Genomic DNA, 48,334 nt, shown 5'->3' on the forward strand with positions numbered 1-48,334 from the left:
CCGGAGAGGACCCCGCCACGAGGCTGGCCGGGAAGGGCGCTTGCGTCCGTCATGCGGGGGCTCCACCGGTCGGGATGTGCTTGGTGAACTCGTCGTGTCCCGGCCAGGCGAGCACGATCTCGTCGCCCTCCAGACGGGCCTGCGCCAGGACGGGCGTCAGGTCGCGGTCCGGGGCCGAGGCGAGCGCCTCGGCGGCCGTGCCGTACGCCGTCAGCTGCCGCAGGGTCGCGATCGTGGGCGGCATCATCAGCAGCTCGCCCTTGTCGTACGACGCGGCCGCCTGCGCGGGCCGGATCCACACCGTGCGGTCCGCCTCCGTGGAGGCGTTGCGGGTGCGCTGGCCCTCGGGGAGGGCGGCGACGAAGAACCAGGTGTCGTAGCGGCGGGCCTCGAACTCCGGGGTGATCCAGCGGGTCCACGCGCCGAGCAGGTCGGAGCGCAGGACCAGGCCCCGGCGGTCCAGGAACTCCGCGAAGGAGAGGTCACGGGCGACGAGGGCGGCGCGGTCCGCCTCCCAGTCCGGGCCCGTGGTGTCGCCGACGACCGAGTCGGGGGTCGGTCCGGCCAGGAGGACGCCGGCCTCCTCGTACGTCTCCCGTACGGCCGCGCAGACGATCGCCTGGGCGGCCGTCTCGTCGACGCCCAGCCGTGTCGCCCACCACGCGCGCGTGGGGCCCGCCCAGCCGACGTGGTGCTCGTCGTCGCGCGGGTCGACACCGCCGCCCGGGTACGCGTACGCGCCCGCGGCGAAGGCCATGGACGCGCGTCGGCGCAGCATGTGGACAGCGGGGCCGGTGCCGGTGTCCTTCAGGAGCATGACCGTGGCCGCGCGCTTCGGGGTCACCGGCGTGAGCGTGCCCGCCGCAAGCGCGCGGATACGGTCCGGCCACTCCGCGGGGTACCACTGACCGTTCGCCATGGGCGCGAGGCTATCCCGTGGTGAGCGGATGTTCGAGAGGCAGTGATCGCCCCGGCTGCCAGGGCGTGCCAGGCCCCGCGATTCCGGCATGATCCGCCGGACACGCCCTAAGGCTGGGTGAGCTCCACCTGGATCTCGACCTCCACGGGCGCGTCCAGCGGCAGCACCGCCACGCCGACCGCGCTGCGTGCATGCACGCCCTTGTCGCCGAGGACCTCGCCGAGCAGCTCGCTCGCGCCGTTGAGGACGGCCGGCTGCCCCGTGAAGTCCGACGCCGAGGCCACGAAGCCGACGACCTTCACGACGCGCGCGATACGGTCCAGGTCGCCCGCGACGGACTTGACGGCCGCGAGCGCGTTCAGGGCGCAGGTACGGGCGAGTTCCCTGGCCTCCTCGGGGGTGACCTCCGCGCCGACCTTGCCGGTGACCGGAAGCTTGCCGTCCACCATCGGCAGCTGGCCGGCGGTGTAGACGTACGGCCCGGTCTGCACGGCCGGCTGGTAGGCGGCCAGCGGCGGGACGACCGCCGGCAGCGCAAGGCCCAGCTCGGCGAGCTTCGCCTCGACCGCGCTCACGCCTGCTTCTCCCGCTTGAGGTAGGCCACGAGCTGCTCGGGGTTGTTCGGCCCGGGCACCACCTGGACGAGCTCCCAGCCGTCCTCGCCCCAGGTGTCCAGAATCTGCTTCGTTGCGTGGACGAGCAGCGGCACGGTTGCATATTCCCACTTGGTCATGGGCCGACTGTATCCGCTGTGGTCGGCGGGGTACGCGGACGCCGGGGGCCGCCGTTGTCCACAGGCCCCGGATTGGTTCCGGCGCGGACTGGTTACGCTCGAAGACGTGAGCAGGCTCCAGGTCGTCAGCGGCAAGGGCGGGACCGGCAAGACAACGGTCGCCGCAGCCCTCGCGCTGGCTCTGGCCACGGAAGGGAAGCGGACGCTTCTCGTCGAGGTCGAGGGTCGGCAGGGCATCGCACAGCTCTTCGAAACGGAGGCGCTGCCCTATGAGGAGCGGAAGATCGCCGTAGCTCCGGGCGGCGGGGAGGTGCACGCCCTCGCCATCGATCCCGAACTGGCCCTTCTGGACTACCTCCAGATGTTCTACAAGATGGGCAGTGCCGGACGGGCTCTGAAGAAGCTCGGCGCCATCGACTTCGCCACCACCATCGCGCCTGGTCTGCGTGACGTACTCCTGACCGGCAAGGCGTGCGAGGCGGTCCGGCGCAAGGACAGGTCGGGGCGGTTCGTGTACGACTACGTCGTCATGGACGCACCGCCCACCGGTCGCATCACCCGCTTCCTCAACGTCAACGACGAGGTCGCCGGGCTCGCCAAGGTCGGGCCGATACACAATCAGGCGCAGGCCGTGATGCGGGTGCTGAAGTCGCCGGAGACGGCGGTTCATCTGGTGTCGCTCCTGGAGGAGATGCCCGTCCAGGAGACGGCGGACGGGATCGCCGAGTTGCGGGCCGCTCGGCTGCCGGTGGGGCGGGTCATCGTGAACATGGTGCGGCCCGGGGTGCTCGACGCGGCCGACCTCGAGTTCGTACGGACCGTTCCGCGGACCGACATCGCGCGGTCGCTGTCGGCCGCCGGACTCGGCGGGGCGCGCCGGGGGCAGAACGCCGAGAAGCTCGTGAACCCGCTGCTGGCGCAGGCCGAGGAGTATGCCGAGCGGTACCTGCTGGAGCACGAACAGCGCTCCGCCCTGGGTGAGCTGGGCCTGCCGCTGCACGAACTGCCGCTGCTCGCCGAGGGCATGGACCTGGCGGGCCTGTACGAACTGGCCAACGAACTGCGGAAGCAGGGGATCGCATGAGTCCGGACCCGGCCCACGCCCCGGAAGGCGCCCGCCATCTCTCCCCCGCGCGCGTGCTCGACCTCGATCCGCTCCTCGACGACCCGCAGACCCGCATCATCGTGTGCTGCGGCTCGGGCGGGGTCGGCAAGACCACCACGGCGGCGGCGCTGGGCCTCAGGGCCGCCGAGCGCGGCCGGAAGGTCGTCGTCCTCACCATCGACCCGGCGCGCCGGCTGGCGCAGTCCATGGGCATCGACTCCCTCGACAACACCCCGCGCCGGGTGAAGGGCATCGACGGCGAAGGTGAACTGCACGCCATGATGCTCGACATGAAGCGCACCTTCGACGAGATCGTCGAGGCGCATGCGGACCCCGGCCGGGCGGCCGCAATTCTGTCGAACCCCTTCTACCAGTCGCTCTCGGCGGGCTTCGCGGGCACGCAGGAGTACATGGCGATGGAGAAGCTGGGCCAGCTGCGGGCCCGGCACGAGTGGGACCTGATCGTCGTCGACACGCCGCCGTCCCGTTCGGCGCTGGACTTCCTGGACGCGCCCAAGCGGCTGGGTTCCTTCCTGGACGGCAAGCTGATCCGCGTGCTGCTGGCCCCGGCGAAGGTCGGCGGCCGGGCGGGAATGAAGTTCCTGAACGTCGGTATGTCGATGATGACCGGCGCGCTGGGGAAGCTGCTGGGCGGTCAGCTTCTGAAGGACGTACAGACGTTCGTGGCGGCGATGGACTCCATGTTCGGCGGCTTCCGTACGCGCGCGGACGCGACGTACAAGCTGCTCCAGGCACCCGGCACCGCGTTTCTCGTGGTGGCGGCCCCGGAGCGGGACGCGCTGCGGGAGGCCGCGTACTTCGTGGAGCGGCTGGCCGCCGAGGACATGCCGCTGGCCGGTCTGGTACTCAACCGGGTCCACGGCAGCGGCGCCTTCCGGCTGTCCGCCGAACGGGCACTCGCCGCCGCGGAAAATCTTGAGGAGCCCCGCATTGTGGATCAGGGGGGAGGGAAAGCTGGTCTTCGTAACTCTCCCGACACGTACGACAGTTCAGAATCTCCCGCTTCCGACCCACCGGCTGCTCCGGACGAAGGTTCCCCCACCGTCACGGACGACGGCTCCCCCGCCGACCCGGACTCGGAGCGATCCGTCGACCAGCTCACCGCGGGTCTGCTGAGGCTGCACGCGGAACGTATGCAGCTGCTCGCCCGCGAGCAGCGCACGCGTGACCGCTTCACGGCGCTCCACCCCGAGGTGGCGGTGGCCGAAGTGGCCGCGCTGCCCGGCGATGTGCATGACCTCGCGGGACTGCGGGACATCGGTGACCGGCTCGCGGCCAACCGGCCGGAGCTGCCTGACGGCGAGGTCCGCGTGTCTGACGGCGGCGCATGAGTGCCTGACGGCGACACATGAGGGGTACAGCCCCGACCTATAAGGGCCCATAAGGACCCATAAGGGGGTACAGCCCCCAACCGCCGGAGGGAAACTCCCCTGAGGGGACGCCGAGGGGACGCCCCTCAGCTCACTGCCGCGTAGTTCTCGTACACCTCGTCGTCGTCGAGGGGTACGAGGCCGGCCCCGCGCTCGTACTCAGTACGCGCGGTCTCGAGGAGCCGACGCCATGAAGTGACAGTGGGCCGCCTGCGCAGCAGTGCGCGGCGCTCCCGTTCCGTCATGCCTCCCCACACGCCGAACTCGACGCGGTTGTCGAGCGCATCGGCCAGACATTCAGTGCGTACCGGACATCCGGTGCACACCGCCTTGGCCCTGTTCTGCGCTGCTCCCTGAACGAACAGTTCATCCGGATCGGTAGTGCGGCAGGCCGCCTGCGCACTCCAGTCGGTTACCCAGCCCATACCGGCGCCGTCCTCTCCCGAATCGAGGCTCCCCCACGGCGGCAGCGGCATATTCACCGCCGCCAGTTGAGGACGTTACGGAAGGTGGGCACAGCGCAACACCCCCAGCGGGCCCAATCTTGAATGGCCCGAACGGACTATGGGTAAGCGGCAGATCACCCGGGGGAGTGAGCCCGCGACATGCGCGACAATCCCGGCATTCCGGGACGGTTCAGCTGAGTCACAACGGACGCCAGGTGACACACAAGGCGGATTCGGACACGCACCCAACACACCTCGGCAAAAAAGACCGAGAGGAACCGGAACGATTCGGGGTCGCCGGACGTATTGATACGTGGCCCTACTGCTGTGACAGTTGAGAGCAGCTTAGGCCAAGGCATATACGCGTGTCCGGCGAATGAGAACGTAGGCTGCCCTCATGCCAAAGAAGCGCTCGGGCGGTGGTCTGTCGCCAACACAGCAGGCCGCCAAGTTCCTCGGTGTCAGTGTGCTCGCGGGAGCCGTCATGGCCGGCATCGCGCTGCCCGCCGTCGGCGCGCTGGGCCTTGCGGCAAAGGGCTCGGTGGAGAGCTTCGACGAGCTCCCGGCGAACATGAAGACCCCGCCGCTCAGCCAGCGCACCACGATCCTCGACGCCAAGGGCGACCACATCGCCACGGTGTACTCACGCGACCGCACGGTGGTCGACCTCAAGGACATCTCGCCGTACATGCAGAAGGCGATCGTCGCCATCGAGGACGCCCGCTTCTACCAGCACGGCGCGGTCGACCTGAAGGGCGTCCTGCGCGCCCTCAACCGCAACGCGCAGAGCGGCGGCGTGGCCGAGGGCGCATCCACGCTCACCCAGCAGTATGTGAAGAACGTCTTCGTGGAGGAGGCCGGCGACGACCCGACGAAGGTCGCGCAGGCCACCCAGCAGACCCTCGGCCGCAAGATCCGCGAACTGAAGTACGCGATCCAGGTCGAGGAGGAGCTGGGCAAGAAGAAGATCCTCGAGAACTACCTGAACATCACCTTCTTCGGCCAGCAGGCCTACGGCGTCGAGGCCGCCGCCCAGCGCTACTTCTCCAAGTCGGCCAAGGACCTCAGCCTCCAGGAGTCGGCGCTCCTCGCCGGCATCGTCCAGTCGCCCAGCCGGTACGACCCGGTGAACGACGAGGCGGAGGCCACCAAGCGGCGCAACGTCGTGCTGCAGCGGATGGCCGATATCGGCAACATCTCCCAGGCGGAGGCCGACGAGGCCAAGGGGCAGCCGCTGGAGTTGAAGATCAGCCGACCGCAGAACGGCTGCATCACCGCGGTGAAGGGCGCCAGTTTCTTCTGCAAGTACGTCGAGAAGGTCTTCAAGAGCGATCCGGTCTTCGGCAAGTCCAAGGAGGAGCGGGCGAAGATCTGGAACCAGGGCGGCCTGACGATCCGCACGACTCTCGATCCGCAGGCGCAGGAGTCGGTCCAGGCCTCCCTCAAGGACCACGTGAACAAGGACGACCAGGTCGCCGCGGCCACCACCCTGGTCGAACCCGGCACCGGCAGGATCCTCGGCATGGGCCAGTCGAAGCCGTTCGGCTACGGCAAGAACGAGACCGAGTACAACTACTCGGTCGACGCCTCCATGGGCGGCTCGAACTACGGCTTCCCGACCGGTTCGACGTTCAAGCCGTTCGTCGCGGCGGCCGCGCTGGAGGAGGGGCGGCCGGTGACGCAGGAGTACCCGGCGCCGTACGAGATGCCCTATCCCGAGCCTGTGCAGACGTGCAGTGGCAAGCCCTGGATGAACCAGAGCGGCGAGACCGTCCCCAACGAGAACAAGTCAGAGGTCGGCCCGTACCGGCTGGAGGAGGCGATGGCCCTGTCGGTCAACACCTACTTCGTGCAGATGGTCGCCGACATCGGCCTGTGCCCGTTGATGAAGATGACCGACAACCTGCACGTCGTCCAGGGCAACGGCGAGAGGCTCCCCGAGGTCCCGGCCATCTCCCTCGGCTCCAAGGGCATCTCCCCGCTGACGATGGCAACCGCGTACGCCGCCTTCGCCTCGCGCGGTATGTACTGCACGCCGATCGCCATCGAGTCGATCACCCAGAAGATCGGCCAGGAGCAGAAGTCGCTGGAGGTGCCGAAGTCGACCTGCTCGCGGGCCATGTCCGAGAAGACGGCCGACACCGTCAACACCCTGCTGCAGGGTGTGGTCGACTCCGGTACCGGCCAGGAGGCCGGCCTCACCGACCGGGACAATGCCGGCAAGACGGGTACGACGGACGAGCGCAAGAACGCCTGGTTCGTCGGCTACACCCCGAACCTGTCCGGGGCGGTCTGGGTCGGCAGCGCCACCCAGCAGGTCCAGATGGAGGGCATCACCATCGGCGGCGTCTGGCACGACAAGGTCTACGGCGGCCAGGTGCCGGGCCCCATCTGGCGGGACGCCATGTCCGGCGCCCTTGTCGGCAAGGAAGCCGGGTCCTTCAACCTCGTCGACATCCCCGAGGACGACGACGAGGACGAGGACCGCGGCGACCGGGGCGACGAGGACAACGACAACGGCAACGGTGACAACGGGAACGGCGGCCTCATCGGTGGCCTGATCGGCGGCGGCAACGGCAACGGTGGCAACGGCGGAGGCGGGGGCTCCGAGCCGGAGCCGACGTTCTCCATCCCGGAGGGCTTCATCCAGGGGCCGGAGAACGGGCCCGGCGGGCGGGATTGAGCGCGGCCCGCTGAACGGGATCCATTCATTTCTCACCCACCAATCGGTCGGCCTGGCGCGATTGCGCCAACTGCTCGAAATGGGCACCCCACCGGCGAAGGCCGTGAAATATTCACTCACGGCACGGCCAGGGGGTGCCCGTTTCCGTTTCCACTCACATGGAGGGCCATGAAAATCCGAACCCGTTTTGGTGTGATATTCGGCACGCTGTTGAGCGCCCTCGCACTCGCCGTCCCGAATTCGGCGACGGCTGCCGCTCTGGCCTGTGACAACTTCGGGTGCGACGGCCACGACCCCAACATCCAGAGCTGGGAGTCCGGCCCCGTCAGCCCGTACGGCCCCTACGATCTCGGCGGTTCCTTCCTGTACGAGCTGCGGTGGGGGAAGACGGACGGCGACCAGTACAGCTGGGCCCGGCTGCACTACATCAGCGGCTCGAACGAGCAGGACTGGAGCGTGTACGTCCAGCGTTGCACCAAGGACCAGTCCACCTGCCACTGGCGGCTCGGCCTGAAGCAGGGCGGCGCCTCGGGCTGGACCGCCAAGATCCCGAGTGGGACGAACTACTACTGGACGCGCACACCGATGTACTACAACCCCTCGACGCACATGATGCGGGCCTGCGTCGAGAGCCCGTCGGGCAAGCAGAGCTGCACGCCCTGGTACTGAGTCAGCCCAGGGCCCTCACGTCGAGGGCCCGACCAGCCTCGGGCGGGATGACGCGATGACGTCATCCCGCCCACCCTTTCGCCAGCCTTTGACTCCATTTATTCGACTCCCCCGGGGCAACAAATCCCATCTAAAATGCCGGATGAAGAGAGGCCGCATACCGCATAGGGGGAAATTTTGACCGCCGACCCGGAATCCTTTGTCGACATTTCCCATATCGACGCCAGTGACCGAAAGATCTTGAACCTCTTGTATGCGGGCCTCAACGACGCTTCGATCGCTCGGCAACTCGCCATAGGGCACCGCACTGTGCAACGCAGAGTTCAACGACTCATGGAGCTGCTGCAGGCCAACGGGCGAGTGGCCCTGGGGGCACGGGCCCAGGAACTGGGTCTGCTGCGCGCACCGCACACGGTCCTCCCCGCCGCACAGTGCGCACACCTACCACCTGTCGTGCCTCGCCCCTACAGCACCTGAGTGCCTGAGTGCCCGCCGAACCGGACCGCCATACGCCCGCAACCGACTCCAACTCGTTGGACTCGTCGGCGACTTCAGTCGTCCCCTCCCTGCAGAAGAGCAGAAATCACCAGCTCGGGACACTTTCAGCACCGGTCGCTCCGGATGGCACGGGGCCGCTGCTCCTCACCGCCATGATCCTCACCGCCATGATCCTCAACGAACGGAGCGTCTCGTTCGGGAACTTCGCGGCCACCGTCGCCGATGCCAGCCAGCCCTTCCGGGGCTGCGGCAGACTTGCGGTCACCGACACTGGGGATTTTCGGACCTGGGCGCCCCTCCTCGTGTCCACCGGCGACCCGGACCTGAAGGGAACGGCCGTGACGGCGTCGCTGAGATCACTCCATCGCGGGTCCGGCGAGGATCGCCCTTCAAGATCCGCGCCTGAGGCGAGACGCCCGGCCTGAGGAACAGGCGTCTCGTCGGCACGGCACAGCCGCCCCGGCCCAGTCGGCCACCGCTGAAAGCCCCGAGGCCCGATCCACCGTCGCTCGCCGTCCGAGAGTGCTCTCGGACAGCGAGCGTACTCAGCCGGCCAGCAGCTTCTTGACCGCGGCGGCGACCCGGCCGCCCTCGGCCTGCCCGGCCACCTTGGGGTTCACGATCTTCATCACGGCACCCATGGCCCGCGGCCCCTCCGCGCCAGCCGCCTTCGCCTCCTCGACCGCCTGGGCGACGATCCGGTTCAGCTCCTCGTCGGACAGCTGCTTGGGCAGATACGCGGCGAGCACTTCACCCTCCGCCTTCTCCCGCTCCGCCTGCTCGGGGCGACCGCCCTGCGCAAAGGCGTCGGCGGCCTCGCGCCGCTTCTTCGCCTCGCGGGTGATCACCTTCGTGACCTCATCGTCGGAGAGCTCGCGCTTCTCCTTGCCCGCGACCTCCTCCTTGGTGATCGCGGCGAGCGTCAGCCGGAGCGTCGAGGAGCGGAGCTCGTCGCGCTCCTTGATCGCGGCGTTGAGGTCTTCGTGCAGCTTCGACTTGAGCGTGGTCATGGGCTCGATTGTCGCAGGTGTGGGCGGCCGGACGCCTGTTGATTTAAGGGACGGCCGGGCACGTTGCCCGGGCCCGGTCTGACACGATGGGGGCATGCGCGCGCGATACGGAGTACCCCTCGGCATCACGGCGGTCGCGGCCGCCGGTCTCCTCTACTCGGCCGGGTTCGAGGCCCGTTCCTTCCGCCTGCGACGGATCACCGTCCCGGTACTGCCCGAGGGCATGCGCCCGCTGCGTGTGCTGCACGTCTCCGACATCCACATGGTCAGCGGGCAGCGCAAGAAGCAGCGCTGGCTGCGCTCGCTGGCCGGGCTGCGCCCCGACTTCGTGATCAACACGGGCGACAACCTCTCGGACCCGGAGGGCGTGCCGGAGGTACTGGACGCGCTCGGGCCGCTGCTGGACTTCCCGGGCGCGTACGTCTTCGGTTCCAACGACTACTACGGCCCGACGCTGCGCAACCCCGCCCGCTATCTGATCGAAAAAGCACAGGGCCGCCACGGCCTGAACGGCAACGCGCCCGCCGTCGGCGTGGTCCACAACCCGTGGGAGGACCTGCGGGACGGTTTCGACGCGGCGGGCTGGCTGAACCTGACGAACACCCGGGGCACGCTGAAGGTCGACGGCGTCTCGGTGGAACTGACGGGCGTGGACGACCCGCACATCAAGCGGGACCGCTACGCGCAGGTCGCCGGCGGCCCCTCGGGGACCGCCGACTTCTCCATGGGCGTGGTCCATGCCCCGTACCTGCGCAGCCTGGACGCCTTCACAGCCGACGCCTACCCCCTGATCCTGGCCGGCCACACCCACGGCGGCCAGCTCTGCCTCCCCTTCTACGGCGCCTTCGTCACCAACTGCGACCTGGACACCGACCGCGTGAAGGGCCTGTCGACGCACACGGTGGAGGACCGCACCGCCTTCCTGCACGTCTCAGCAGGCTGCGGCACCAGCCGCTACACGCCGGTCCGCTTCGCCTGCCCACCGGAGGCGACGTTGCTGACGCTGGTGGGGCGGGAGTAGGTCGAGGCGTAGCAGGGCGGGCGGGTGCCCCACGTAGGCGCCGGGCGGGTGCCCCACGTATGGGCCGGGCGGGTGCCCCACGTATGGGCCAGGCGGCGGAGTAACCCACACCTCACACGGCACCGGGCGGCGGAGTAACCCACACAGGCCACCCACAATGCCCCATTTGCCCGATCTGCTTAGCGTGAGGCATGACCGCCCCGATACCCAGGGACATCCCGGACCTCCCCGCGATCCCAGGCATGCCCGCGCTGCCGCCCTCCCCCGTCCCCGCCACGGCGGTGGTGGCGCCCGCACCCCGCCCCCTGACGGCCGTCTTCCGCCTGTTGACCGCGCTGGCGGCAACCACCGGCGTGACGATCCACCTGCTCCTCGGCAGCCCACCCCGGGTCCTGAGTCACTTCACGATCCAGAGCAGCATCCTGCTGGCGCTGGTCTTCACCCTCTCCACCCGCCGGTCCTGGACCGCCCGCCGCCCGTTACCGGCCACCCTGACCGGCGCGACCCTCCTCTACGTCACGAGCGCGGCGCTGGTGCACCACCTGCTCCTGGCGAACGAGACGAGCCCCTTCGCGATGCCGGCCTCGATCACCGGTGACACCACCCCGACGCTCCTGCAGAACATCGCCGACCACACCCTCCACACGGCGGTCCCGATCGCCGCCCTGCTGGACTGGCTGCTCCTGACCACCCCCGGCCGCCTGCGCCTCCGCCAGGCGAGCGGGTGGCTCCTCTACCCCCTGGCCTACCTGGCCTTCTCCTTCGCCCGAGGCGAGTTCCTGCTCCCCGGCGCCCCCGGCCGCTACCTCTACTCCTTCCTCGACGTCGACCGGCACGGCTACAAGGGCGTCCTCGGCAACGCCCTCCTCCTCGGCCTCTCCGTCTACGCCGCGGCCGTCCTCCTCATCGCCCTCGACCACGCCCGCCCGAACCCCATCCGTCACCGCGCGAAAACCGGATTTCGTCTCCAGCCACCGGTGGGCTAAAGTAAACGTCGTCGCCGCGACAAGCGGCGGCGATCGGGGTGTAGCGCAGCTTGGCAGCGCGCTTCGTTCGGGACGAAGAGGTCGTGGGTTCAAATCCCGCCACCCCGACAGTGAAGTACCAGGTCAGGGGCCAGATCCAGCAAGTGGATCTGGCCCCTGACGGGTTTCTGGAGATCGTTTGGGAGAAATCTGGGAGAAGATCTTGGTCGGGGTCTCCCAGCGGGCAGCGGCCGCACTCACCTGATCGCTGCGTCACCACATCCCTCACCTGTGCGCCTTCGTGAACTAGGCAGTGCGCTCCGGAGTCGTGCCGCTGATTCGTCTCGGCAATCCGGCTGAACACCAGACGCCCCCTGGACAGCGCCCGCCGCCTCGCGACGGCCTTGACCTGGCGCATCCAACGTCTCAGCTCCAGTCCGACATGGGCGCATATTGCGCGCATACGCGCCTCCATGCGCCCTCGCATGCACCCTCCTTGCGCCCCGTGCTCCCCTCCTACGGTCATGGAACAGCGAGGGCCGGAATGAAGTCCGACCCCGACGGGAGCAAGGTGCGGCAGATAGCCGCACCGACCAGACGTCGGCCGGATCTGCCCGCCTTGGGGGATGGGGCGGTATGAGTGCCCGACGCAGGATCCATGACAGCTTCGAGCAAGCAATCCAAGCCGCCGTGTCCACGTTTGGAGCGGAGGTCACGCCGAAGCTGAGAGGCAGCGGGTGGCAGGAGGACCAGCTCCGGGGGCCGCTGGAGAACATGATCCGGTCCGTGTGCCGTGGCCTCGGTCTGGACGTCACGCTCATTGGCGAGGTTCCGCTCGTCGACATGGGAGCCCGTCCTGACTATGCGGTTGAGGTCGGCGGCGCTCTCGTCGGTTACATCGAGCTCAAGAAGCCGGGCACTCAGGCCGACCCGTCCGTCTACACAGGCCGCAACGCCGAGCAGTGGGCGAAACTGCGGCTGCTCAACAACGTACTGCTCTGTGACGGTAACGAGTTCTCTGTCCACCAGCAGGGCGAGCAGGTTGGCGAAGTGGCCTACCTGCGCGGCTCGGTCCTCACCTCCGGAGCCCGGCTTGCTCCCGCCGACGGGGCGCTTGCCCGAGTGCTGTACGACTTCCTTACCTGGGAGCCGCAGACACCCCGCACCACGAGCCAGCTCATCCGAGCAGTCGCTGGACTCTGCCAACTTCTGTCGGAAGAGGTCGGTGAGGCGATCGCGCAGGAAAAGAGCCGACGGCGTCCGCCAGCGTTTACGAAACTGGCCAAGGACTGGCGGCACTTGCTGTTCCCGGAGGCGACCGACGCCGAGTTCGTCGAACAGTACGGTCAAGCCGTCGTGTTCGCCCTTCTGCTCGCTCGGGTAGAGGAGATCACCTTCGAGGGCGAGACCATGCACAGTATCGCCACGAAGCTGGGCAAGAAGCACTCGCTGATGGGCCAGGCGCTGGACGCCCTTGCCGGAGACTCGGTCGCTGGACTGTCCACCACGCTCAACACGCTGCTCCGTGTCATCGGCGCGGTCAGATGGGACGTGCTGGATGACGGAACGGGCGACGCCTACTTCCTGCTCTACGAGCACTTCCTTCACATCTACGACCCTGAGCTGCGGATACGCACCGGCTCGTACTACACACCGCGTGGTGTCGTCTCGGCCATGGCCAGGCTGGTCGAGGACGTCCTGAGACGGGAGGGATTCCGCATCCCGTCCGGCTTCGCTTCTCCCGATGTGGTTCTTGTCGATCCGGCCATGGGCACCGGCACCTTCCTGTTGTCGGCGCTGGAGCTCGCTGCCGAGACCATCGCCGACGAAGAGGGCCCGGGCGCGGTGGGCCCACGCCTGCGAGAGATGGTGGGGCGTCGGCTGGTCGGCTTCGAGATGCAGGTCGGTCCGTTCGCAGTCGCAGAACTACGTATGCACGCCATGCTCAAGCAGTACGGGTCCGCGGCCCCCTCCCAGGGACTCAGGCTGCTGGTGGCTGATGCCCTGGACAGCCCGACAGCCGAGTTCAACTGGATCCCCCATACCTACCGGGCGCTCGCCGAATCCCGCCGCCAGGCCAACCAGGTCAAGCGGGATGAGCGCGTCATGGTCGTCATGGGCAACCCGCCTCACGACGCTGTGAGTCGTGGCGCCGGCAAGTGGGTGGAACGAGGGGAGCCCGAGGCGGACATCCCCGCCCCGCTGGGGGCCTTCCGGCAACCCGGTAACGGCAGGTACGAGTCGAAGATCGCCAACTTGTACGTCTATTTCTGGCGCTGGGCTACCTGGAAGGTCTTCGACGCACACGACGACGCGCCATTCGGTGTGGTCGCGCTGATCACACCGAAGGCATGGCTTAAGGGGCGGGCGTTCGCCGGAATGCGGCGCTACCTGCGGGAAACCGCCGACGAGGGCTGGATCATCGACCTGTCGCCGGAGGGCCACCGCGCGGATGTCGCGACCCGCGTCTTCCCTGAGGTCGCCCAGGAGCTGTGCATCGCGATCTTCGTACGATGGCGGGACAGCCCCAGACCGCGGACAGATCGGCAGACCGCAGAGGTAAGACACCTCAAGGTCAGCGGACGCCGCGACGAGAAGATCGAACGCCTGACGACCCTCAGGCTCGACGACCCCGAATGGCGCGTGTGCGCCACGGGCGAGACAGATGCCTTCCTGCCACCTGGCAGCGACCTGTGGGAGTCCTGCCCGCAATTGAGAGACCTGATGCCGTGGTCGTCCCGTGGCGTCACCCCGGGGCGCATGTGGGTCTATGCACCGGACAAGGACACGCTCCACAAACGCTGGCGACGCTTTGTCGCCGCGGACACCGAGCGGCGTGCCGAGATGCTCGGAGACTCGGGAGAGCGAACGACTGATGACAAGGTCCCGCCCCTGCCGGGGGTCGAATCTCATGGACGGACAACACTCGCCACCGAGCACAGGACAAACGCTCAAACGGTACGCATCGGATTCCGGTCGTTCGACCGGCAATATGTCCTGCCGGACAGCCGACTGATGGAACGCGGCAGAGCGGACCTCTGGCGAGTCCGCAGCGACCGCCAGATCTACACCATCGAGCAGAACGCCCACCCGGTGATCAACGGGCCAGCACTGGTCTTCAGCGCCCTCATTCCCGATATGCACTACTTCAACAACCGCAGTGGTTGCGCCCGTCCTCTCTACCGGAACGCCGCCGGTACGCTGCCCAACGTCACGCCCGGTCTGCTCCCCCTGCTCTCCGGGCGGCTCGGCGTACCAGTCGTCGCAGAAGATCTGCTTGCCTACATCGCCGCGATCGCGTCCCACCCGGAGTACACAGCGCGATTCCAGGAAGACCTCGAAGTCCCGGGCGCCCGGATACCCCTCACCGCTGACCAATACGTGTGGGAGCGGGCCGTTGCCATCGGCCAGCGAGTCCTGTGGCTGCACACCTACGGCGAGCGGTACGCCGACGAGACGGCCGGGAGGCCGTACGGCAGGGTGTTGCTGCCACACGACCGCCCCCGATGCGTCGCGGAGATTCCGGACGATGCGGAAGCTATGCCGGAGAAGCTGGCGTACGACCCCGTGACACAGGACCTGTGGGTCGGCAGTGGACGGATCAGTCCGGTGCCTCGCGCGGTCCGGGAGTACGAAGTGTCCGGGATGAACGTTCTCGACAAGTGGTTTGGCTACCGCCGAAGGAATCCTGCCGGCAAGCGACGCCTCGAACTGGACCATGAGGTCGCTCGACGCTGGCTTCCCTCATGGACCACGGAACTGCTGGAGCTGCTGAACGTCCTCGGCCTGCTCGTGCGGGAGGAGCCGGCACAGGCCGACCTCTTCAACGAAGTGTGCGCGGGCCCACTGATCACGGTGACGGACCTGACCACAGCGGGCATCCTTCCCGTGCCCACAGAGGCAACCAAGGCGCTGAAGGCGACATCGGACGCGGGCGACGCACTATTCGACCTGTGAGCGAAGCAAGGGCTCGTCTCCACTGCCGTGCTGGCGGCTCCGTCAGAACCAGGCTGAGTGAGGATCCTCAGGCAGCAGGACAACTCACTGCGCTGCCCCCTCGGGTTCGTCCGCCGCGGACGGGTGGACGTACCTGCCCTCGTTGAACGGAGTGAACCACGCCTTGAACGCCATGGGCGCGACTCCAAGAGCCGCCCCGACGGTGCTCTCGTCAATCCCGTCCATGGAGTCGTCGTAGAGCCACTCGTGGTCCATGTCCTCGTAGACGTTGTCAGCGAACGCGTCGAGAGCGGCCGAGACGCCGTCGTCGAGCAGCCCGTAGGTCTCCAGGGTCACGTTCGTCTCATTCAGCAGCAGCTTCAGCGCGAGTTCCTCGGCGACGCAGCTCAGCTGCTGGAAGCTGCCGTCCGTGAAGCGGGTGGTCATGGCGATCACCGTGACCAGGAAGCGGCGGGCGAAACGGGCGTCGTACTGGAGGGCGTAGCGCTCGGGAAGGTCCTCGAAGTGCCACAGGGGCCCGTCGCATTCCGCAGCGGTGGTCTCCTCTTCCGTCAGGGTCTGCACGTCTTGGAACAGCTCGTCCACCAAGATGTCCGTCGCGTACACCAGGGCGCCGGCAGCGAGTTCGGCGTCCTCCGGCGAGACGGCGAATTCGTTGTCACCGTCTTCTTCCTCGTCGTCTTCGTCGTCTAGGACGCCGAACATCACGGGCGGGAAGGAGCGCAGCTCGTCTGCCAGTGCGAGCATCTGACCGCGTACTGCCTCGGCTTTCGCCTCGGCGTCGTAGCCCTCTTTGTCGTCTTCGGCCGCGGGACGCTCGGTATGCCGGGCCTTACGGTCAGCCGGATCAGCGGGCGGGGCATCGGGACCGTCGGCGGCGGCGAGACTCTCCTGAGCGAGCTCCGGGTGCAGTTCTACCTCGCATCGCTCGATCTGCCAGTCAGCCAACAGCTCTGACCGTTCCAGCAGTTCGCCCACGACCGACCGCACCGCCTCCTCGGCGAATTCCAGGGCCGGCGCATCAACGAACACTTTCAGAATCGCTCCGCCCGGGTAGACGGCCACGATGCTGTCGAGGAGATCGACTTCCATGCCGTCGGGGCCCTCGATGACCTCGACCGAGTCGAAGCCGTCCTCGATGAGCGCCACGGCGCCGGCACGCTGAAGTGGGTCCATCTCCGGAGTGCCCTCCGGAATGTGGGCGTCCACGGTCACTACGTATGTCACGCATCCGATCCTGGCAGGGATATCCCAGGCGACGGGGAGGAATCCGTTCAATCACGAGCACTATGCATCGAGCCTGAGCGTCGGCCCGGCTGATGCCGGCAGCGCAGCCGTCGTACAGGCCGTGCTCAGCGACCTGGCCAGTGCTTCGGCGGCTCAACAGCAGGGTCCGTGACCTGCAATCGGCTCCGTCGGGAGGGATCGACGGCCGTAAGGGAAACGAGTCGCTGCCCGTCTGCCTCCTCCAGCTCGGCCAGAGCGTGCGGAAGCGCCGCACATACAGTGGCTATAGCGGTGCCGAGGCCGACCAGGCCGCCGTGCTTGTTGTTCTGGCGGTACTGGATGCGGTGGAGGCCCGACCGCGCGATCGCCTCGACTTCCATGGGCCGGCTCAGTTGCTTGACGTCGTTGGTGATGATCGCTTGGAAGCCCTCTGCCTTGGCCTTTGCATACAGCTCGATGTCCTTCGTGCCGGCCCAACCCGCCAGTTCGTGCACGTGCACCACGTCGTGTGCGGTCAGCAGGATGCGCACGATGCCGACCATCGGTCTGGGGACGTTCTCGTCGAGCAGCAGCTTCAAGCGGCGACCTGCCGAGAGCCATCAACGTAGCTGTCCACGTAGTCGCTGAAATCGACCGCGTCGCGTGCAGCTGCAGCGCTGACCCCTGGATAGAAGTCGCTGACCCGGTCCGGGGGGACGCCGTCCCTGACCAGGGCTGCTACCTCTGCCGCTGGAATCCGTGTGCCTTCGATGACCGGCTCACCGCCGCGCACCGCGGAGTCGACGGCGACGTGGTCGCGTGGTTTCAGCAGGTCGGGGATGTGACGGCCGTCCTTGTAGAAGGGCGCGAGCACATCAACCAACTGGTGGATGACCACGTTCCCGCCCCTGATGAGATCGACTGCCTGCTCGGGCTCCGCCAGATAGATCGTGTCCGGCCCCGCGACGAGAGCGTAGGCGGACAGGTGCTCCCGCTCCCCCAGGTCCTCCCTGAGGGTGTCCACGGCCCTGCGGATCTTCTGCAGCGACGTCTCCTTGCGGAGCTTCACGCAGGCGCGCAGGGCCACCACGTCACGGAAGGAGTACAGGATCGGGCGCGAGTCAGAGATCTCCGGCACGAGGAGCGCGCCCTGCTTGCCGGAAGATCGGCGCCAGTGGGAGAGCTGCCGCAGCGTGGCGCCGGAAAGGGCCGCGGCGAGCTTGGGCTCATACGACACCGCGTTCCTCCTCTCCGCCCCCATCGGATCTTTGGTGACCGTACTCCATTCTCGTGCCTTCCGCCGAGATCGGAAAAGACGGGCTCCGTTCGAGGTAATCGGAGCCCGTCTCCCGACCATCAGGCCATCGCCGTGGCACGAGCGCGCAGCAGCCGATCGAGTACGGCGACCGGCGAGCGCGGGTGCAGGTTCCGACGGACCTCGAGCGCTGCTTCCCACTGCTCGGTCAGGCCGGCCTTGAGACGCTCACGCATGCCAGGGGTCACGTGGGCGTAGCGAGCCGAGACCGAGCCGTCGATGTGGCCCATGCGCTCGTCCATCAGCACCTTCTCGGTGCCGAGGTCCTCCATGTGCGTGCGGTGGGAATGGCGCAGGCCATGCGGGGTGAGCCCCCTGGCGATGGGCAGCCAGCAAGCGTCGGCCCGGCCTTGGGCGTTGCGGCCACGGACCGGGACACCGGGCCAGGGATCGCCGAGCAGCGGGACCGGGCGGGCCTCCTGGGGTGCCTTCTTCGGGTACCAGCCGGAGGTGGCGGGCGCGAACAGCCAGGTGGCGAAGCCGTTACGGCGCCAGTGAGCGGCGTTCTCCGTCGGGGTGCCGCCACGGACGAAGTTCAGCTCGGCGATGGCGAGTTCGACGCGGGCGCGAGTGTCCTCCCGTACGCGTTCGGGGTGGTTGAGGACGTTGGACACGGTGCCGGTGGAGACGCCTGCGCGGCGGGCGACGTCCACCAGCTTGGCACCGGTGCGGCCGCCGGTGCGGGCGGTGCCCTGGCCGCGGAAGACGTAGCGCTTGCCGTGGCAGGGCATGGCGTCGGTTTCGTACGGGCGATGTGGTCGGCGACCAGGGCTGACAGCCAGTCCGTCGCGTCGATGGTGCGGTAGCTGTCGTCCTTGGGCGGGCAGCGGATCAGCTGGCCCGAGTCCAGTTCGTACAGCTGGTGTTCCACGCGTATGGCGCCGGGCCGGGCGAACTCGGTCTCCAAGCCGACGATTTCGCCCCACCGCATCCCCGTGTAGCCCTTGAGGATCACGGCGACGAACTCGTCGTCGCGGCCGGACAGCAGGGCTGCGCGTTCGGCGATGAGGAGCAGGCCGAGCGGGTCGGTGATGACCTTCTCGGGGCCTCGGTCGCGGGAGCGGCCGGCGCGTTTGCCGCGCCCGCGCCGCTTGGCTGCAGGGTTGGACGCGATGAGGCCCTCGTCCACGGCGTCTTCCAGGATGAGGTGGAGCGTCGAGCGCCACGTCTTGACGCTGGATGCCGCGTAGGCAGCCTTCTCGCGCTTGTCCCAGGTGTCCACGTCCGTGCGGAGGATGCCGGCGAGGGCCTTGTCCTCGAACTCGGGGAGCAGGTGCTCCTCGATGTGGCGGCGGTAGTTCTGCATGGTGGACGCAGCCAGGTCCTGGGCGTCGTACCAGCGGCTGGCGTACTCGCCGAAGGTCTCCTGTCCGGCCGCCGGATCGCGCCAGGTGCCGCGCCGGACCTTGGCCTCTTCCTCGTCCGCGGCCCGCTTGGCCTCCCGCTTGGTGGCGAACTTGACCACCGCGCCCGTCGGGTCGACGACGGTGCCGTACTTGCCCTCGCTGACCTTGTATCTACCGCGCCAGTAACTGCCGCGCTTCTCGGCGAAGCCCACGCCTCGCATCCCCTCCTTTCTCGGATGTGCCGGGTACGGCTACGCGGCAGTGCCGTACTGGGACCTGCGGGGCGGTCGGGCTCTGAGACGTGGGGCGGAGGACGTTGAGGGCCGCGTCTGCCGAGTCGGACGCGACGGCGTCATAGCCGACTCGGACGGACTGGCCGGTGACGGCGTCCTCTGGGCCCGCTGTGGCGCCGGCTCCTCGTGGATGCGGATGATCTCGGCGAGGTGGTCCGCGGTGAATCGGTAGGCGCGGCCGACTCGCGTATGCGGTATCAGACGCCGGCGCGCGCGGTCCTTGACCCACCAGGCCGAGCAGCCGAGAGTCTCGGCGATCTCCTCGGGGCGGTAGAGACGGGGCAGGGCGGCTTCGCCATCCGTTCGGTGTGGAAGGCGTGCGAGGGCAGGGGCATCGAGGGGTGGGGTCCTTACTCGGTGGAGGATGCTCGATCAGCGGCGGTGGGTGGCCCGTCTCAGGTGGTGCTCGGTCCCTCCAGCAGCACGAGGGGTGAGACGAGTAGTGCTTCGGCGATCGCGACGAGGTCGTCGACGTCGCAACGCCGCTGGGCACGTTCGATTCGGGACAGCATCGTGTTGGACATCGGACGGCCGAGGGCCGTGACGCGGTCGGCCAACTGACGCCGGGCGAGACCGCGTTCGGTGCGGAGGATTTCGATGGTGTGGGCGGTCCGTATTCCTGCCGGACCCATTTCCAGAGAACGTGCTGCCATAGCTCCAGTTGTAGCGTGCATTCCCCGGTTTGGTTAACCGGGGATCGTCGGCTATGTTGCGCCCGCTTGGTCAGCGAGCAAGGGGAAATTCCAGTCCCCCACTCTGATGTCGCGTGACCTCGCACAGACACCTCGAAGTGCTTCTGACGTGGGGTGTTGTGTTGCAGCTTCGCCGTCGCCAGCACGTCAACGGCTTCCCGATGTGATGCTTCTGGCTCGGCCGGCAGGGCAACTATTTGGTCAACCGGCGATCGTGCCCTACGGTTTTGGCCCCGCCCGCTACCAGCCTGATTCCCTGCGGCCTTTCTGCCGTGAGAGATTGCGCCGGATCGGGCTGGACTTGCGCGGCCCGGGTGTGGCTATGTTGACAACACCCCCGGAAAACGCAGTCGGTTCGCGGCGCACCCCGCGCCAACATCCCGACCCCTCCATTCGAATCCCGCCCCGACCGACGGTGAGCCGTGGTGTCCGCCCACAGGCCGCCGAGTGAGGACCGCCCCGCTCTTGGCACGAATCCGCACCATCAAGCCCGAAGCCTTCGTCTCCGAGTCCCTGGCCACCGTCTCCTTGACCGCGGAACGCACCTTCCTCGGCCTGCTCACCCAAGCCGACGACCAGGGCCGCCTCTGGGCAGGCCATAGGCAGACACTGCCCACGAAGTGCGTGCCCGAGAGGCTAGGAGAGAGCACGTGATGTGATCCCGTATCAATACGGGTTGTCGGCAACGACTTTGGCGAATTCAAGCAGTTTCGGAACGTCACAGATGGTTATGTTTCGGTAACTGCGTTCGACTAGTCCCCTGGCTGCCAGAGCGGCCAGATTCTTTTCGGCCGTGTTGAGAGCCAGGCCGGCCAGCGACGCGAGTTCCTTCTGAGTGAGCGTCACACCGAGGTCGCACCGCTTGCCGTCGCCGTCCGGCACGGGCTGGGCGTAGGCCTGACTCAACTCGGCCAGGACCCGGGCCAGCCGGGTCAGCGAGTCGTATGCCTGGAAATCGATCCGGCGCCGGTTGGCCCAGCGCAGCCGGGCGCAAAGCATGTGGAGGATGGCCCGCATGGCGTCCGGGTGACGGGTGAGGAAGGTTTCCAGCGCCCGCACCTGGATTATCCGGGCGGTCACGTCACTGCACGCGACCACCGTGCCGGACCTTGGGCGCTCCTCGAAGGCCGCCATCTCGCCGACCAGGTCACCCGCTATGCGGACGGCGAGCAGCATGTCGTAGCCGCTCTCTGCGCTGGCGACGACCTTCACGACACCACTCGTAATCAATAGGACGTGCCGGCTCTCGTCGCCCTGCTGCAGCAGGGCTGCGATGCGGCGAATAGGTGATCGCGGTGCCCTGCCCAAGCAGTTCTTCACGTGTCGTATTCCGCAACCGGCCGAGAAAAGTGGACGGCGGCCACGCGTGATTCACCAGAACCCCCGACGGTCTCACTCCGCGGCGCAGCGCGCCGTTCAAGTGCCTCACCATGCTGCCGTCGAGCCGTGTTCCGACAAACAGACAGAACGGCATCTGGCCTAAATTCTCGCTTCACGGCCGGAATTAACCGAATGGGCGTTCTTTGCAAGAACAACCGGTCTGGCTTTCGCCTGGGCCGACTGCCACGCCCTGCTCATCACCGCGCATCAGCGTTCGGCGATCCAACCGTGCTCGATGAGAGCCTGGAAGGTGCGCCATCGAGACGGCGAAGGTCGGGACGCCTGCGGTGGCTGTGGATCTCGGGGAGCTGACCGGCTACTTGAGGTCGATCATTCGGACCGGCTGCCCGGTGGTGCGGGCGATCGTTTCGAAGTCGCGGTCGTAGTGCAGCAGCGTGAGTCCTGCTTCTTCCGCGGCTGCGGCCACGAGGAGGTCGACGGCTCCGGCACTGCGATGCTCACCCTTGGCGGTGAGCTCGCGCTGGACGACGCGGGCGCGCCGGTAGATGCCGTCGGGCATGGGGCACCAGGTGAATTGGTTCAGCCGTTCCTGGATCGCCTCGCGGTCTTTCGCGGAACGTGCGGAATAGAGGATTTCCAGTTCGGTGAGGTCGCACAGAGCGATCAGCCCGGCGCCCATCCGCTGTTCCCACTCTTCGGTTACCTGACGCAGCAGAACACGAGCCAGGGCTGACGTATCGATGAGGTGGTCGGCAACGCTCACCGGGCGGAACCACTCCGATAGTTGCGCTTGTCCAGGAGGAGTTCGACATCGAGGGCGCCGTCATCCGCGAGATCCTGCAGTTCATGCAGGGCGCGCAGGCGTCGGTTGCGGGCGACGATCTCACGTAGGGCGGTGTTGATGGTGTCCCGCTTCGTGGAAGTGCCCAGCTCCTTCGCTGCGGCTTCCAGGGCGTCGTCGTCGAGATCGATGACGGTTCTGCTCATGAACCCCACCTCCATATACACCGAATAGTGTATCACTATACATGATCAAATGTATCATTGGGTGACGGCGTCGCAGCCTCGGCCGTAGACTGCGAACGGCCGTCGCGTCGAAGGGCGTTACGACGGGCCGCGGAGTGCGGTCCGTGTCAGCGGGATTCCGAGATCCTCACCGTACGACTCTGGGAGCCATTTGGGAGCCGATCCGCTCCCCAAACCCTCCCGACCCCCTGCGAGACCCATCGACACCAAGGCCTTGACCAGCGGAAACGCTGGACTGGCAGGTGCCGATCCCACCCGAGCCTGATTCGGGACGAAGAGGTCGTGGGTTCAAATCCCGCCACCCCGACGCTGGTCAGTAGGGCCATTCGCATGATCGCGAATGGCCCTACCGGCCTTGAATGCGTGGTGTCGTCATGGTGGCTCGCGCTGGAGGTCCGTGCCGGTGAGGCAACCGTCGAGGACGTCGGGCGGTACTGGAGCCGGCGCAGTCCCGGACCAGCACGATGGGGCCGCCGAGCCGGTCGTGGGCGATCTGGATCAGGTCGCGGTAATCCTTCCAGGAGAAGCTCTTGCGCCCGTCGGGACATGCGTCGGGGTACGCCGCAGGTGGTGCGGTCCGCGCCTCTGGTCCAAAAGCAGATGACGTGACTGTGCCTGTCAGTCCAACCCCCCTCCGTCAGGCAGCGACAAGGGTGCTTATTCCTGCAAATCCCCTTATCGGTGTCACGGAGACGGAGGCTGCACGGTCTGGTTGGTACAGGTCGACTCCGAGCCGTCACGCGGATGATCGTCGACCTCCTGGCTCCCGGAGGGAGCCGGCCGACCCACTGAGCCCTTTCAGCGTTGACGCTCCAGGGTGAGGACGGCCTTGGCGATTGACGTCATTCGATTCGGGCTGCATCGCGCCTTGCGGAAGATCTTCCAGGTCTTCAGGCGGGCCGGTCCGCGTTCGACGGCTGCCCGGGTCCGCGACAGCGCTCGGTTGACGGTCTGCTGGGTCGGGGTCAGCTCGCCTCCGGGAGGGCGCCGTCGTGGGGTGGTGACCCAGGAACCGGCCCCGATGTAGGCGCAGTCGGCCAGGATCGGAACGCCCTGACGTTCGCAGATCCGGATGATCCTGGGTGCGGCGCGTCAGGTCGTGGTGCGTCGGGCAGGGCCGGGAGATCCACAGCAGTCGTCCGTCCGGGTCGCTCACCAGCTGCAGGTTCACTCCGTGCCGGCGGTGCTTGGCGGAGTAGTCGCTGCGGCTGTCGCCGACCCGGTCGCACTCGGCGAGCGTGCCGTCGACCAGCACGTAGTCCGGGTCCGCCTCCCGTAGGGCTTTCAGCAGGCCCGGTGCCCGCTCGGCGAGCAGGCTGACGGCGGCCGAGGTGTAGGCGTGGGCCGTGCCGACCGAGATCTGGAAGGCCTCGGCGATCTGTGCCAGGGGCTCGTGCTTGCGCAGGTAGACCAGAGCGACCAGCGCACGCTGGGACGGACGGAGTTTGCAGCGGCGGTCACCCTCACGGGTGACGATGAGCATCGTGAGCCACTCGACGAGAGCGTGCGGCAGGTCGAGTACGGCAGGATGGGGAACCAACAGGGCTCCAGCGCTGATGAATTGAGACTTCGAACACCTCCCTCAACAGCACCGGGGCCCTGTCGGTTTCGCACCCGCAGCCCGTCACCCGATCGGTGGCCACCCTGAAAGGGCTCACTGCCAGGAAGAGAACATTTATGACCACCCCCGCTGTCGCGATCGCCTACCACTCCGGCTACGGCCACACGACCGTCCTCGCCGAGGCCGTGCGCGGCGGCGCCGTGGAGGCCGGAGCCGTCGTCCACCTGATCAAGGTCGACGAGATCACCGACGAGCAGTGGGAGCTGCTCGACGCCTCCGACGCGATCGTCTTCGGTTCGCCGACCTACATGGGCACGGCTTCCGGTGCCTTCCACCAGTTTGCCGAGACCACCTCCAAGCGCTGGTCCGTCCACTCGTGGAAGGACAAGCTCGCCGCCGGATTCAGCAACTCCGGTGCGAAGAGCGGCGACAAGCTCCACACGCTCCAGTACTTCTCCATCCTGGCGGCCCAGCACGGCATGACCTGGGTCAACCTCGGACTGCACCCGGGCTGGAACAGCTCCACCGCCTCCGAGGACGACCTCAACCGCCTCGGCTTCTACCTCGGCGCGGGCGCCCAGACCCACACCGACCACGGCCCCGGCGAGGTCCACAAGGCCGATATAGCCACCGCCGAGCACCTCGGCCGCCGCATCGCCGAGCAGGCCCGCATCTACGCCGCCGGACGCGCGGCCGTCGGCGCCTGAGCCAACGGCCGCCCCGCCTGCCCCGAGGGCGCGCTGCGTCTGTCGGCAGCACGGTGCCCAGGCCGGGAATTCATGCAGCCGGTACACCCTCGGGTGTGCCGGCTGCTCCACATCCGCACACCTCGAAGCCGACGCTGGAGCCGGCGCGTGCGCTGGACGCAGTCCTCGGTGCGGACAACTTGCTGGTGGAACCATGGCCGTACGTGTACGTGGGTGGTGCTCGACGAAGCGGTCATCAGGCGTCCGATCGGCGGGCGCGATGTAATGCGGTCCGGCGCTGTGCTTCGAAGCCGCCTCCTGGGCTGTCTTCATAGGCGAGTTGAAGGGCGGGCAGCACCGTCCCTGAGGTGGCCGGCCCCGGCCGCCCTCCGCCTTCCGGGCTCACCGGGCCCTTGTCCGCGAGAGTCGGCGGGCAGCTGACCTCCTCAAAGAACTGGCCTCGGCAGGAAACCCACGTCACGGCACGGTGACCACGGCCTTGCCGCGGGCGTGGCCCTGTTCCACATGGCGTACGCCCTCGGCCGCGTCGGCCAGCGCGTAGGTCCGGTCGACCACCGGGGTGAGCCGGCCGGCCTCGATGAGTGCGGTGACGGCGAGCAGGTCCTCGTGGGTCGGCCCGGCCGGCGCCGTCGGGAGGATCACGCGGAGCTGCTGCCGGGCGAACGTGTTGACCGCCATCAGTCTCAGCATGGAGCCCATCGCCCCGAACAGGTGGCCGGGCGAGCCGCCGCCGTTCGCCACCAGGGTCCCTGTCGGGGTGAGCGCCTGGCGCAGCCCGCTCAGCGGGCGATTGCCCACGTTGTCCAGGATGACGTCGTAGAGTCCGCGTCCGTCGGTGAAGTCCTCGCGGGTGTAGTCGATGACGTGCGCGGCGCCCAGGGAGCGCACCAGCTCGACGTTACGGGCGCTGCACACCCCGGTGACCTCCGCGCCGAGGGCCGCGGCGATCTGCACGGCGAACGTGCCCACGCCGCCGCCGGCCCCGTTGACCAGCACCCGCTGCCCGGCCTGCACCTGACCCACGGTCCGGATGCCGCGCAGGGCGGTCACCGCCCCCATCGGCACGGCCGCGGCCTGCTCGAAGGTCAGGCTCGCGGGCTTGGGCACCAGCAGGTCCGCGGTGGTGCGCGCGTACTCGGCGAAGGAGCCCGGGCAGAAGCCCAGCACCTCGTCGCCGGGCTGGAGGCCGCGCACGTCGGCGCCGACCGCCTCCACCTGGCCGGCCGCGTCGATCCCGGCCACCCGGGACTTCGGCCGGGTCAGCCCCACACCTCCCGTCAGCCGCGCCATGAACGGGTCGCCGCGCATCATGTGCCAGTCGTAGGGGTTGACTGCGGCGGCGTGCACCCGCACCAGCACCTCGTTGGCTCCGACCTCGGGACGGTCGGTGTCCGCCAGTTGCAGGATGTCCGGCGGGCCGAACCGGTCCTGAACGATCGCCTTCATCGGGTTCCCCCATCACCTCGTGATCGGCTGCTGCTCGCTGCCTTCGCTGGGTACGGCACCGGCCGGCCGCGAGCATCGGGTGTACGGCGTACACCTGTGATGGTAGGTGTACGCCGTACACCCGACAAGGAGTGCAGAGGACCGAGTTCGAGGCGTGCCACGCGGGCGGGAATCACCGCAGGTGAGAACGCAGGCCGACCTCGCGACGACTGAAGGCCTCAGGCAGGTACTGGCGGTCCTTCACCGGTGAATCAGGTCGTGCCCCGGAGCCGCTCCAGGCCGTCCAGCGTCAGATCCAGAGCGAACTCGAACTCGAACTGGTCGTCGCAGCCCGAGCCGACGACGGACTCCTCGTCGTGGGCGACCGCCATGGCCAGTTCGGTGATGTGGGGGTAGCGCGCGGCCATCTCCTCGGGCGGCAGCGCGTCCGGATCCGGCTCGCGGTCAGGGGTGTCCTCGAACAGCTCCTGGGAGAAGCCCAGCAGGCGGCTGCCCATGACGTGCATCGCGTGATGGACCAGGTCGATCGAGAACCCGCCGGCCCGGAAGATCCCGATCATCGAGTCCAGGTACTCCATCAGCGCAGGGGTCGGGGCGGCCCGCGCCTTCATCCGTGCCTCGATGACCCCGGACGCCCAAGGGTGACGCAGCAGCATGCGGCGGGCCGACAGCACCCGCAGGCGGATGACGGTCTTCCAGTCGGTGTCGGTGGCCGGTGGGTCGATCTCGCCGACGAGGAGGTCGATCATGCCGTCCAGCAGCTCGTTCTTGTTGGCCACGTGCTTGTACAGCGCCATGGGCACGACGCCGAGCACCTGCGCGATCTTCCGCATGCTGAGCGCGTCGACCCCGCCTTCGTCGGCCAGAGCGACGGCGGTGTCCAGAACCCGCTCCTTGCTCAAGGGGGCGCGAGGCTGCCGGACGGCGTTGGCCTGCCTGGTGATCTCCACCATCCCCTCTCGTACGGACCAGATCCGGAGCCGGCCACCCTCCCGGGACAGGTGTACAGCGTCCACCTACGGTACCCCCGCCAGGGAGGGCAACCGGCCGGCGCTTCTCCACGCGGCCCGCCAGGCCGCTGCGCAGGGGCTCGGTGTCAGGCCGTGCTTGCCCTGGACCGGACTCCAACTCGTAAGGTCGCAGCATTCCCAACAGGCTGTCGTCCAAGGAGAGTTGCATGCGCCACCGCGTTCTGGGCGGGACCGGCATCGAGGTCAGCTCCTACTGCCTCGGCACGATGATGTTCGGTTTCGTCGGCAATGCCGACCACGACGACTGCGTCCGGATCATCCATGCCGCGCTCGACGAGGGGATCAACTTCGTCGACACCGCCGACATGTACTCGGCCGGGGAGTCGGAGACCGTCGTCGGCAAGGCGCTGAAGGGCCGCCGCGACGACGTGGTCCTGGCGACCAAGGTCCACTTCCCCATGGGGGACGGCCCCAACCGGGGCGGCAACTCGCGGCGTTGGATCGTCCGGGAGGTGGAGGACAGCCTGCGGCGGCTGGGAACGGACTGGATCGACCTGTACCAGGTGCACCGGCCGGACCACACCACCGACATCGAGGAGACGCTCTCCGCCCTGACCGACCTTGTGCGGCAGGGCAAGATCAGAGCCTTCGGCTGTTCCACGTTCCCCGCCGAAGAGATCGTCGAGGCGTACCACGTGGCCGACCGCCGTGGGCTCCACCGCTTCCGTACCGAGCAGCCGCCCTACTCGCTGCTGGCCCGCGGTGTCGAGAGGCATGTGCTGCCGGTGGCGCAGCGCCTGGGCATGGGGGTGCTGACCTGGAGCCCGCTGGCCTCGGGGTTCCTGACCGGCCGCTACCGCAAGGGCCGGGCGCTCGATCTGAGCAGCGGACGCCCCACCCTGCACCCGGACCGCTTCGATCCGTCGGCGCCGCTCACCGCCGCGAAGCTGGAGGCCGTCGAGCAGCTCGTCGCCGTCGCCGAGGAAGTGGGCTGCTCGCTGCCGGAGTTGGCCGTCGCCTTCCCGCTCACGCATCCGGCCGTCACGTCCGTGATCATCGGCCCGCGCACGATGGAGCAACTGCGGAGCACGCTCAAGGGCGCGTCCGTGGTGCTGGACGACGCCGTCCTCGACCGGATCGACGAGATCGTGCCGCCCGGAACCGACGTCTATCCGCCAGACGGCGTCTGGACCCCGCCGTCGCTCACCACACCGGCGCTGCGACGACGCACGGTCGAGTCCAGGACCGCCGCCTGAAACAGGCAGCCCCCTGAAGCAGGCAACCCCGGCGGCGCCTGGCGATGCGTCCCCACCTCCTCAGGCGTTCGGCGAGGACGCCGGCTCACAGGTGCGTCGGCGCGCCGCTGGCTAGTCTGCATGCGTGACGACCGAGTTGGCCCTGCTGTCCCAAGTCGCCCACCGTGGACGGGAGATCACCGCGCCCCGGCTGCGTGGGCTGTTGGCGTTGCTTGCGGAGGATCTGCGTACCGGGTGCAGTACGGGTCGGCTGGTGGAGGGGCTGTGGCCGGACGGCATGCCGGAGCGGCCGGGCAAGGCGGTGCAGGTGCTGGTGTCGCGGCTCAGGGCGCAACTGGGTGCCGATCTGGTCGTGAGCACACCGACGGGGTATCGGCTGGCGCTGGACGAGACGCAGGTCGACTGTTCCGCGCTGCTGTTGTACGAGGCGGCGAGCGCCGAGCGGGCGAGGGCGAGGGATCACGCGGGCGCCTTGGCGCAGGCCGAGGCCGGCTTGGCGTTGTGGGACGGGAGCGTGGGCGCCGGGGCGGGAGAGGACCTGCACGATCCGGTGGTGGCGCTGCGTGCCGACCGGGTGCGGGTGTTCCGTTCGCTGGTCCGGTCGCGGGCGCTCGCGCTGGCCCGGGTGGGGCGGCGGGAGGAGGCGACGGCACCGCTGGCCGGGCTGGCATCGGCGCTGCCCCGGGACGAGGAGGTACTCGCGGAACTGCTGCGCTGTGAGGCGGCCACCGCGGGCCGGGCCGCGGCGCTGACCCGGTACGACGCCTATCGCCGCGGGCTGCGCGATGAGTTGGGTACCGATCCGGGGCCCGGGCTCAGGTCCGTGTACCAGGAGTTGCTGAGCGCGGATGTGGCGCCGGTCCGCCACGGGGTGCCACACGAGCCGAACCCTCTGCTGGGGCGGGACGCCGACGTCGCTGCCGTGGCCGGGCTGCTGCGCGAGGTCCGAGTGGTCACCGTCGTCGGGCGGGCGGCTGGGCAAGACCCGCCTCGCTCATGCGGTGAGCCGTGCGGCCGAGCAACCGGTGGTCCACTTCGTCACCCTGGCCGGTGTCATCGCCGACGACGACGTGGCCGGTGAAGTGGCCTCGGCCGTCGGTGCAGGGGAGGGGCGGCAGTTCGCGGGCGGCACGGACGCGGTGTCCGGCATCGTGGCCGCGCTGGGCTCGGGGCCCGTACTGCTCGTGCTGGACAACTGCGAGCAGGTGATCCGGGGCGCGGCCGACCTCGTGCAGGCCCTGGTGTCGCGGTCGAAGGGGCTGCGGATCCTGGCCACCAGCCGGGCCCCGCTGGGGCTGACCTCGGAGTCGGTGTACGCGCTGCCGGAGCTGTCCCTGGCGACCTCCGTCGAGCTCTTCGAGCAGCGGGCGCGGGCGGCGAGGCCCGGTGTGGACCTACCCGCCGACCGGGTGGCCCAGATCTGCCGGCATCTGGACGGGCTGCCGCTGGCCGTGGAACTCGCCGCGGCCCGGGTGCGGGTGCTGTCCGTGGCCGACATCTCGCGCCGGCTCCAGGACCGCTTCACCCTGCTGCGCGGCGGCGCCCGCGACACCCCCGAGCGGCATCGCACGCTGCGGGCGGTGGTCGAGTGGAGCTGGAATCTGCTGGAGCCCGACGGCCGGGCGGCGATGCGGGCGCTGTCGGTGTTCCCGGGCGGCTTCACCGAGGACGCGGCTCAGTATGTGCTCGGCGAGGCGGGGGACGCGCTGTTCCTGCTGGAGCAACTGGCCGACCAGTCCCTGATCAAGGTGGACGACAGTCCTTCCGGGGTGCGCTTCCACATGCTGGAGACGCTGCGGGAGTTCAGCGCCGACCGGCGGGCGGAGGCGGGCGAGGAGGAGACGGTGACCGACCGGTTCCTGTCCTGGGCCCGCGATTTCGGCCGCGCCCACCACGATGTGCTGTTCAGCGGCGACCCGTTGCCCGCCTGGCGCCGGATGCGGGCCGAGCAGGACAACCTCGTCCTGGCACTGCGGCACGCGCTGCACCGTGACGACGGGCCGGCCATCGCGGCCGTCACCGCCGTGCTGTCCTCGTTGTGGGCCACCGACTCCAACTTCGCCCGGCTCGCCGCCCTCGCCGCCGAGACCGCCGGGCCCCTGTCCCATTTCCGCCCCGGACCCGGGAACCCCGAGGACGTGGAGCCGGCCCGCAGCGCGGCGGCCGTGTGTGCCGCCAGTCTCTTCATGGGCTTCGGCCCGCACGCCGTACGCCAGCTCGTCACGCTGCGCCGCCTGCCGCCCGCCCGGCCGGACACCCTGCCCCGGGCGATGGGGGTCGTGCTGTGCGCCGTCCCGGACATACGCCCGCCCGAATACGCGCTGCTGCAGGAGCTCTGCGAAGCCGACGAGCCCATGCTGGCGGGCGTCGCGGCCGGCGTCGCCAGCTACGTATGGGAATCCGAGCACCAGACGGAGCGCGCGCTGGAGTGCGCCCGGCGGATGCTCGACGCGCTGGAACCCCTGGGTAATCCGGCCATGCGGCTGCTCGGGCATGGACGGATCAGTGAGTTGTGCCTGCAGTCCGGGCGGGGCGCGGAGGCGTACGACCATCTGCGGGCCGCGCGGGACGAGCTCAGCGAGTTCGGCGCCTGGTTCGACCTGGCCGGCATCGGCTGGGGGCTGGTGCTGGCCTGTCTGCACCGCGGGGAGATCGACGAGGCGGAGTACTGGCTGGGGCTCACGGCCCTGGACCAGCAGCCGGAGGCCGCCCAGATCTACACGCCCGATCATCCGGCCCGGGCGGAGATCGCGCTGGCCCGGGGGCTGACCGAGGTCGGGCTCGGGCTGTGGCGGCAGGCTGTGGAGGGGATGCGGGAGGCCAGCCTGCTGTATGCCGACGATCCGTTCATGGAGCCGTGGTTGCTTCAGATGCAGTCGGCCGCGGTGGCGGCGCACGCGCAGCACGGCCGGCTGGAGCCGGTGGCGAAGCTGGCCGGGGAACTGCGGGAGCGGCTGCTGCAGATGCTGTCCGGCCCGTCGGGCTCCTCCGGTGACCGGGCTCCGGTGGAACTGCCGGTGTACGGCACGGTCCTGCTCGCCCTCGGTTTCGCCGGGCTCGCCCGGGGCGATACGGCGGCCGTGCGGCTGGTGGCGCTGGCGGAACGGATGCCGGTGGTACGGGAGTTCCCCACTCTCTCCCTGGCCCGGTCCCGGCAGGCGGCGGAGAACGCCGACAGAGCGGCGTACGCCGACGCGGAGTCGGAGTACGCCGCCCTGGGGCGGGAGGAACTGCGGGCAGCGGCGCTGCGCGAACTCACTGCCGCGGCTCGCGGTTGAACAGGGACCTGGACCACCAGTAGCCCAGCAGGCTCAGGCCCAGGCACCAGGCCAGGGTGAGGACGGCGTTCTTGGTGCCGATCTCGGTGCCCATGAGGAGGCCGCGCAGGGTCTCGATGGCGGGTGAGAAGGGCTGGTACTCGGCGAACCAGCGGAACCAGCCCGGCATGGCGTCCACCGGCACGAACGCGCTGCCCAGGAGCGGCAGGATCATCAGGGGCTGGGCGAGGTTGCTGGCCCCCTCGGCATTGGGGGACGCCAGGCCCATGCCGACCGCGAGCCAGATCAGCGCCACGCTGACCAGCACCAGCAGCCCCGCCGCCGCGAGCCACTCCAGCGGCGTCGCATCGGGCCGGAAGCCGATGGCCACCCCGACGCCCAGCACCACGGCCAGCGCCATCAGCGACTGGATCACGCTGCCGGCCACATGGCCGATCAGCACGGAGGTACGCGAGATCGCCATGGTGCGGAACCGGGCGATGATGCCCTCGGTCATGTCCATGGCCACGGAGACCGCGGTGCCGATCGCGATCCCGCCGATGGTCATGAGCAGGATGCCGGGGACGACGTAGGCGATGTACTCGGAGCGGTCCGCGGTGCCGCCGTTGATGCCGGCGCTCATCACATTGCCGAAGACGTACACGAACAGCAGCAGCAGGATGACCGGGGTGAGGAGGAGGTTGAGGGTGAGGGAGGGGTAGCGGCGGGCGTGCAGGAGGTTGCGCCGCAGCATGGTGAGGTTGTCGCGGAGGGCGTGAGTGGCAGCGCTCATCGGACGGTCTCCTTGGCGGTGGTCTGCGTGGACTGGGCGGGTACGGGGCTGCCGGTCAGGGCGAAGAACACGTCGTCGAGGTCGGGGGTGTGCACGGACAGCTCGTCGGCCTCGACGCCGGCGGCGTCGAGCCAGTCGAGAATGGCGCGCAGCTCGCGCTGGCTGCCCCCGCTGGGGATCTGCAGGGTGAGCGTCTCGTCGTCGCGTGTCGTCTCGCGCAGGGCGGTCGCCGCCTGTTCGTACGCCACCGGGTCGGAGAAGCGCAGCCGCACGTGACCGCCGGAGACGAGCCGCTTGAGTTCCTCGGCACTGCCCTGGGCGACGAGCTTGCCGCCGTTGAGCACCGCGATCCGGTCGGCGAGCTCGTCGGCCTCCTCCAGGTACTGGGTGGTGAGGAAGACGGTGGTGCCGCCGGAGACCAGTTCGCGGATGATCTGCCACATGGTGTGGCGGGAGCGCGGGTCGAGGCCGGTGGTCGGCTCGTCGAGGAAGATGATCCGCGGGTTGCCCACCAGGGTCATGGCGATGTCGAGGCGGCGCTTCATGCCGCCGGAGTAGGTGGAGGCGGGCTTCTTCGCAGCCTCCGTGAGGTCGAAGCGCTCCAGCAACTCCGCGGTCACCCGCCGGCCCTCGCTGCGGGAGAGGTGGTGCAGGTCGGCCATCAGGAGCATGTTCTCCTCGCCGGTGATCAGCCCGTCCACGGCGGAGAACTGCCCGGTGACACCGATGGCGGCCCGTACCGCCTGGGCCTCTGCGGTGAGATCGTGCCCGGCGATCCGCGCCTGTCCGCCGTCGGCGGAGATCAGCGTGGACAGGATGTTGACCGCCGTGGTCTTGCCGGCGCCGTTCGGCCCGAGGAGGGAGAAGATCGTGCCGGCGGGCACCTGGATGTCGATGCCGTCGAGGACGGTCTTGTCCCCGTAGGACTTGCGCAACCCGGTGGCTACGATCGCGAGTTCGTGCTCTGTCGTCGTCATGCCGCAGAGCTTGCGGCCGGAGCGGTTCAGAACGCTTTCAAGCCGGTTTCAGCGCCCTGGAGCAGACTTCAGAGCGTTGAAACTTGCAGGTCAGGGCACATTGATGCACCTGGGCTCAGGCACGGCGGATCGCTTGGTCACCGGGCCCTGGTACGGGGCGGCCGCCGACCCTGGCCTGCCGAAATGGGCCGAGGCGCGACCGCCGCACGGGCGATTTCGCAAGCGGCGCCGGATGGTGCCTCGGGGAGCCGCACCGGTGGCTGCTGGTCGGCGATAGCACAGGCACGGTGATCACGCTCGTGCTGAGCAGCGCTCTGTACCGGGCGTTCTGCCCTGGTGGACCGGCCGCAGACGTGGTGTGCTGGGAGTTGACGGGAAGGACCCGATTCGAGACGCGGGGAAGCGGTCCCGAGCCGCGCACCGCGCAATCCGGATCCGCGAGAAGCGGGTGGAGTCCTTCCCGTCCTTCATGTCCGGCGGGTCAGCTGTTCCAGCTCTCGTCGTATGGATCGGCGGGCTCCGGGACCGGCCTCGCGGTCGTGACGTCGAGGAACGGGATCGGGCCGCCGTTGACCGGGTCCTTCGTCCGGCGCGCGGTGTATGTGCCGGTGACCTCCAGCCAGGCGTCCGGCTGCAGGACCGGGGGTGTGCGCCCGGTCAGGCCGATCTTGACCGGAAGGCCGTCGGCGGCGCAGCAGTTGAGGGCGATACGGACCAGGTACGGCGTGCCGGCCCGGTCCAGCGCGACGAAACCGGTGATCTTCACCCGGCGGTCGCGCAGCGAACGTCCGTCGTCGTACACCGCGCGGGCCGCGTAGTCGGCGACGCCCAGGCGGACCGGATCCCCGGCGGGCAGCGGCGCGTAGGCCGGAGGCTGCTGCAGGGCCGTGCCCGTGCGCATCGCGCTGTACGAACCCAGGGCCGGCGGCGCGACGAGGATGAGGGCGAGGACCGGCAGCAACAGGAGCCAGGAGACGCGGGGTTCGTGGTGCCGCGGTGCCGGGTTCCGCCGCTCGTACCACACCGTCGCCACCGCCGCCGCGACCAGGACGGTACCGGCGGCCAGCAGCAGCGGCCGCAGCCCCGCCTTGACGTACCGCAGCGACAGGTCGGTGGCCCCCGCGTGCAGCAGGGACGCGCCCAGCAGGAACAGCACCGCCGCCTGCGCCTGCCGGTTCAAAGCAGCACCGCCCCGGTCAGAGCGGCCAGCGCCACGGCGACCCCAAAGGTCGCCGGGGCGAAGCGCAGGGCGAAGGCGCGCCCGAAGGTGCCCGCCTGCATCGCGAACAGCTTCAGGTCCACCATCGGCCCGACCACCAGGAACGCCAGCCGGGCCGTCGGCGAGAACTGGGTCAGCGACGCGGCCACGAACGCGTCCGCCTCCGAACAGATCGACAGCAGTACGGCGAGCACGGCCAGGGCGAGCACCGCCACCACCGGGTGGTCGGCCGCCGCGCGCAGCCACTGCTCGGGGACGACCGCCTTGAGGGTCGCCGCCGCCATCGCGCCGATCACCAGAAAGCCACCGGCGTGCATCACGTCGTGCCGCACCGACCCCCAGAAGGCCGCGCCCCGGCCCTGGCCCTCGTACGACGGACGGGCCGGCGGGCGCAGCCAGTCGGTGCGGCCGAGCCGCTGCCACAGCCAGCCCATCACGCACGCCACGACCAGGCTCGCGACGAAACGGGCCAGCACCATCTCCGGTTCGCCGGGGAAGGCGACCGCCGTCGCCGTCAGTACGATCGGGTTGATCGCGGGCGCGGAGAGCAGGAACGCCAGCGCGGCGGCCGGGGTGACACCGCGCCGCATCAGCGCGCCGGCCACCGGCACCGACGCGCACTCGCAGCCGGGGACGACCGCGCCCGCCAGCCCCGCGACCGGTACGGCCGCGGCGGGCCGGGCGGGCAGCGCACGGGCGAAGACCGACGGCGGTACGAACACGGCGACGGCCGCCGACAGCAGCACGCCGAGCACCAGGAACGGCAGGGCCTGCACGACCACCGCGACGAACACCGTCATCCAGCTCTGCATCACCGGCGCGGACAGGGCGCGGCGGATCGGCGCCTGGGCGAGGAGCAGCAGGAGCAGGGTCACGGTGAGGACCAGGGGGGAGCTGAGGTGCCAGCCCTCCGGGTCCGGCGGCCCCGCCCGTTCATCGGGCCGCGGGGCTGCTTCGGTGGCGGTGTCGGCCACGGGTCGGGGTCCCTCCGTTGTGCCGGGTGCGAGATGCCGGGCGCCAGGTGCCGGGTGCGCGGTGCCAGGTGCGAGGCCTCCCCTTCAGTACGGCGGGCGAGGAACGGATGTTCAGTCGGTTGCTGGAACCATCCGTCCCGGTGGGGCAGTCTTTTCCCTCGTGGGGAGCGTTCCGAATCAGAGTCAGCCGGACGGCGCGACCGCGCACATGGTGGTGTGCGGTGACGACGGGCTCGCGCACCGGCTCGCGGCCGAACTGCGGGGGGTGTACGAGGAGCAGGTGACGCTCGTCGTACCACCCGCCGGGCGCCGGGTGCGCCAGCCGGTCGTCGGACGGGCCCGGGCCGCGTCGGCGGCGCTGCTCGACCGGATGGTGAACGCGGCCAACCGGGCCGCCGGGAACGGCAACGGCACCTCCGGTGGCGAGGGCGGCGGGAACGAGCGGCTGGTGGAGGCCGCCGAGCCGACCGAGAGCGTGCTCGCCGACGCGGGCGTGGAGCGGGCGACCGCGCTGGCGCTCGTGTACGACGACGACGAGACCAACATCCGCGCCGCCCTCACCGCCCGCCGCCTCAACCCTCGGCTGCGCCTCGTCCTGCGGCTCTACAACCGGCGGTTGGGGCAGCACATCGAGGAACTCCTCGACCAGGCCGCCGCGTTGGCGGTCGGCGGTTCGGCCGCCTCCGTCGACGCCTCCACGACCGTGCTGTCCGACGCCGACACGGCCGCACCGGCGCTGGCGGCGACCGCGCTCGCCGGGACCAGCAAGGTCGTACAGACCGACGGGCTGCTGCTGCGGGCCGTGGAGCGGACACCGCCGGCGCCGGGTCAGGTCGCCGATCCCGGGCTGTGCACGCTGGCGCTGCTGTCGACGACGAGCAGTGACCCGGCCGGTGCGGACGGGTCGGAGGGCAGCGGGGAGCGCGGGCCGCGGCTGCTGCCGGACGAGGCGGAGGTGGCCGCGGCGACCGGGCGCGGCACGGTCGTGCTGGAGCATGTGTCGTACTCCGGGTCGGCGCAGTCCTCGGGGCGCGGGGTCGGTGTCGTACCGCCGTTCGCGTCGCTGTTCTCCCGGCGGCTGCGCTGGTCGCTCGCGGGCCTGGTGGGTGCCGTGCTCGCGCTGGCGATCGCGCTGACGATCGTCACCGGGGACCATCCGCTGCGCGCGACATATCTGACGCTGCTCGACATCCTCGGCATCGACGACCCGGCCACCGGCGCGAGCACCGGACGGCAGATCCTCCAACTGCTGTCCGCCGTCGTCGGGTTGCTGCTGCTGCCGGTGCTGCTGGCGGCCGTGCTGGAGGCGCTCGGCACGTTCCGGAGCGCGTCCGCGCTGCGCAGGCCGCCGCGCGGACTCGCCGGGCATGTCGTGCTGCTCGGGCTCGGCAAGATCGGCACCCGCGTGCTGACCCGGCTGCGGGAACTGCACATTCCGGTGGTGTGCGTCGAGGCCGATCCCGAGGCGCGCGGCATGGCGACGGCCCGGCGGTTGCGGGTGCCGGTGGTGCTGGGGGACGTCACGCAGGAGGGCGTCCTGGAGGCCGCCAAGGTTCACCGGGCGCATGCGCTGCTCGCGCTGACCAGCGTGGACACGACCAACCTGGAAGCCGCGCTGTACGCCCGGTCCGTACGGCCCGATCTGCGGGTCGTGCTCCGCCTGTACGACGACGACTTCGCGGCTGCCGTATACCGCACCCTGCGGGCCGCGCACCCGCGTGCGCTCACCCGCAGCCGCAGTGTCACCCATCTCGCGGCGCCCTCCTTCGCCGGGGCCATGATGGGCCGGCAGGTGCTGGGGGCCATCCCGGTCGAGCGGCGGGTGCTGCTCTTCGCGGCCGTGGACGTGCGCGGGATCCGGCAGTTGGAGGGGAAGACGGTGGCCGACGCCTTCCAGGCCGGGTCGTGGCGAGTGCTGGCCCTGGACGCGGCGGCACCGGAGGAACGCCGGCCGGATCTTGCGGTGGGCCCGTCCTCCACCGGCTCCGGCGACACTCCACCCACCTCGGACCTCGTGTGGGACCTCCCACCGACGTATGTCCTGCGTGCCGACGACCGGGTGGTACTGGCGGCGACCCGGCGGGGGCTGGCGGAGCTGCTGGGGAGGCGGCCGCGGGCGCGGGCGGCGAGGTGACGGGCGGGGTCGCGGTCGTACGGTTGCCCTCGACCCCGCCGTCCGTCTCCCCCGGTGACGGCGGCCCGGCCGTCAGGCGCCCGCGCCGCCCAGGTGTCTCTCCGCGAAGTCCAGTTCCAGCTTCACCTGCTTGATCCGCTCGTCGACGACCAGCGAGCCGTGTCCCGCGTCGTACCGGTAGACCTCGTGGATCGCGCCGCGCGCCTGCAGGCGCTTGACGTAGTTCTCGATCTGGCGGATGGGGCAGCGTGGGTCGTTCACGCCGGCCGAGATGTACACCGGGGCCTTGACCTGGTCGACGTAGGTGAGGGGGGACGACGCCTCGAAGCGCTCGGGGACCTCCTCCGGGGTGCCGCCCAGGAGGGTGCGGTCCATGGCCTTCAGGGCCTCCATCTCGTCGTGGTACGCGGTGACGTAGTCGGCCACCGGGACCGCCGCGATGCCCAGCGTCCACGCGTCCGGCTGGGTGCCGAGGCCGAGGAGCGTGAGGTAGCCGCCCCAGGAGCCGCCGGTCAGGATCAGCCGGTCGGGGTCGGCAAGGCCCGAGGTGATCGCCCACTCCCGGACCGCCGCGATGTCCTCCAGCTCGATCAGGCCGACCCGGTGCTTCAGCGCGTCCGTCCAGGCGCGGCCGTAGCCGGTGGAGCCGCGGTAGTTGACCCGCACGACCGCGTACCCGTGGTCCACCCAGGCGGCCGGGCCCGCGGCGAAGGAGTCGCTGTCGTGCCAGGTCGGGCCGCCGTGGATGTCGAACACCGTGGGGAGCGGGCCGGAGGCACCGGCCGGCTTCTGGACCAGGGCGTGGATACGGCCGCCGGGGCCCTCCACCCATACGTCCTCCACCGGCACCGAACCCGGGGACTTCATGCCGGGCGGGTCGAGGACCACCCGGCCCGCCGTCGAGCGCACCAACGACGGCTCGGCCGCCGACGACCACAGGTACTCCACGCTGCCGTCGGGTCGGGCGGTCGCGCCGGAGACCGTGCCGGGCGGGGTCGGGACCTTCGCCAGCTCACGCGCGGCAAAGTCGTAGCGGAACAGCTCGCCGCGGGCTTCGTGGCTGTGCCCGATCAGCAGGCCGGAGCCGTCCGGGTACCACTCGGCGCTGACATCACCGGGCAGCTCCAGCGCCAGGTCCGTCTCCTCGCCCGTCGCCACGTCCCACACCAGCGGCTCCCAGCGGCCGCGCCTCTGGTGGCCGATGAGCAGGCGCGTGTCACCGCCGACCGGCGCGAAGCCGAGGACCTCCAGGCCCAGCTCGACGGTGCCGCCCTTGGTGTCGTCGAGTTCGGCGACCGGCGTGCCGTCGGGGCGCAGCACGCGCAGCGCCGAGTGCATCGCGTCCCCGTGCTCGGTGTGCTCCACGGCGATCAGCGAACCGTCGTGGGAGAGGTCGCCGACGCCCGCCGACTCACGGTGCCGGTAGATCTCCACCGGCGCCTCGCCCAGGCGCGCGATGTGGATCGTCGTACCGTCCTCGTCGGTGGAGCGGCCCACCACCGCCGTACGTCCGTCACGGCCCAGGGCGAGGCCCGCCGGGTAGGACGGGTCCAGGCCCGGTACGGCGAGCTCGTCCTCGCCGCCGGTGAAGGGCTGGCGGCGCCAGACGCCGAACTCGTCGCCGTCCTTGTCGTCGAACCACCAGATCCACGCGCCGTCCGGGGAGAGCACGCCGTCCGTCGTACCGTTCGGCCGGTTCGTCACCTGGCGCTGCTCACCCGTCGAACGGTTCCAGGCGTACAGCTCGTACGTCCCCGTCGCGTTCGACACGAACAGGGAGCGGTCGGGTGCGTCCTCCGCCCAGTCGGGCAGTGACACCCGCGGCGCCCGGAAGCGCTTCTCCCAGTCCGGCATGTTCTCGCCCTGCTTGCGCTGATCCTGCGCGGCGGACCCGTTGCTCTCAGTCATGGCCCCATACTGCCTGGTCCGACCGACAATCCGCCGCCGAGGTCCCCAGCCTGTGGAAAACCTCCACCGGCCACCCTTCCGGCCGGGCCGGGGCCGATTGTCAGTGGCGGGGTGCACACTCCTTCCCATGACCGCGATGACCGATCCGCGCAAGACCGTCGAGAGGTTCTGGGCCACCGCCGAGGGCCGGGACTGGGACGCATTCGCCGAGACCCTGGCCGAGGACGTCGTGTACACGCTGCCGCAGACGCGGGAGAAGATCAGCGGCCGGGACCGGTTCGTGCAGTTCTACAAGGAGTACCCCGGCGACTGGCACCTGCGGATCGAGCGACTCGTCGCCGAGCCGGACCACGTCGTCTCCTGGATCCACGCCACCGTGGGACTGGAGGAGATGTACGCCATCTCGTTCTTCACCTTCACCGGTGACGGGCGGGTCGACTCCATAACCGACTTCTGGCCGGAGCCGTACGAGCCCCCGGCCGGCCGCGAGCACCTGAGCGAGCGGTACTGACCCACAGCCACCCCGCGGCCGGGCGCTCCGCGCGAGCCCCGTACCGTTGGTGGCGTGTACCGGTTTCTGCTGACGCCCCGTTGGTGGGGGATCAACGTCTTCGTGCTGCTCGCCATCCCCTTCTGCATCTTCATGGGGTCCTGGCAGCTGAGCCGGTTCGAGGACCGGGTCGAGGACCACCGCAGCGCGGGTGAACAGGCCGCGTCGGACAAGACCAAGGCGGCCCGGCCGCTCGCCGAGCTGCTGCCGGTGGACAAGGAGACCTCCGGCGACCGGACCACCGCGACCGGCACGTACGGCGAGCAGCTGCTCGTCCCGGACCGGGAACTGGACGGCAGGCGCGGCTACTACGTCCTGACCCTGCTGCGCACCGACGACGGCAAGGCCCTCCCGGTCGTCCGGGGCTGGCTGCCCGGCGCCGCCGACCCGGCCGAGGCCCCGGCCCCGCCCTCCGGCGAGGTCACGGTCACCGGCGCGCTCCAGGCGTCCGAGAACCCGGGCGAGAACGGCGTCAGTGCGCAGGGCGGGCTGCCGTCCGGGCAGACCGCGGCGATCAGCGCGGCGTCGCTGGTGAACCTGGTGCCGTACGACCTCTACGACGCGTGGGTCACGCTCGACAAGGGCGACTCCGGAATGCGGGCCGTGCCGGTGAGCGCGGCGCCGGACACCGGACTCGACCTCAAGGCCTTCCAGAACCTCGGCTACACCGGCGAGTGGTTCGTCTTCGCGGGCTTCGTCGTCTTCATGTGGTTCCGGTTGTTCCGCCGCGAGGTGGAGTTTGTGCGGGACGCGGAGATGGGGCTGGTGCCGGAGGACGAGCAGCGCGTTTCCACCCCGTCCGGGGTCTGAGGACAACAGGACCTCAGCACCGACGAGGATCTACGAGGCGGACAGCACCCCGGTCCGGTACACGGTCCCCGCACACGCGTCGGCCACCGTCGCGGAAACCGACGGCGCCCCTGCCTCCGCCGTGTAGGAGACGACGACGCTCCCGTCGGCCGTACCGTCCTCCGTGACCAGCTGGGTGGACGTGCCGGTGTCGCCGCCGGTGGAGCTGCCGTCGGTCGTGGTGCCGGGGTCGGTGGTGGGCGTCGGGTCGGGCGAAGGACCGCCCGTGCCACCGCTGTCGCCGCCGGGGTCGGTGGAGCAGGTCTCCGAAGGCACCCAGGCGAACTTCACCTCGTACGCGGAGCCCGGTTGCAGCACCAGCTGCGGGATCTCGAGGGACGGGTCCGGCAGGCCGGCCGCCGCGTCGCCGGACGTGTGGGCGACCACGGTGATCTTGGTGGGGTCCGCCGCGCCCTGTGCGAGGGGACTGACCGTGCCGGCGCCGCCGACCGTACAGCCCGCGGAGGAGACGTTCATGATCCGGAAGGTGCCGTAGACCGTCCCGCCGGAGTCGGGGACATCGGCGGTCGCGGTGGCCGAGCCGAGCTGCTCGGCCGTACACACCGGGGCGCTGACCACGCTGGTCGCCGAGGGGTAGGAGACGTCGGGGCTGGCTTCGGCGCCGGTCTCGGGGCTGCCGCCCGGGCCTGTCTCCCTGTGCGTCGGGCTGCCCTTGCCGGGGTCCTCGGCCTTGTCCGTGGAGGCCGCGCCGTCGCCGCCCGCGCCCTCGGTGCTCTTGCCCTCGCCCGCGCCGCCCTGCGCCTGCGCGCCGTGACCGGCGATGGACGGGTCGGCATCGGGACCGGTGGAGTTGGAGACGTGCACCAGGGCCGGGACGGCGGTGCAGACGAACAGCGCCGCGGCCGCCATGCCGACGGCGGCCTGCCGCTTGCGCGCCCGCCGGGCGGGCACGGCCCGCCGAAGGTGGTCCAGCGTGCCGTCGCGCGGCTCGACGTCCTGCACCGCCTGGTGCAGCATCCTGCGCAGTGCCAGCTCGTCCGAGTCGAGGCCCTCGGGGCCCTGGTCGTCGGGGCCGTGGTTCACAGTTCCGTTCCCAGCGTGCGATTGCTTCGGCTCTTGCTCGCGCGAGGCGCCCCCCGGCCCCTCCTCGGGTGTCGGCTCACGCCACTCGTACGGCTCATGCGGCTCGTGCGGATGCCGCCGCCCGTTCTCGTCGGTCATGCCGGCGCCTCCATGGCGATCCGGAGGGCCGCGATACCGCGCGAGCCGTACGCCTTGACCGAGCCCAGCGATATCCCGAGCGTCTCGGCGACCTGGGCCTCCGTCATGTCCGCGAAGTAGCGCAGCACCAGGACCTCGCGCTGGCGGCGCTGCAGGCCCTTCATCGCCTTGATCAGGGAGTCGCGCTCCAACTGGTCGTACGCCCCTTCCTCGGCGCTCGCCATGTCGGGCATGGGCTTCGACAGCAGCTTGAGGCCGAGGATGCGGCGGCGCAATGCCGAGCGCGAGAGATTGACGACCGTCTGACGCAGATACGCCAGCGTCTTCTCCGGGTCACGGACCCGTTTGCGGGCCGAGTGGACGCGGATGAACGCCTCCTGCACGACGTCCTCGCAGGAGGCGGTGTCGTCCAGGAGGAGGGCGGCGAGACCGAGCAGCGAGCGGTAGTGCGTGCGGTAGGTCTCGGTGAGGTGGTCGACGGTGGTGCCGGCCGCCGCCGCATCGACGTCGTCGGCGCCGTCACGCTGATTCGGGATGCGGGCGGGCCGCGCTGCAGGCATGGGGGCGATCACCGGCATGCCGCCGGGCGCGCCCACACGGGTGCGGACGGGCCGGGGCGGCCGAAGGGCCGTGCCGCGGGTTGCCGCAGGAAACTCGAGTACCTCTGCCACGCCAGTTGGACACGCTTCCCCCCGCCAGGGTTGTACGTGCCGGGCGTCACTCTCGTTCTCGCCTCAGGCAGCACGACTGACGGTGCCCCATATGCCCTCATGCGTCCGCTCTTCCCCTATGTCCCATACGAACGGGCGTCCCCACGCACCGTTCACGGCGTCCCCACGCCTGGATCAACGCGTCTCCACACCCCGGAAGGGCGACCGCATAGACGCTCCCCGCCCTCCGCACGGTTGCGGAGGGCGGGGAGGAAATCTTCGAACGCCGAAGGGCCCGAAACAAGTGGTCCGGACCACTCGTCCGGCTCACCTGGCGTGCACAGCTTCCATGGATCCTACAAACAGATCAGGCCATCGCCGAGACCTTTTACGTTCACTTGCCTTCACGACATCTCCGCAGCCACGAGCTCGGCGATCTGCGCGGTGTTGAGCGCGGCCCCCTTGCGCAGGTTGTCGCCGCACACGAAGAGCTCGAGCGCCGTCGGATCGTCCAGGGCCCGGCGCACCCGCCCGACCCAGGTCGGGTCAGTGCCCACCACATCGGCGGGCGTCGGGAACTCCCCGGCCGCCGGATTGTCGAACAGGACGACCCCGGGCGTGGTGGCGAGAATCTCACGGGCCCGGTCCACCGTCACCTCGTCCTGGAAGCGGGCGTGCACGGTCAGCGAGTGCACGGTCACCACCGGCACCCGGACACATGTCACCGCGACGGGCAGCCGCGGCAGTCCGAGGATCTTGCGGGACTCGTCCCGCACCTTCATCTCCTCCGACGACCAGCCGTCCTCGCGCACCGACCCGGCCCACGGCACGACGTTCAGCGCCACCGGCTCCGGGAACGGTCCGGTGCTGTCCCCCACGACCCGCCGTATGTCACCGGGGTGGGTCCCCAGCTCCGTACCGGCCACCAGGGACAGCTGCTGCCGCAGCGTCTCCACGCCGGCCCGCCCGGCCCCGCTCACCGCCTGGTACGCGGAGACGACCAGCTCACGCAGTCCGAACCCGGCGTGCAGCGCGCCCAGGGCGACGATCATGGACAGCGTCGTGCAGTTGGGGTTGGCGATGATGCCGCGCGGACGCACCCGGGCCGCATGCGGATTGACCTCCGGCACGACCAGCGGCACGTCCGGGTCCATCCGGAACGCGCCCGAATTGTCCACGACGACGGCGCCCTTGGCGGCAGCGATCGGCGCCCACTGTGCGGCGAGCTCGTCCGGCAGGTCGAACATGGCGACGTCGACCCCGTCGAACGCCTCCTCGCTGAGGGCGACCACCTCGACCTCCTCGCCGCGCACGGCCAGCTTGCGGCCGGCCGAGCGCGGCGAGGCGATCAGACGGATCTCGCCCCAGATGTCCGCGTGCTGGGACAGGATCTGGAGCATGACCGTGCCGACGACCCCGGTCGCTCCCACGACCGCGAGCGTCGGTCGGATGGTCATCGCCCGGTGCCTCCGTAGACGACGGCCTCGTCGCTGTCGGAGTCCAGGCCGAAGGCGGTGTGCACGGCGCGGACGGCCTCGGACACGTCGTCGGCGCGGGTGACGACCGAGATGCGGATCTCGGAGGTCGAGATCAGCTCGATGTTCACACCCGCGTCGCTCAGCGCCTCGAAGAACGCGGCCGTGACGCCCGGGTTGGTCTTCATACCGGCGCCGACCAGGGAGATCTTGCCGATCTGGTCGTCGTAGCGCAGCGAGTCGAAGCCGATGCCGGCCTTGTTCTTCTCCAGGGCGTCGATGGCCTTGCGGCCCTCGGTCTTCGGCAGCGTGAAGGAGATGTCCGTGAGCCCGGTGGAGGCGGCGGACACGTTCTGCACGACCATGTCGATGTTGATCTCGGCGTCGGCGATCGTGCGGAAGATGGCGGCGGCCTCGCCGGGCTTGTCCGGCACGCCGACGACCGTGATCTTGGCCTCGGAGGTGTCGTGCGCGACACCGGAGATGATGGCCTGCTCCACCTGCTTGTCCCCTTGCTTGATCGGCTCGCTGCTGACCCACGTGCCCTGCAGTCCGCTGAAGCTGGACCGGACATGGATCGGGATGTTGTAGCGGCGGGCGTACTCCACACAGCGGTGGAGCAGCACCTTCGACCCGGACGCGGCCAGCTCGAGCATGTCCTCGAACGAGATCCAGTCGATCTTCCGGGCCTTCTTCACCACGCGCGGGTCGGCGGTGAACACGCCGTCGACGTCGGTGTAGATCTCGCACACCTCGGCGTCGAGGGCGGCGGCCAGCGCCACGGCCGTGGTGTCGGAGCCGCCGCGGCCCAGCGTCGTGATGTCCTTGGTGTCCTGGCTGACGCCCTGGAATCCGGCGACAATGGCGATGTTGCCCTCGTCCAGCGAGTCCCGGATCCGGCCCGGCGTGACATCGATGATCCGGGCTTTGTTGTGGACCGAGTCGGTGATGACACCTGCCTGGCTGCCCGTGAACGACTGGGCCGAGTGGCCCAGGTTTTTGATCGCCATGGCCAGCAGTGCCATGGAGATCCGCTCTCCGGCGGTCAGCAGCATGTCGAGCTCGCGCCCGGCAGGAATCGGGGAAACCTGCTCGGCGAGATCGATCAGCTCGTCCGTCGTGTCGCCCATCGCGGAAACCACCGCCACCACCTGGTGGCCGTTCTTCTTGGCTTCCACGATTCGCTTGGCGACGCGCTTGATGCCCTCGGCATCGGCTACGGAGGAGCCTCCGTACTTCTGCACGACAAGGCCCACGTGCGCTCCTCGCTCAGTCCGTGTGTGTCGGCTCATTTTAACGAGCGTCCGAAATTCCCTTCCCAGATATCGCATGGTGAGATGTCCGGCCGCTCGTTCTCGGACTGCATATGCCCGGCATGCGCTGATGACACTCGGAAAAGTGCCGCGGGTCACAAGTGGCCTCTGATGACCGAGTGCGCCCACAGCGACGAGACGGACCGGGTGGTCGGCCTGGAGCCGGGTGCCGACGGCTACGTGTCCAAGCCGTTCGGCATACGGGAGGTCATCGCACAGACACGGGCCGTGATGCGCCGCATTCAGCTACTGGGTGCGCAGTCCCAGCGGGCCCGCGATCTCCTGCTGCATGACCTTGCCGGCCTCGAACTCGAGGGTGTCGTCGCCCATGCCCTGGTCGGTGTCGAGGCCGTCCAGTTCCTCCAGCGGCTGGTTCAGCCGCACATGCGCGACCACGGACTGCAGTGCGCGCAGCGTCGCGGACGCTGTCGCACCCCAGTTGGAGAAGTAGGAGAACTGCCACCACCACAGCGCCTCCGTCGTGCGCCCGGCGCGGTAGTGGGCCATGCCGTGGCGGAGGTCGGTGATGACGTCCGCGAGGTCGTCGGAGATACGGGCCGGCACCGGGGCCTTGCGGGGCTCGTACGGGTCGAAGACCTCGGAGTAGACGTCGATCGGCTCCAGGAGCCGGGCCAGGTTCTCCCGCAACCCGTCGACGTCCGGCTCGGGGCCCGGGTCGGGCTCGTAGCGCTCGTCGGGGACGATGTCCTCGTGCGCGCCCAATCGGCCGCCGGCCAGCAGGAGTTGGGAGACCTCCAGCAGGAGGAAGGGCACGGCCGAGTCCGGCTCATCGCCTCTGGCCACCTCGGAGACGGCCACCAGGAAGCTCTCTACCTGGTCCGCGATCTGGACCGCGAAGTCGTCCGGGTCCTGTGTCGTGGAGTGCAGCGTGGCGTCAGACATCTAGGAGTCGTCTCCCCTCGAAGGCGCGGCCGAGGGTGACCTCGTCCGCGTATTCCAGGTCGCCACCCACCGGGAGGCCGCTGGCCAGGCGGGTGACCTTGAGGCCCATGGGCTTGATCATGCGGGCGAGGTACGTCGCCGTCGCCTCGCCCTCCAGATTCGGGTCCGTGGCCAGGATGAGTTCCGTGACCGTCCCGTCGGCCAACCTCGCGAGAAGTTCTCGTATACGCAGATCGTCCGGGCCGACACCCTCGATCGGGCTGATCGCGCCCCCCAGGACGTGATAGCGGCCGCGGAACTCGCGCGTCCGCTCGATGGCCACGACGTCCTTCGGCTCCTCCACCACACAGATCACCGCCGGGTCACGGCGGCTGTCACGGCAGATGTTGCACAGCTCCTCCTGCGCGACATTGCCGCAGGTCGCACAGAAACGGACCTTCGCCTTCACCTCAAGGAGGGCCTGGGCCAGACGCCGTACGTCCGCCGGCTCCGCCTGCAGGACATGGAAGGCGATCCGCTGCGCGCTCTTGGGACCGACGCCGGGCAGCCGCCCCAGCTCGTCGATGAGGTCCTGGACCACGCCTTCGTACAACGGACTGCCGCCCTTCCTGAGTGTCGTGCAGTACGTACGGTAGTTTCCCGCGGCCCGTCTTAGAAGGGCAGGCCGGGGATACCGCCGCCCATGCCCTGGGCCAGCGGGCCCAGCTTCTCCTGCTGGAGGTTCTGCGCGTTCTCGTTGGCCGCGTGGACGGCCGCGACGACCAGGTCGGCGAGGGTCTCGGTGTCCTCCGGGTCCACCGCCTTCGGGTCGATCTGCAGGGCGCGCAGCTCACCGGCTCCGCTCACAGTGGCCGTCACCAGACCGCCGCCGGCCTGGCCTTCGACCTCGGTCTGCGCCAGTTCCTCCTGCGCCCTCGCCAGGTCCTGCTGCATCTTCTGGGCCTGCTGCAGCAGCTGCTGCATATTGGGCTGGCCACCACCGGGGATCACGATCAACTCCTCTTCCGGGGCTCGTGCGGCACGGGCTTTTCCCGTTCAGCACGAGCCTACGTGGTCCATGCGGCCGTCGCTCCAGCACTCTTTCGAGTGAGTCGACCAGATCTCCTATACCTGATCAAGCCCCTCTTCCGGGCGGAAAAGATAGGAAACTCGGGTCTTCGCCACCCATTGGGCGGTAGGAAGGGTCAGGCGCATCAGCATCAGGCGTCGCGTACGACTGACAGGCCGTACGTCGTACGACATGTCACGCACCGTGATCAGTTGTGATCGGTAGGGAGTGCCGGGTGGGTCAGCCGGAGATGCAGCCCGAGGGGCCGCCTCAGGACGGGCGTGGCGAGGGTGCGGCCGGGCTGCGGCCGGGCGATCTGGCCGGGCGGGCCTTCCCGCTCGGGGACTGGGCCGAGCCCGCTCAGCGGCTGGACGAGCTGTACCGGTGGGTGGAGCGGGGGGCGCTGGACACGGCGGCCTGGTATCTCGCCGACCGGGTGTGGAAGCGGCGGGCCGCGCGGTCGCTGCGGTGCGGGGCGGCGCTGGGGGCGGTGGCCGGGGCCGCGCTGCCGTTGCTGGATCTGACCCTGTCTCTTATACACATCT

General features: G+C 69.5%; 43 protein-coding genes, 1 tRNA gene and 5 pseudogenes (1 of these 49 only partly in view). 18 read left to right on the forward strand and 31 right to left on the reverse strand.

Annotation, left to right across the window (positions count from 1 at the left end):
* The 4 genes from StrepF001_RS19845 to StrepF001_RS19860 form a co-directional block, all read right to left on the reverse strand.
* Positions 1-53 carry the beginning of an MBL fold metallo-hydrolase gene (locus StrepF001_RS19845; RefSeq protein WP_129799561.1) on the reverse strand. Its footprint begins 778 nt before the window's first position, so 53 of the gene's 831 nt are visible here — the first part of the coding sequence; it begins with the start codon at positions 51-53; its stop codon lies off the left edge, out of view.
* Positions 50-919: an NUDIX hydrolase gene (locus tag StrepF001_RS19850; protein WP_129799562.1), complete on the reverse strand. Its 870-nt coding sequence runs from the start codon at positions 917-919 to the stop codon at positions 50-52. The genes StrepF001_RS19845 and StrepF001_RS19850 overlap by 4 nt, the downstream gene beginning before the upstream one ends.
* Before the next feature lie 107 nt (positions 920-1,026).
* Positions 1,027-1,494, reverse strand: coding sequence for a RidA family protein (locus StrepF001_RS19855; RefSeq protein WP_129799563.1), 468 nt, complete (start codon positions 1,492-1,494; stop codon positions 1,027-1,029).
* Positions 1,491-1,652: a DUF4177 domain-containing protein gene (locus tag StrepF001_RS19860; RefSeq protein ID WP_003975360.1), complete on the reverse strand. Its 162-nt coding sequence runs from the start codon at positions 1,650-1,652 to the stop codon at positions 1,491-1,493. Before StrepF001_RS19860 ends, StrepF001_RS19855 begins: the two co-directional genes overlap by 4 nt.
* A gap of 106 nt (positions 1,653-1,758) precedes the next feature.
* Here StrepF001_RS19860 and StrepF001_RS19865 point away from each other — a divergent pair, with 106 nt between their 5' ends.
* Positions 1,759-2,736, forward strand: coding sequence for an ArsA-related P-loop ATPase (locus StrepF001_RS19865; RefSeq protein ID WP_129799564.1), 978 nt, complete (start codon positions 1,759-1,761; stop codon positions 2,734-2,736).
* Positions 2,733-4,109, forward strand: coding sequence for an ArsA family ATPase (locus tag StrepF001_RS19870; protein ID WP_129799565.1), 1,377 nt, complete (start codon positions 2,733-2,735; stop codon positions 4,107-4,109). Before StrepF001_RS19865 ends, StrepF001_RS19870 begins: the two co-directional genes overlap by 4 nt.
* 125 nt (positions 4,110-4,234) lie before the next feature.
* On the opposite strand, the gene wblA is transcribed toward StrepF001_RS19870, so the two are convergent.
* Positions 4,235-4,573, reverse strand: a complete 339-nt coding sequence (gene wblA, locus StrepF001_RS19875; RefSeq protein ID WP_167529677.1) for a transcriptional regulator WblA — start codon at positions 4,571-4,573, stop codon at positions 4,235-4,237.
* Positions 4,574-4,991: 418 nt separating this feature from the next.
* Here wblA and StrepF001_RS19885 point away from each other — a divergent pair, with 418 nt between their 5' ends.
* The 3 genes from StrepF001_RS19885 (at position 4,992) to StrepF001_RS19895 (ending at position 8,423) form a co-directional block, all read left to right on the forward strand.
* Complete coding sequence (locus StrepF001_RS19885; protein WP_129799566.1) at positions 4,992-7,277, forward strand: transglycosylase domain-containing protein; 2,286 nt, start codon at positions 4,992-4,994, stop codon at positions 7,275-7,277.
* A gap of 168 nt (positions 7,278-7,445) precedes the next feature.
* Positions 7,446-7,946: a hypothetical protein gene (locus StrepF001_RS19890; RefSeq protein ID WP_129799567.1), complete on the forward strand. Its 501-nt coding sequence runs from the start codon at positions 7,446-7,448 to the stop codon at positions 7,944-7,946.
* 177 nt (positions 7,947-8,123) lie between these two features.
* Complete coding sequence (locus tag StrepF001_RS19895) at positions 8,124-8,423, forward strand: LuxR C-terminal-related transcriptional regulator (RefSeq protein WP_276322831.1); 300 nt, start codon at positions 8,124-8,126, stop codon at positions 8,421-8,423.
* A 566-nt stretch (positions 8,424-8,989) separates the two neighbouring features.
* Here the strand turns inward: StrepF001_RS19895 and StrepF001_RS19900 are convergent.
* Complete coding sequence (locus StrepF001_RS19900; protein WP_129799568.1) at positions 8,990-9,454, reverse strand: GatB/YqeY domain-containing protein; 465 nt, start codon at positions 9,452-9,454, stop codon at positions 8,990-8,992.
* A gap of 94 nt (positions 9,455-9,548) precedes the next feature.
* Between StrepF001_RS19900 and StrepF001_RS19905 the strand changes: the two genes are divergently transcribed.
* From StrepF001_RS19905 to StrepF001_RS19920, 4 genes are all read left to right on the forward strand, one after another.
* On the forward strand, positions 9,549-10,475 hold the full coding sequence (locus StrepF001_RS19905) for a metallophosphoesterase (RefSeq protein WP_129799569.1): 927 nt from the start codon (positions 9,549-9,551) through the stop codon (positions 10,473-10,475).
* A 191-nt stretch (positions 10,476-10,666) separates the two neighbouring features.
* Positions 10,667-11,461: a Pr6Pr family membrane protein gene (locus StrepF001_RS19910; protein ID WP_129799570.1), complete on the forward strand. Its 795-nt coding sequence runs from the start codon at positions 10,667-10,669 to the stop codon at positions 11,459-11,461.
* A 34-nt stretch (positions 11,462-11,495) separates the two neighbouring features.
* Positions 11,496-11,569, forward strand: a tRNA-Pro gene (locus StrepF001_RS19915).
* 561 nt (positions 11,570-12,130) lie between these two features.
* Positions 12,131-15,397: a type ISP restriction/modification enzyme gene (locus tag StrepF001_RS19920; RefSeq protein WP_165396307.1), complete on the forward strand. Its 3,267-nt coding sequence runs from the start codon at positions 12,131-12,133 to the stop codon at positions 15,395-15,397.
* A gap of 84 nt (positions 15,398-15,481) precedes the next feature.
* Here the strand turns inward: StrepF001_RS19920 and StrepF001_RS19925 are convergent, their stop codons facing one another.
* From StrepF001_RS19925 to StrepF001_RS19950, 6 genes and pseudogenes are all read right to left on the reverse strand, one after another.
* Positions 15,482-16,624 carry a hypothetical protein gene (locus tag StrepF001_RS19925; protein ID WP_129799572.1) on the reverse strand — a complete coding sequence of 381 codons (1,143 nt, stop codon included), beginning with the start codon at positions 16,622-16,624 and terminating at the stop codon, positions 15,482-15,484.
* A gap of 125 nt (positions 16,625-16,749) precedes the next feature.
* Positions 16,750-17,202: a DUF5615 family PIN-like protein gene (locus tag StrepF001_RS19930; RefSeq protein WP_129799573.1), complete on the reverse strand. Its 453-nt coding sequence runs from the start codon at positions 17,200-17,202 to the stop codon at positions 16,750-16,752.
* The gene (locus StrepF001_RS19935) at positions 17,199-17,840 is read right to left on the reverse strand and encodes a DUF433 domain-containing protein (RefSeq protein WP_129799574.1); all 642 of its coding nucleotides are present in this window, start codon (positions 17,838-17,840) and stop codon (positions 17,199-17,201) included. The genes StrepF001_RS19930 and StrepF001_RS19935 overlap by 4 nt, the downstream gene beginning before the upstream one ends.
* A 119-nt stretch (positions 17,841-17,959) precedes the next feature.
* Positions 17,960-19,476: pseudogene (locus StrepF001_RS19940) on the reverse strand (LacI family DNA-binding transcriptional regulator).
* A gap of 39 nt (positions 19,477-19,515) precedes the next feature.
* Complete coding sequence (locus StrepF001_RS48070; RefSeq protein WP_129799631.1) at positions 19,516-19,842, reverse strand: helix-turn-helix domain-containing protein; 327 nt, start codon at positions 19,840-19,842, stop codon at positions 19,516-19,518.
* Positions 19,843-19,952: 110 nt separating this feature from the next.
* The gene (locus StrepF001_RS19950; RefSeq protein ID WP_129799575.1) at positions 19,953-20,210 is read right to left on the reverse strand and encodes a helix-turn-helix transcriptional regulator; all 258 of its coding nucleotides are present in this window, start codon (positions 20,208-20,210) and stop codon (positions 19,953-19,955) included.
* 504 nt (positions 20,211-20,714) lie between these two features.
* Between StrepF001_RS19950 and StrepF001_RS19955 the strand changes: the two genes are divergently transcribed.
* Positions 20,715-20,903 carry a hypothetical protein gene (locus StrepF001_RS19955; protein WP_129799576.1) on the forward strand — a complete coding sequence of 63 codons (189 nt, stop codon included), beginning with the start codon at positions 20,715-20,717 and terminating at the stop codon, positions 20,901-20,903.
* Positions 20,904-20,915: 12 nt separating this feature from the next.
* On the opposite strand, the gene StrepF001_RS19960 is transcribed toward StrepF001_RS19955, so the two are convergent.
* From StrepF001_RS19960 to StrepF001_RS19980, 5 genes and pseudogenes are all read right to left on the reverse strand, one after another.
* Positions 20,916-21,461: a Crp/Fnr family transcriptional regulator gene (locus tag StrepF001_RS19960; RefSeq protein WP_240797585.1), complete on the reverse strand. Its 546-nt coding sequence runs from the start codon at positions 21,459-21,461 to the stop codon at positions 20,916-20,918.
* A 484-nt stretch (positions 21,462-21,945) separates the two neighbouring features.
* On the reverse strand, positions 21,946-22,353 hold the full coding sequence (locus StrepF001_RS19965) for a PIN domain nuclease (protein WP_129799577.1): 408 nt from the start codon (positions 22,351-22,353) through the stop codon (positions 21,946-21,948).
* Entirely contained in the window at positions 22,350-22,577 is a 228-nt protein-coding gene (locus tag StrepF001_RS19970) for a type II toxin-antitoxin system VapB family antitoxin (RefSeq protein WP_129799578.1), read from the reverse strand. The genes StrepF001_RS19965 and StrepF001_RS19970 overlap by 4 nt, the downstream gene beginning before the upstream one ends.
* A 487-nt stretch (positions 22,578-23,064) precedes the next feature.
* A pseudogene (locus StrepF001_RS48075) lies at positions 23,065-23,157 on the reverse strand (DDE endonuclease); the annotation flags it as partial.
* Between the two features lie 257 nt (positions 23,158-23,414).
* Positions 23,415-24,156, reverse strand: a pseudogene (locus StrepF001_RS19980) (transposase family protein).
* A gap of 137 nt (positions 24,157-24,293) precedes the next feature.
* Between StrepF001_RS19980 and StrepF001_RS19985 the strand changes: the two are divergent.
* Positions 24,294-24,884, forward strand: a complete 591-nt coding sequence (locus tag StrepF001_RS19985; protein WP_129799579.1) for a flavodoxin family protein — start codon at positions 24,294-24,296, stop codon at positions 24,882-24,884.
* A gap of 456 nt (positions 24,885-25,340) precedes the next feature.
* Here the strand turns inward: StrepF001_RS19985 and StrepF001_RS19995 are convergent, their stop codons facing one another.
* On the reverse strand, positions 25,341-26,330 hold the full coding sequence (locus StrepF001_RS19995) for an NAD(P)-dependent alcohol dehydrogenase (RefSeq protein WP_129799581.1): 990 nt from the start codon (positions 26,328-26,330) through the stop codon (positions 25,341-25,343).
* 251 nt (positions 26,331-26,581) lie between these two features.
* Positions 26,582-27,283 carry a TetR/AcrR family transcriptional regulator C-terminal domain-containing protein gene (locus StrepF001_RS20000; RefSeq protein ID WP_129799632.1) on the reverse strand — a complete coding sequence of 234 codons (702 nt, stop codon included), beginning with the start codon at positions 27,281-27,283 and terminating at the stop codon, positions 26,582-26,584.
* A gap of 224 nt (positions 27,284-27,507) precedes the next feature.
* On the opposite strand from StrepF001_RS20000, the gene StrepF001_RS20005 reads away from it, so the two are divergent.
* A complete protein-coding gene (locus tag StrepF001_RS20005) occupies positions 27,508-28,557 on the forward strand; it encodes an aldo/keto reductase (protein ID WP_129799582.1) in 1,050 nt (349 codons plus the stop codon).
* 124 nt (positions 28,558-28,681) lie between these two features.
* A pseudogene (locus StrepF001_RS20010) lies at positions 28,682-31,835 on the forward strand (BTAD domain-containing putative transcriptional regulator).
* Here the strand turns inward: StrepF001_RS20010 and StrepF001_RS20015 are convergent.
* The 4 genes from StrepF001_RS20015 to StrepF001_RS20030 form a co-directional block, all read right to left on the reverse strand.
* On the reverse strand, positions 31,813-32,607 hold the full coding sequence (locus StrepF001_RS20015; RefSeq protein WP_129799583.1) for an ABC transporter permease: 795 nt from the start codon (positions 32,605-32,607) through the stop codon (positions 31,813-31,815). The pseudogene StrepF001_RS20010 and the gene StrepF001_RS20015 sit on opposite strands and share 23 nt — an antisense overlap.
* On the reverse strand, positions 32,604-33,584 hold the full coding sequence (locus StrepF001_RS20020) for an ATP-binding cassette domain-containing protein (protein ID WP_129799584.1): 981 nt from the start codon (positions 33,582-33,584) through the stop codon (positions 32,604-32,606). Before StrepF001_RS20020 ends, StrepF001_RS20015 begins: the two co-directional genes overlap by 4 nt.
* A gap of 481 nt (positions 33,585-34,065) precedes the next feature.
* Complete coding sequence (locus tag StrepF001_RS20025; protein WP_129799585.1) at positions 34,066-34,764, reverse strand: TIGR03943 family protein; 699 nt, start codon at positions 34,762-34,764, stop codon at positions 34,066-34,068.
* The gene (locus StrepF001_RS20030) at positions 34,761-35,777 is read right to left on the reverse strand and encodes a permease (RefSeq protein WP_129799586.1); all 1,017 of its coding nucleotides are present in this window, start codon (positions 35,775-35,777) and stop codon (positions 34,761-34,763) included. The genes StrepF001_RS20025 and StrepF001_RS20030 overlap by 4 nt, the downstream gene beginning before the upstream one ends.
* Positions 35,778-35,985: 208 nt before the next feature.
* Between StrepF001_RS20030 and StrepF001_RS20035 the strand changes: the two genes are divergently transcribed.
* Positions 35,986-37,911 carry an NAD-binding protein gene (locus StrepF001_RS20035; RefSeq protein ID WP_129799633.1) on the forward strand — a complete coding sequence of 642 codons (1,926 nt, stop codon included), beginning with the start codon at positions 35,986-35,988 and terminating at the stop codon, positions 37,909-37,911.
* 72 nt (positions 37,912-37,983) lie between these two features.
* On the opposite strand, the gene StrepF001_RS20040 is transcribed toward StrepF001_RS20035, so the two are convergent.
* On the reverse strand, positions 37,984-39,819 hold the full coding sequence (locus StrepF001_RS20040) for a prolyl oligopeptidase family serine peptidase (protein WP_129799587.1): 1,836 nt from the start codon (positions 39,817-39,819) through the stop codon (positions 37,984-37,986).
* A 136-nt stretch (positions 39,820-39,955) separates the two neighbouring features.
* Between StrepF001_RS20040 and StrepF001_RS20045 the strand changes: the two genes are divergently transcribed.
* Complete coding sequence (locus StrepF001_RS20045; RefSeq protein WP_129799634.1) at positions 39,956-40,330, forward strand: nuclear transport factor 2 family protein; 375 nt, start codon at positions 39,956-39,958, stop codon at positions 40,328-40,330.
* A 54-nt stretch (positions 40,331-40,384) separates the two neighbouring features.
* A complete protein-coding gene (locus tag StrepF001_RS20050; protein WP_129799588.1) occupies positions 40,385-41,179 on the forward strand; it encodes an SURF1 family protein in 795 nt (264 codons plus the stop codon).
* A 30-nt stretch (positions 41,180-41,209) separates the two neighbouring features.
* Here StrepF001_RS20050 and StrepF001_RS20055 read toward each other — a convergent pair whose 3' ends face one another.
* The 4 genes from StrepF001_RS20055 to StrepF001_RS20070 form a co-directional block, all read right to left on the reverse strand.
* Positions 41,210-42,400 carry a hypothetical protein gene (locus StrepF001_RS20055; RefSeq protein WP_240797586.1) on the reverse strand — a complete coding sequence of 397 codons (1,191 nt, stop codon included), beginning with the start codon at positions 42,398-42,400 and terminating at the stop codon, positions 41,210-41,212.
* The gene (locus StrepF001_RS20060) at positions 42,397-43,071 is read right to left on the reverse strand and encodes a SigE family RNA polymerase sigma factor (RefSeq protein ID WP_129799589.1); all 675 of its coding nucleotides are present in this window, start codon (positions 43,069-43,071) and stop codon (positions 42,397-42,399) included. The genes StrepF001_RS20055 and StrepF001_RS20060 overlap by 4 nt, the downstream gene beginning before the upstream one ends.
* A gap of 383 nt (positions 43,072-43,454) precedes the next feature.
* Entirely contained in the window at positions 43,455-44,507 is a 1,053-nt protein-coding gene (locus tag StrepF001_RS20065) for an aspartate-semialdehyde dehydrogenase (protein ID WP_129799590.1), read from the reverse strand.
* Entirely contained in the window at positions 44,504-45,781 is a 1,278-nt protein-coding gene (locus tag StrepF001_RS20070; protein WP_129799591.1) for an aspartate kinase, read from the reverse strand. The genes StrepF001_RS20065 and StrepF001_RS20070 overlap by 4 nt, the downstream gene beginning before the upstream one ends.
* A 162-nt stretch (positions 45,782-45,943) precedes the next feature.
* Here StrepF001_RS20070 and StrepF001_RS48080 point away from each other — a divergent pair.
* Positions 45,944-46,084: pseudogene (locus tag StrepF001_RS48080) on the forward strand (DNA-binding response regulator); the annotation flags it as partial.
* Here the strand turns inward: StrepF001_RS48080 and StrepF001_RS20080 are convergent.
* Genes StrepF001_RS20080 through StrepF001_RS20090 form a run of 3 tightly spaced genes read right to left on the reverse strand, consistent with a single transcriptional unit; the run spans position 46,085 to position 47,731 of the window.
* Complete coding sequence (locus tag StrepF001_RS20080) at positions 46,085-46,741, reverse strand: DUF5063 domain-containing protein (RefSeq protein WP_129799592.1); 657 nt, start codon at positions 46,739-46,741, stop codon at positions 46,085-46,087.
* On the reverse strand, positions 46,734-47,333 hold the full coding sequence (gene recR / locus StrepF001_RS20085) for a recombination mediator RecR (RefSeq protein ID WP_129799593.1): 600 nt from the start codon (positions 47,331-47,333) through the stop codon (positions 46,734-46,736). The genes StrepF001_RS20080 and recR overlap by 8 nt, the downstream gene beginning before the upstream one ends.
* Before the next feature lie 59 nt (positions 47,334-47,392).
* The gene (locus tag StrepF001_RS20090; protein WP_129799594.1) at positions 47,393-47,731 is read right to left on the reverse strand and encodes a YbaB/EbfC family nucleoid-associated protein; all 339 of its coding nucleotides are present in this window, start codon (positions 47,729-47,731) and stop codon (positions 47,393-47,395) included.
* 293 nt (positions 47,732-48,024) lie between these two features.
* On the opposite strand from StrepF001_RS20090, the gene StrepF001_RS20095 reads away from it, so the two are divergent.
* Positions 48,025-48,334: SLATT domain-containing protein (locus StrepF001_RS20095; RefSeq protein WP_129799595.1), on the forward strand; the 310-nt coding region annotated here is incomplete at its 3' end.

This window comes from Streptomyces sp. F001, assembly GCF_004187715.1.
GTDB lineage: Bacteria > Actinomycetota > Actinomycetes > Streptomycetales > Streptomycetaceae > Streptomyces > Streptomyces flavusporus.

Excerpts from the sequence above, each read along its gene's own strand:
- StrepF001_RS19950 (WP_129799575.1), bottom strand. The coding sequence starts at position 20,210 with ATGGCAGCACGTTCTCTGGAAATGGGTCCGGCAGGAATACGGACCGCC.
- StrepF001_RS19995 (WP_129799581.1), bottom strand. The coding sequence starts at position 26,330 with ATGAAGGCGATCGTTCAGGACCGGTTCGGCCCGCCGGACATCCTGCAA.
- StrepF001_RS19905 (WP_129799569.1), top strand. The coding sequence starts at position 9,549 with ATGCGCGCGCGATACGGAGTACCCCTCGGCATCACGGCGGTCGCGGCC.
- StrepF001_RS19885 (WP_129799566.1), top strand. The coding sequence starts at position 4,992 with ATGCCAAAGAAGCGCTCGGGCGGTGGTCTGTCGCCAACACAGCAGGCC.
- StrepF001_RS20080 (WP_129799592.1), bottom strand. The coding sequence starts at position 46,741 with ATGTCTGACGCCACGCTGCACTCCACGACACAGGACCCGGACGACTTC.
- StrepF001_RS20020 (WP_129799584.1), bottom strand. The coding sequence starts at position 33,584 with ATGACGACGACAGAGCACGAACTCGCGATCGTAGCCACCGGGTTGCGC.
- StrepF001_RS20005 (WP_129799582.1), top strand. The coding sequence starts at position 27,508 with ATGCGCCACCGCGTTCTGGGCGGGACCGGCATCGAGGTCAGCTCCTAC.
- StrepF001_RS20045 (WP_129799634.1), top strand. The coding sequence starts at position 39,956 with ATGACCGATCCGCGCAAGACCGTCGAGAGGTTCTGGGCCACCGCCGAG.
- StrepF001_RS19850 (WP_129799562.1), bottom strand. The coding sequence starts at position 919 with ATGGCGAACGGTCAGTGGTACCCCGCGGAGTGGCCGGACCGTATCCGC.
- StrepF001_RS20000 (WP_129799632.1), bottom strand. The coding sequence starts at position 27,283 with ATGGTGGAGATCACCAGGCAGGCCAACGCCGTCCGGCAGCCTCGCGCC.
- wblA (WP_167529677.1), bottom strand. The coding sequence starts at position 4,573 with ATGGGCTGGGTAACCGACTGGAGTGCGCAGGCGGCCTGCCGCACTACC.
- StrepF001_RS19910 (WP_129799570.1), top strand. The coding sequence starts at position 10,667 with ATGACCGCCCCGATACCCAGGGACATCCCGGACCTCCCCGCGATCCCA.
- StrepF001_RS19860 (WP_003975360.1), bottom strand. The coding sequence starts at position 1,652 with ATGACCAAGTGGGAATATGCAACCGTGCCGCTGCTCGTCCACGCAACG.
- StrepF001_RS19985 (WP_129799579.1), top strand. The coding sequence starts at position 24,294 with ATGACCACCCCCGCTGTCGCGATCGCCTACCACTCCGGCTACGGCCAC.
- StrepF001_RS20065 (WP_129799590.1), bottom strand. The coding sequence starts at position 44,507 with ATGACCATCCGACCGACGCTCGCGGTCGTGGGAGCGACCGGGGTCGTC.
- StrepF001_RS20015 (WP_129799583.1), bottom strand. The coding sequence starts at position 32,607 with ATGAGCGCTGCCACTCACGCCCTCCGCGACAACCTCACCATGCTGCGG.
- StrepF001_RS20035 (WP_129799633.1), top strand. The coding sequence starts at position 35,986 with ATGGTGGTGTGCGGTGACGACGGGCTCGCGCACCGGCTCGCGGCCGAA.
- StrepF001_RS19900 (WP_129799568.1), bottom strand. The coding sequence starts at position 9,454 with ATGACCACGCTCAAGTCGAAGCTGCACGAAGACCTCAACGCCGCGATC.
- StrepF001_RS19970 (WP_129799578.1), bottom strand. The coding sequence starts at position 22,577 with ATGAGCAGAACCGTCATCGATCTCGACGACGACGCCCTGGAAGCCGCA.
- StrepF001_RS20040 (WP_129799587.1), bottom strand. The coding sequence starts at position 39,819 with ATGACTGAGAGCAACGGGTCCGCCGCGCAGGATCAGCGCAAGCAGGGC.
- StrepF001_RS20055 (WP_240797586.1), bottom strand. The coding sequence starts at position 42,400 with ATGACCGACGAGAACGGGCGGCGGCATCCGCACGAGCCGCATGAGCCG.
- StrepF001_RS19870 (WP_129799565.1), top strand. The coding sequence starts at position 2,733 with ATGAGTCCGGACCCGGCCCACGCCCCGGAAGGCGCCCGCCATCTCTCC.
- StrepF001_RS19890 (WP_129799567.1), top strand. The coding sequence starts at position 7,446 with ATGAAAATCCGAACCCGTTTTGGTGTGATATTCGGCACGCTGTTGAGC.